Here is a 57,671-nt window from a genome sequence, read left to right as displayed (position 1 = left end):
CGCACTGGTTAGATGCTTGCTCAACCAAGAATCGGTGACCAAGGGTAAATGGATTTGCATTCATCACTATACTGCCTATTTTGTCACCCGACCGCTTTAACAAAGACAGTTTATTACAGTAATTGGCTAAACGAGTTTTGCTGTTTTCCAACAATATAATTCTATCTTTCACCGAAGTTAATTGATGAAAGCCTGCTTGATGGAACATCTTGTAGTTTTCAGGTTTAGTATAAATAAACAAATTGAACCGACCTAGGTCATACGCATAGGTAACCAGTTCTGTCAGTAGACTTGCTGATAAACCTGACCCTTGGTATTGCTCATCAACTGCTATCGATTTGAGTGTATTCCCTGCAAGACCGCCTGTGGCAACAATACGCCCTCCAAACAATACCACCACAAACATTTCAACATCAGCATCAACCCCTAAGCCCATTTTAGAGAGAAAAGTCTTCACACCTTCCATTTTAAGGCTATTTTTAATGCTAACTTTGATAAACCTAAAACCCGGTTCCACACACTATCCCTAAAACTTAATAACAAGGTAAGTATCGTTCAATTTAGAATTAATATCATGATTTAAATCAGAACTGAATTTAAATATAAATAATTAAATGGTGTAAATGAATTAATTAGGCATTTGATAAATCGCCAATTAAAATAATGAACAAGCTCAAGTATAATATTACCTTCAACTTTGAGCTTGTTCATCACTTATTTATGCTGCGGCGACTTGCTTACGCCTTCTTAGCATTCCTATAATCGGTAATAAAATTGATAGGAATGTAATAAAGATTAACGTTTGTGACACGGTAGAACTAACAAAAATAGTGAAGTCTTGGTTAGCAATTCTGTATGCCTGACGGAATGATTGTTCCATCGTTCCACCAACGATCACCGCTAATATCATAGGAGCCGTAGGGATATCTGCACGCTTCATCACCACACCCGCTACACCAAGAATAGTTAGAATGTAAAAATCCATCACCGAACTACTAATTGCATAACACCCAACAAACGCAAGCCCAAGTACGATTGGATACAATACTTTCGGTGGAATGGCGAGCACACGAACTAACATTCCTGCCAGCGGTATATTGACAAACGCCAGTATGAAGTTAGCCACAAACATAGATGCAATCAGGCCCCATGCTGTATCTGGGTATTGGGTAAATAGTAACGGGCCAGGTTGTATTCCAAGCATTAATAATGCCCCCATCATTACCGCCGTTGTGCCTGAACCAGGAACGCCTAAAGTTAACATGGGTATCATCGCACCTATAGAGGCAGCATTATTGGCCGATTCTGGCGCAGCTAATCCTTCTATCGCTCCATGACCAAACTCTTCAGAGTGCTTAGACAACTGCTTCTCATTGTTATAACACATTAGAGAAGCCATTGTTCCGCCCGCTCCAGGAAGTGAACCAATAATAAAGCCTATCGGTGCACTGCGAAAAATTGGCCACTTAGAACGTTTCCAATCATCTCCGGCAATCCAAATGCGTTTGAATTTGGTTTGTGCCTTTTTATTGCCTTCACTTAAAGACCTGAAGCTTTTAAACACTTCGCCCATTGCGTAAATACCAATAATTACGACCAGAAAATCGACACCAGTTTGTAGTTCTAAATTACCGAAAGTAAAACGGTCAAGGCCAGATTGTGCATCTATTCCTATTGTAGCTATGGCTAAACCAATAACCATGGAGAGAAAACCTTTGAGCATGTTATTTTTCGACATCGATGCAGTCATTGATAATGCAGCAACCATGAGTAAAAAATACTCTGCAGGGCCAAATTTAAGAGCAAACCCTGCTACTGGCTCAGCTAATAATGTCATCAATACTGCGGCAACAGTACCACCAATTAACGACGCAATAGCAGAAATAGCCAGTGCCGATTCAGCACGACCTTGCATGGCCATTGGATACCCATCAAACGTTGCTGCAAGTGCTGCGCCATCTCCAGGTGTATTAATCAATATGGAACTTCGAGATCCACCGAACATTGCGCCGATATAAACACCGGTCATCGTAATTAACGCTGCAGTGGGCCCCATAGCAAAAGTCATAGGTAACAATACCGCCACACCAGTAGCAGGACCTAAACCAGGAAGCATACCAACAATGGTTCCTAATACTCCCCCTACCGTCACAAGCAATAAATGATAGGGTTGCAACGCAACACCAAATCCATTAAGTAGGCTAGCTAATACATCAGTCATGATTTATGCCTTATTCAATAAATGGTAAAGGTGGAAGACTAACGGCCAACAGAGTATTAAAAATGAAGAAAACCGTACCCGAAAATAGTAGTGCAACGATTAAACTTCTTTTCCAATCACCAAAGCCACTTGTAATTGTTAGCATTGCAGCCATGAATAAAAAGGTACTAATAACATAACCTAAATGTTCAAACAGCAGTGCATAAACAACTGATATAACGCATGTATATAAAATTCGTCTGCGATCATTTTTCTTGGTCGCATCTTCATTGATAATATTTTTAAAAGCGATCAATGATGCTTTAAAATTACATTTAATGAGCAGTAGAATACCTATCAATATTGCGAGTGCTGCTATTCCCAATGGAAAATATATTGGGTCCATTGGATTACCAAACATAGCTCTAGGCATTGTATAGGCATGAGCACCATATATCAGGCCAAATGCGACGCTGAAGAACCCCGTAAACGCATCCCAATTAGGGCGAACATTTTGATCTTTCATGGATTAACCTTACGTTAGAGTTATATAAAAACGTAAACAAACAGGAATGATGAGGGAGAACTCTCCCTCAAACGTCATTTAACAATGAAACTACTTAGCAAAAATTTCCGCTAATATAGTTTTATATTGCTCGTTAGTTGTTGCTAAAAATTGAGTGAAGTCTTCGCTATTTTGGTAAGCGTCATCCCAACCGTTGCGAGTACGAGCTTCTGACCATTCTGGTGTTTCAACCATGTCTTTAAGTGCTTTACTCCAAAACGTTACAGCGTAATCAGGCATATCTTTCGGGCCAAACAATCCACGCCAGTTTTCAAAAGTCGCATCAATGCCTTGTTCTTTAACGGTTGGTATTTCAGCAACCAAACCTTCGCCTACACGCTTATCAGCAGTATGTGCTAGAGCACGTAGGTCTCCACTTTTCACTAATGAAGATACATCGCCTAAGCCAGTAGAAATAAGGTCAACATGACCTCCTAACACTTGTGCAACTGCACCACCATCTTGGAACGAAATATAATCAATTTGGCGTAACTTAGGTACACCTGCTGCTTTAGCTATAATTAAAAATTGAATATGATCCATTGAACCAGCCGAGGACGTTCCGCCAATTTTTACTGATTTAGGGTCATTTTTCAGTGCTTCCATTACTTGATTGATTGACGTGTATTTTGAATTTTTAGAAACAACGAATGCACCATAATCGGTAATTAAACGTGCCAACGGTGTTGTATCTTTGTAGCTGTACTTACTTGCACCAGTTAGGTTAGTTAATAAAATAGGAGGAGAGTAAACTGAGATAAGATTACCACTACCTTTTTTGGTTTGCATGTAAGCAAGGTTAACCGCACCACCGCCTCCAGGACGATTCACGACAGGTAAATTAGATTCAACAAGACCTGTATCTTTTAGTGTTTTTGCTACCGTTCTAATGGTTAGATCCCAACCACCGCCAGCGCCAGCTGGTGCTATCATGGAAACGGTTTTAGGTGGATAATCTTTCGCTATTGCATTACTCACAGGCATTACCGCAACAGTGGCAAGTGCGGCGCTAACCATAGCAGCCTTCAATTTTATATTCATAAATTTACCTATCTTCCTTATTAGTATTTATATTCAATCCCTATCTACAGACATTTCTGCAGTTAAAATTGAACAATCATTATTAAAGGTAATGAAGAAAGGTAATGTGATTTAAAACTCTTTAAATTGATTCTTTAATGCTACAAATGGCGTAAATGAATTTAAATAAAAACCACATATATAACAATAAGGTAGGTTGATTTATTTACATATAAAATAACAAATAAACCAGATAATCAAGTTTAATGCCTAAAATTCATATGCTACCAATTGAATCTCTAACTCGATTTTATCAATATCAGATAATCTAAGCTTTTCGAAAGTTAAAAGGAGAATAATACAAGCTAGTATCTATAAGAAACTGTAGGTGAGTAATTTATAACAATGCAATATAGACAAATCAATAACATTTAATTGACCACTTTGCTAATACATAATATGTCATCTCCAGATATAATCAGTCTATATCAAGGAGCAGACAATGAAAAAAATCGACAAAGTGGTCATGCTGTTAAACCAATTAGACCCAAAAGAAATCGAACAAATAAAAAATCATATAAGCAGTAAGCTCTCGTATTCTAATAAAAATAAAGATTACGAGAAGCTCACAACGCAAGAGTTGGATTTTTTAAGCAGTATATTTAGACATTAATCAATTTTTTTCAACACACTCTGCAGAAAAACACTATTAAAATAGGTTAAATACGATTTTAATTTTTGCAAATACTTAACATCTTCGGTTTTTTTATACATATCAATAAACTCTACCGCTTCGTATAGACCCGCTGTTTTTAAGGCGCCTCTTTGTTTATGAACAAAATCACTTACCGTTATATTAGTTGAATTCGACAAATAATGATCTATTGACTCTAATGTAGTGGTATGGAAGTAATTATATATTTCAACAAAACTCTCTTTACCTATATCAGACAATAAACATGAAATCCGGCTTTTAAAAAACCGCGTGAATAGTTCATCAATTTCTGAAATAGGCTTAGGCATTGAATAATAATATCCCTGCACTTCAATATTACCTATAGAATTAAGAAAATCATTTGTTTCTTTGTCCTCAACCCCTTCAGCGACAACACGACAATTGTTCTTTTTAAGGTAGGAATACAGAGAAGTAAATATCTCTTTTCCTTCTTCTGTTTCAAGTACCTTATCATGTGAACGCATATCTATTTTTACTTCATCAAAGACTAACGGGTAGGACTGCTGAAAATCAGTAATTGTTCCACCAAAATTATCCAATGAAACCTTTACTCCTAATAACTGCAGTTGCTTGATATTGCTATACAAAGTATCATCTGAGATAGTCGTTACATTAGTTAGTTCTAACATTATTGACCTTAAATCGATATCATAGCGACTCGCTATAGTCTCAAGTTTATTAACAAAATCTATACCACCTAAAATGTCTGCATCTATATTTATTGAAAATGGACAACACACACTAGAATTCATATTTAAATGTTGATGATCAAATACTTTTTCTATAACTAACCACTGAAATATGCATTTATTCTCAAGCGTCTCTAAAAATGGGAAAAATAAATCGGGTGTTAAAATGCCTAAATTTTCATCATACAATCGACTCAACACCTCATAGCCGGTAATAAATCCGCCATTTTCTAGACATATTTTCGGTTGTACATAGAAACTCAGCTCAGACTCTAATAACTGCATAATATTAGTGCAGTTAACACTTGATGCTATTTGTGTTATCTCATCATTAGTTATTTTCACATCGTCAGTTAAGAAACCTTCAATATCACTTTTATTATTTTTAATTCTATTAATAATAGAATCGGGGGTTTCTTTGGGTAAAAAACCAACCAATCTAATCTCTAATTCTGCAATAGATTGCATTACAAAGCTTATAAATTCAGCTTCTAATGCGCTCACTATGTATATAGGTATGTTAGAAAGCTCATTTTCATCTAAGTAATTGAGTACGGCTAGTCCATCGCCATCATCCATTCTCATATCCAACAAAATCAGACCAATAGAATCTTTTTCAGTTTTTAGCAAATCTATAGCTTGGTTCCCGCTGCTAACTTTTTTTATCGTGCTGTTAACTGGTACTACATTTTTTAGAGCTATTTCCAGTATTTCTCGAAAAAAAGCTTGGTCTTCTACAATGAGTACATTTTTATTAATCTTGGACATTAATATCCCCTTGGTCTCCTAGCATTAATGCCGAACAATAAAATAACTCTTTGTTGTATAAAGCATCATGGTACGTAAGTAATAATGATGAAAATTCGTCTTGCTCTCTATGAGCTTTAAATCCAATAGATTTCAGAAATTTCTTTAAACTTGATTTCTTATTTTTGCTTGAAAAACCGATGATATTAACTTCACGTAATAACAATTTTTTTATTACCCCTCCTAACATATAAGGTAATATTTTGTCTGAAAAGCAATACATTGAACAAATTTCTAAACACAACTCTGCATTAGTATCTAAAACAATTTTATCTTTAGATCTGTTTTGTATTTTCCAAAAGTCATTTATAGGTAAAAACCTATAAGTCAACTGACCTATCGGTATTCCTTGCTCGTCCATATATAAAATACAATACAGTGTATTTCCGTGCTCATCTTCAGATTCAATACACTTATATCCAACTGACGATAATGTTATATTTCCTGTATTTTCCCAGACGTAAAATTTCTTGAGTAATTTAAAATCAAAATCATATTCTAATAAATCTTCATTTGATAAAACCAAATCAAAATAGGGTTGATTCGCTGCGTGAAATACTTCAACTTGACGCTGATGTGTTGGTACGACAACTTTATTTTCCCAACGACTAATCGTAACGACATCCAATCCAACCAGTTTTGCGTTGCTGTGCGTCACCAAGTCAACAAACTCATTCTGACTTAATAATCTTGAAGTACGAAATCTCTTTAAGAGCCTACCAAAATCTATCATTATTAATAGCCACGTCGCTCTGTTGTTTAGGTGAACGCCCATTTTACTTGGGAAACAAACTTAGTATATAGCACTTGATCTCAACTTTTACGAATGAAATGCTAACTTCATTCATAAATCTTAATGATATTATGCTTATAACAAGTAAAGTTTAAGTTATCCATAACAGCCATTAAAAAATCAATGGTTACCCCTAAACCAGAATAATCTTAATTACTAACTTTATGAAAAATAAGATAAATAAATCCGGCCTTACAGTTAGACTTTATACAGACTGTATTGATTACGTAACATAAAAATATTAAATAGAAGAAATAAAATGATTTGATTTTAAAATGAGTTAAAAAAGAGAATTTGAAACAAAGAATTTTGCAGAAATAATTCTGATTATGAGGCAATTTGTCCGCGAAAGTTTATTGGAGGTTATATTCATCGACAATAATGAAGATCTGGAAAGACCTTCATTACTATTTAATGTAAGTTATTCACTCCAATCTCTATTTTGAATCACAACACGGTACCCTTCTGTGTCTTCGTACGTTTTACCAACTCGTTTCCAATAAGGGTTTCTTGCTTCGACATACTTGAAACCGGCCTCAATCATCGATCGACACACCCATTCCCACTCTCGAGTATCTGGCATATAAAAAACCATATAAGTATCAGAGAGTTGAAATTCTCTGTTACCCTTTACCGGCTTTGTAGTAAACTCCAAATGATAACTATGATTCTTATGCCCTAAAACAATAGCATCAAATCCATCTTCATCTTTATATTCAGATAGTACGTCAAAACCCAGTGCTTTTTTATACATCTCAGACACTTCTGTAAGATTGTCGGTCATTCTAGCGACACGCAAAACTGCATTTTTTGTAATCATGGTCATCCTCAAAGGCAAAAATCAGAATAAACGACGTCTATTACTATATTCATCGTCATTCAATTCGTTCAATAATCAAGGGGGACTTGGTAATTGAATATACATAAAATCATATTGTATTATAATATCAACATTCTAAACTGGGTGGTATAGGTTCTCATTTAATTCGCAGGTAAAAACAATAAAACATGTTTCAGTTCACATTTTTTAAAATAGACAATTCATTTTTGCATTTCTATACCGACTAAGTTGTTTCGCATAAAATGAGTTTTAGCATTCACTGTTTTGCTAGGCTTTTAGCTTTTAGCCATTCAACTCCTTAATTTATCCACATTTCCTATAAAATTTAACCTTATTTTAGTCGTTTATATGACATGACTCTAAAGTAATAGTGTAAATGCAAAAAACATCCTCTAACACCGCCTGTGTATTCAAGGCCTTTGACTTAACCACTAAATTATCTCTCTCAGTTTCTTTGTTAACGTTCGCACTTCCGTCTTATTCCGCTCTTTACCGAGTAATTGAGGTAACCTCTCCGACCGACAGTGTGGAATCGTACGGTATCGCCGTCGAACCAAGCGAAAATAATAGCGATTGTTTTTCAACAGAATGTTCGGATGATTCTTATTCTTTTGCAGGTGAGACCTTTAATGGCACAGAGGGATTCTCTTACAAAGAAGAAGTGCCCTTTGCAATCGATAATGGGTTCTATTATTTGGACTACGATGACATAGAAGATTATTGTGATGAAGAACTTGGCTATTCTACTTGTGAATCTTGGGCTTATAATCATTGGTATGGTAATACTGACACCGATATAGGTGGTCTACAAAACGAGCGAGAGGCTTACTACACAACCGATTATCAAACCAATAACACCGCTTTTTATGATACTGACACATTAACCTTTGTGCCCGATTCAGGCAGTAGTGCCCCATCAGAAAGTGATTATTATTATTCATTTGTTGAAGATACCAATGATAAAGTAGTCAACACCCTTGCCGATCTAAACGGTACTGATTACGTTATAGGCAATACCAGCAGTGGTTATTATGCTTATGATAACGCTTATATTAAGTTATATCGAAGCCGAGGATATTACGCTACTTCGAGCACACAAAACGTTTTAGAACCTGAAGCGGATACCAGTATTGATTACGGTAGTTCTGATGATGAACAAAATATCATTGCGCAGATGGGACAAACCATGGCATTTGATTCGTTTACTTACGATGACCAAAGTTACATCGTTGGAAGCGCTTCTGTGGCAACGTTTTATTACGATGAAGATGACGATGATAAGGATTATGACTCTGACTATACCGATGACACTGATGAAGAGTCTGTGTATAACTGCCTTAGTTATGACGAACCGGCATTTTATCCTGAATGTCAAAACTTTAGCTTCGCCACACGCGCTTTTATTTGGAATGTGTCTACAGGAATAGATCCAAATGAAGACAGCAATAAATTTGCTGTCGCCGATTGGGAGACCGATTCCGACGATGATAATTATGTCATTGATGATAATTATGCGTCACCCCAAGGAAGTGTCCGTGCTGCCACTATTGCTAATGCTGGCACATACTCAAGCTTACCTGTCTTGGTTGGTTACAATACGGAACTAGACGATGATTATGATGTTTTTGTAATGCAAGCTGCTATTTTTCTCCCCACGAGCACGACTGGCTTTAATGTTGAAGACAAGGCATGGACGACAACTTTTATTGAAGATGCCACGGTTGAAGTGGACGATTCATACATTCATAGCAATTCGGTTGCAACCGATATAAACCAAAATTTATTGGTCATTGGCTACGCTAAACGAGATGGTGATTATCCATCAGGTAATTCGGCGGGAAAACGCATGTTTATTACTGACGCAAACGACACTGAACCAGTAGCCAGTTTCTTTACCTCTCACGGAGAGAGTATTTTTTTTAGCAGCGCGGGAGGAACACCGAAAGCGATTAATAATTATAATGAAATTGTCGGTCAAGTCGATGCTGAATCAGCGACCGAAGTTGGTGGAAAAGAACGAGATCACCGCGGTTTCATTTATCCTTATTATGATACCGGAACCGATACGACAAGATTTGAACGTTTTGCCAGTCAAGCATGGTGGTTAGATGATCTGACCAATGGAGGTACTTATAGTTCTAGTAATAACCATTTTAGGATATTTGATGCCAGTGACATTAACGACGCTGGAGTGATCTCTGCAACGGCTACTCAATGCTTCGCCTCTGAAGATAGTGCGACATCTATCGAATATGATTCGACAGACCACTGGGCTTACTGCAACGAAGGCGACGGCGATGAACGCATTACTGCGGTTAAACTTATTCCGATTAACGGCGCAACCAGCGATGACATTTCGGAGCGAGAGGAAGACACGACCACCGTGTCACGCAGTGGTGGCAGTGTTAATTGGTTGTGGTTAATAAGTCTAATTGTAGCTATACCATACAGATATTGGACCAAACACCAACAATAATAATAAGAACTCAAATAAATTCAGGCTTACCATACTACATTGCTAATTGCCTTTTTTATTAAGCAATAAGTAGGCCTTATTTACTTAAACCGCTGTTTAAGTTGACACTATACGGCGGTTCAAACCTAGCTAATAGGCAAGGGGTAATAGCGACTAAGAGACAAGAAGTACTAACTAACCCCTTAAATTTCTAATATTGACCCATACACTGTTACAATGTTCTATCCTTTAACATTATAAGTTTACACAATGTACCAACTTTCCTTTTCTCTTAACGAATTTTTGCAAAAATATTGGCAAAAACAACCCACCATAATTAAGGGTGGCTTCAGAAATTTCCACGATCCTATCAGCCCAGAAGAACTTGCCGGCCTTAGCATGGAAGAAGAAGTCGATTCAAGATTTGTATCCAATCTTGATAATAATTGGTTAGCTGAACACGGCCCTTTCAACGAAGATAAATTCGTTTCGTTAGCAGAAACGAACTGGTCCTTAATTGTGCAGGCGGCTAATCATTGGCACTCAGAGGCGGCAAAACTAGTTACTCCATTTAAAACCATGCCCAATTGGCTATTTGACGATCTCATGATTAGCTATTCTGTTGAAGATGGAGGCGTTGGGCCACATATTGACCAGTACGATGTGTTTATTATCCAAGGTTTAGGTAGACGCCGCTGGAGAGTTGGAGAGAAAGACACTGGCCAATATGTTGAAACATGTCGTGCCAGTGCATTGAGACAAATAGAATCGTTCGATGCCGTTATAGATGACATTCTCGAACCAGGGGATATTTTGTACATCCCACCAGGGTTTCCACACGATGGCTACGCACTTCAACCATCCATGAGTTATTCAGTCGGATTCCGCTCACCAAAGGAGCAAGAACTTCTCAGTAATTTTGCCGATTATGTGTTAGCCAATGATATTGGTGATACTCATGTAGATACACCCAAATTAACTACGCAAAAGAATTTTGCTGAAATATCGACTAATGATTTCAATTCTTTAACTACAGCGTTGCGTTCTTCACTAAACGACAAAAAACGTTTACAAGATTTTATGGGTTGTATGCTTAGTCAATCGCGGCACCAATTAAATATCATCATTCCGGAACCTACATGGCAAGCAGATGAAATTATTCAATATTTGCAATCAGGCCATCACTTCCAGAAAGTAGATGGTTTAAGAGCGATCTATTTACAAGAGGATCCTGATACAAGTTATATCAATGGCGAAGTATTTCAGGCGCAACAAACGTCGCTCACATCGATTTTATGTAATCAAGATACAATATCCTTAGTACAGCTTAAGGACCAATTAGTGGATGAAAATCTTACTAACGACACTGTTTTAACAATCCAAACTCTAGTCAATAAAGGTTACTGGTACAGTGAAGAGTAATTGAGCCAAGTTGTTTACTATGCGCGAAGAATCAGATAGCAAACAAAAATTTTACAGCGCCACCTCCCTCATTACCTTTCGGTGAGGGAGTCGTCAATACACACTGCAATACACTGCAATACACTGCAATACACTGCAATACACTGCAAATAATCGTCTTAATAACACCATGTGATAGATAAAATGATCACTCAACCAATGTTCTTGTAAATAACTTAGGTCTCCATAATCATTAATATTTCACTATTTAACCGAATGCTAGAAAGTATCTCTTTACATTTGTTGAAACTACTATATTATATCCCTCGCTCTGGTAGACAGGGTTATTAATGAATATGTTTAGTAAAAGTAAATCCTCAGAATATCACCTTTACGTTGTATCCTTTGTTTTTTCCTTGGCTTCATAGTTACATTGAATAATTTGAGCTCTCAGTGCTATCGCAATTTAAAATGAATTTATTAAAGGGTATTACCATGTCAAAAACAACTGGTTCAGTAAAATGGTTTAACGAATCTAAAGGTTTCGGTTTCATTTCTCAAGACAACGGCGGCGCAGATGTATTCGTACATTTCCGTTCAATCGTTTCTGACGGTTTCAAAACTCTTGCTGAAGGTCAAAAAGTTTCTTTTGACGTAGAACAAGGTCAAAAAGGTCCTCAAGCTGCTAACGTTACTGCGTTATAAGTTTAGGATTAGTGCGAGCTCGGGTTTACCTGCTGCTCGCACAGCATTTTAGTTAAGTTGTTCACTTCCTCTCCTTATCTGTTTTATTCTCTTGTTATAAACATCTAATAATTTATTTTGACTCTTTTCTAATCTTATTCTTAATTCAAATCTCACAAATTAGTTTTGTTTTAGATACTCTGCTTTAGACAGAGCATTTTATTTGCATTATTCTACGAACCTAAGCAAAATTAACTCAGTTTGATAACCGACATAACACTATGACGACCAATATTGATATTGAATACCTACCTGATCCCAGCATTAGTTGTGCAGATTGCAAAGCGTGTTGCTGCCGACTAGAAGTAATGATACTTACCGATACTGGCGTACCAGAAGAGCACATACAAGTGGATCAATGGGGAGCAGAAACAATGCGCCAACTTGATGATGGTAAATGTTCTGCATTAGATCGCGAAACCAATATGTGTACTATTTACGAAAATCGACCTTGGGTCTGTCGTGAATTTGAAATGGGCTCATTCGAGTGTCAAGACGAACGAGCTTTGGGATTGGGTTTGTAATGATGCATTCGTTTAGAAACGAATCTTATTCTCTACCATTCCAACACCGTCAATACTAACAGAAACGGTATCTTTGTCAGATAACGCTTGTGTTCTACCCGGTGTCCCCATAAAAATCAAGTCCCCTGGTTTTAAAGTAAAATATTGGCTTAAATAACTGACTACTTTATCAACACTGTGGATCATGTTTTTTGTATTCTCTTGTTGCACCACTTTACCATTTAGTCGTGTAGTTAACAGAACATTTTCATAATCAATACCACGAGTAATCATACTGGATATCGGACCAAAACCGTCTGATGCTTTCGACCTCATCCATTGTAAATCTCGACCTTGCCAACTTCGCTCAGTAAGATCGTTGCCGGCTAGAACGCCAAACACAGCCTCTTTTACTTGAGCTGGCTCAATTTGTTTAACCTGTTTACCAATCACTATCACTAGCTCCCCTTCAAAGTGTACATTGTTCGCGTCTTTAGGTGCTTGGATTACCTCACCAGAAAGAATTAAAGATGATGGTAACTTAAGAAAAAGTGGTGGGGCTTGATTAGAAGGTGACGATAAATGACTAGCGAAATTCATACCGACGGCGAAAACTTTTTCCGGTACCGTTGGAATAAGCAACTGAATACTCTCTAAGGCAATCTTTTCTTGCGATAAGGTAAACTGGTCGAAAACGTTACCTTCAACAGGATAGACATTCTGGCCAATTACTTGACCATATTTTACCGAGCCGTTATCGGCATATCGAACAAATTTTTCAATATTGGCCAACGCGCTAAAAGAGCACAATAGCAGCGAACTAGCGATAATCCATTTCATGATAAATCCTTTTTAATCGTTAATTAGGCGGTTAACCATTACTCTGTTGCCTTATCCAGACAGAACTCGTTTACTCAACTCGTATTGTCTATCCATACCAATTAAGCTTCGCTTGTTTATGCCTAAAATTAACGCTATCGAGTTTGGTCATACAATCCACATTCAATACATAGATAACAACTTATACGTTGCGGGTATTAAATAGGATCAATGTTTACCTAATATACGCAAAAATGATATTAACGTTCTTCTAAAGGTGACTGTCCTTGTTCGCTTAACGATACGTTTTATGAGACGTCAATATTAATCGTCTAATACGCTATGACCAATCGTCACTTACCCAACCATCGATACTAGAGTCGTAATGATGGCCAGAGAAACGGTGAGGTACTGCGCTTTCATTGACGTTATCTGGATGGTCACTTAACAAATGTTGAATATGTCGAACCATGGGATCTGCACTGTGGGATCGTTGCTGTTTTTCCGCCGTTTCTTTAATTAATTGAAATCGATAGGTTTTACTGTTTCTTCTCATGTGCATATTCCTCTATTTGGTTAAGTGATAATTAACCATAGAAAGAGATCTAGCTAGCGTCAAATCAGAATAGCAGTACTAATTTTACCAAATTCGTCTTTATATTAGCGATTAATGAATAACAGAATTATTTGTATATAATATAACCTACTCATTTATTTGTTAATTATATATTAGCCGCTTATTTAATTGACTAATTCATAAATATGGCAGGGCAAGATTCAATCAATCTCAAAATTAATAATTTCGTCATAAAGTATAGCTGCTATGTTTATCTTGCAAAAAAACCAAAATTAATCATCACAACTTTTGCCGTACCACGATAATGAGATAGGCTTAAAGCCATAACGATTAACTAAATATTGCCCTGTTATCGATCGTTAGGGTGAAAAGTAAATCGTTATAGCCAAAACTAAAGCTAAATATTCCAACGTATATTGGCGATAATCGCTGTCATCGACCCTTCGGTAAAGAGCATAAATGGAGTATCAAGATAACGGCAATCCACACCGCGACGTGATATTTGCTCACATGGAATAGATACCGTAGTAAATCCTTCGTCCACGTTAGGTAAAAACGAAGTTATCTCAATGTGCGGAGCACTATTTAGTTCATGTCTATCCATAAAGGTTTGTAAGGCTAAATAGACAGGCTTATCAGCCATTTTCTCGACGTTAATATCAAAACAAATTTGCCCAACATGATTATCGTAACCAGATAGATCTTCCGAACTTCCATCACTAGTTTGCAGATAAAGGCAAGCTAGACGGCCTTTAAACTCGACTTTTACCGCATCTTGTTGCTGCTGGTAATTAAACGGAGACGTACTAATATCAGTCAATTGCAAACTGTTGTTTCTAGAAACATCGATACCTATTGGATGCAATGAGTCTGAAATTTTTAATTGATAATCACCAACTGTCGCCTCAACACCAAACATATGAATAGGGTGTGCAGCGATGCTAGCCTCCCCTTCAGATTCTATATCCAATGGTAGATTATCTAAATATCGGCCGTGTAATACATCGCCATAGCTAAGCCCATAACCGTATTCAAACAAAGGCTTATGTTCGCCAGTTGGATCTTGTTCATTATCGGGAACAACATAACCTGGGATGTGAGCTGGCATTCGATGCACTCGTGTACTGCGCTTTTTGTTGGGCCAACTAAATGATAAACGTCCAACAAAATCATAGCGTTGTTCACCACATTCATCGGCAATTAACAAGTCGGTGATCCCACGACCTTCGCTACCCGGCAAAAACCCAGCTATAAACGCTTCCGATTTAGAAATTTCTTCATTGACGTATAAAGGCCGGCCACTAAAGAATATAGAAATAACTTTTACACCAGCGGTATGCAGTTGGCGTATTTTTTCTAAATCGGCTTTGTAGCTTCTTTTCAGTGCGGCAAACTCTAACGTTTGCCAAGCCTTAATGTCGCCCATCATTTCCGCATAAGGATCTTCACCAAACACGACTATAGCAACATCCCCGTTGCTAAACGAAGATTGCAGTTCAGGATCATAAATGATCTGATCTTGCCCAAGTTCTTCTTCTAAGGCCATTTTAACCGTGGTTGCACCAGGAAAATCCGCTAGCGTATTCTCATCACCTTGCCACGTTAAGTTCCAACCACCTGATTGTTTTTGTAGGTCATCCGCCGCACTACCAGTTAATATGATTTTTTGTTCTCTCTTAAGAGGCAAAACACGATTGTTATTTTTCAATAACACCAACGACTTTCTCACAGCATCACGAGCAACTTCTCGATGCGCTTTTGCCCCTAGTAATTCTTGGTTACAAGCATAACTACGATGCGTTGGCTGCGGTTTATCCCATAAACCTGCGCGCATCTTGACGCGTAAAATACGTGCTACCGCATCATCTATTCTAGCTAAAGAGATAATTCCAGCATTCACATCTTCGATGGTCTTGTGATATACCTTTAACCAATGTTTGTGTACAGGGATCATTAAAATATCGTTACCTGCGTTGATAGCATAACTGGCATCATCGTCGGTACATTTACTCACTTCCGAATGACCGTGCCAATCGGTTACCACTAATCCATCGAATCCCATTTTGTCTTTTAAAACATCGGTTAGAAGATATTTGCTGCCATGAATTTTATGGTTATATTTACCTTCTATTTCCGGTGCAAAGTCATAGTTAGCCATATCATCCCAACTATTAAACGATGACATAACGACTTGAGCACCTGCATTTAAACCACTAAAATACCCCATAGCATGAATATTCCTTAGCAGATCTTCACTGTAGTTATTCACTCCGCGGTCAACTCCCATCAAAGTACCACCATCGCCAACCCAGTGTTTCACGTTAGAGATAACATGCTTGTCACCTTTTAATTGTTCTGCTGAACCTTGTAAACCTTGAACCATTTTTTCTGCATAGCTGTAGACTATTTCAGGGTCTTCTGAATAGCCTTCATAGACTCGGCCCCAACGTAAATCTCTTGGTGTTGCTACCGTTGGTGCAAATGTCCAGTCTAATCCTGTCGCGGCAATTTCTATTGCCGTTATTCGGCCAATTTGTTGTATCAGCTCTGGATCACGGGCACACCCTAAGCCAATATTGTGCGGAAAAACTGTTGCACCGAAAACATTGTTATGCCCATGAACGGCGTCGGTCGCCCACATGAATGGAATTCTAAACGGCCTACCCTCAAAGGCTTTTTCTACTGCAAACCAATACTCATCTGACTTACTTGCCCAATCTTCGGCTGAAGCATGTTTATCTTCATTGGGCCAGGCTCCACCACCATTTAATATTGACCCTATTTTATACTCGGTAGCTTCTTGAATAGAGATGCCTCGAATATCTGGCTGAATCATTTGACCCACTTTCTCTTGTAAGGTCATTAAACCAACAATACGTTTAATTTCAGCTTCTTGTGACGCATCGGTTTGAATTGCAGATTGAATTTTTGGCCAATCCAGAAAGTATGGGGTAATAAATGGCGATGTCATAAGTTGTTCCTAATAGTAAAAGACCGTAAGTCGATACGTCCGAATAAGCGAATATTATCGTCAATATAAGTATTATTCTGCTAATATAACGACACAAAAGAGGAAATAAACGACATGAGCTTGATCTATACTTTAGAAACCCATTTGAAATACCCACACTTAAAATTTGCGTTAACTCATGGAACTCACTATCAAGATTTCCCTTCACATTGTCACGATTTTTCAGAACTGTTTATTGTGGTAAAAGGTACCGCTACCCATACGGTTGCGGATCACCGCTATCCTCTCTCTCAAGGAGATGTGTTCGTCATTAATGGCCAAGTGGAACACGGTTTTACCAATGTAGATGAGTTGGTTTTGATCAATCTAATGTTTGAATCACACTTACCTCTTTTTGAAAATTCATCCCTTAAATTATTACCCGGCTATCAAGCGCTATTTACTATCGAACCGCTAGCAAGGCAACAAGCTGACTACACCGCAAAGTTAAACTTAAATTCAAACCAGTACGCCGAAGTAGAACGCATTGTCCAAACCATTGACGACGAATACAGCAATGGTCAAACAGGATTTGAAACCATGTTAACCGCGACACTGCAGCAATTAGTCATTACGCTAGCTCGATTTTATCAAGGTGATAATGTGCAAATGAATAGCTCGACTATGATACTAAGCCGAGCATTAGTTTACTTGGAAGAACATTTTCGACGCGACGATTTACGCACAGAGCAAATAGCCAATGCCTCATATGTAAGCACTAGGCAATTAGAGAGACTGTTTCGTTTGTATTTACAAACCACGCCAAATAAATATATCAAAGATAAAAGACTCAATTACGCTTACCAACAATTAGTCTCTGATTCAGAACTAACTATTCAACAAATAGCAGACCAAGCTGGCTACTCAGATAGCAATTATTTTTCAAAATGTTTCAAAGCACAATTTGGGCAAAATCCAAGTCAATATCGTAAGGACAAAACGTCTGAACCTGTATTTATTGTTTGATGACCAAATATGATCCAAGTTTAACAACGCCAAGCATTAGCTAACCTGGCGGCTAATTCAAATAGAAGCACGATCAAACAAAATTAAACATTGTATAAATAGAACAATCTATTCAAACTACACCAGTAAAAACCAACTCTTTAGCAATTGATATAAATCGTAACCGAATTAAGGCAAGCAGATGTTAGAAGAACAACAAAACAATCCACTACATGGTTTAAAACTTGAAGATATGGTCAAGGAGCTAGTTGATTTCTATGGTTGGGATATATTGGATACCGCCATGCGTTTTAATTGCTTTCATACTAACCCTTCTGTCGCTAGCACTGTAAAGTACTTAAGAAAATCAGAATGGGCACGAGAAAAACTTGAAGCGTTTTATCTATCTCGCTTTAAAAGAATGCCAAAACCGACAGAAGCAGAGCGAGAGATTCCACCACGCATGCGAACCTATCCGGTGCACATTAAACCAAAAGAACCGATGAAATTAACTGTCGAGTCCATTTTAGACTCTCAAGCAAAAGCCGCTTCAGACTATAAAGCTAAAAAAGCACGTGAGAAAAATTTTCGCCGATAATATAAGTTTACTATCCGTATTTTAGTATAAAATTTACCAAGCCTAATTGAGTATCAACGCTTTTATTAACGTTGACACTCAATTATCAAATTAGAGTCGCTTAGGCTATGCGATAAAGCAAACGGCACAATTCGGGCAGTTGTTTAATTTGTTTTACTGTGACTGCATTCGAATGAGACTCTGCAGACGGGTTAAACCAAATCGCCTCTATACCGAGTTGTTGCGCAGGAAAAATATCATTCTCTAAACTATCGCCAACCATTATAACTTGCGTCGCATTGACAGATAATGTCTGTAAGATCGCTTGAAAAAACTCACTAGAACCTTTACCTACTCCCAGATTATTTTTACATAAATAGCCCTCAATATAATCTGATAACTCTACGCGATCAAACGCGATTTTAATATCTTCAACCGAAGAATCGGCTGCATTTGTCGCGACAAAAATTCGATAATCTTGGCTTAGTAACGCCAATGTCTGCTTAGCACCAGAAACGGCCTGGACCTGATCCCACAAACACATTTTGCCAGTCTGGTTGGGGTTATCAATCATTAAGGTATCGCCCCAATCGAAAAGCACAATTTTCATGTTATCGCTCCTAATTACTTATACCGTTCTGCTCATAAATCGACTATTAGGATCAAGTTGATAATCTGCAAAAGGTTGACAGTATTCAAATCCATACTTTTTATAGAGTTCTCTGGCCGGTTTAAAAAAAGCCATCGATCCAGTTTCTAGACTTAACGTTTGATAACCTTGTTCTCGTGCGAACATTATCACATACTCCAATAACGCAGAGCCCACTCCCTTGTTTCTAGCGTTCGTTGCCGTTCGCATCGATTTGATTTCGGCATGCTGACTCGTTAACGTTTTAATAGCAATGCAGCCCAATAATGAACCTTGCTCCCATCCACTAAAAAAAGTGATATGCGAGGCTTTCAATTCACCAACATCTAGAGCGTGTACACTTTCTGGAGGAGAGGTCGCCAGCATATCTTTCATATGTTCTTGCAATAACCTCACGACATCGCCACTAGTTAAATCATCAATTTTAATCAACATAGTGTCTAATCTCTTTGATTAATTACAAAGTCCAACCCACCCACAATAGCCGCAACTTGAGCTCGATTACATTCATCATTTGTGACGCCGTCACTATCAGGATAGACTTCAGTGGTTGTACTAAAACGACTATTTGTTATCCCCCCGCATAAACCAAGTTGTTTCATCGGGTAATGAATAACCCCATGTTGCATCACTGTCGAACCAATAATATTGCCGTCTTCATCTGGCTCAGCAATGTGAGTAACCCTACTGACTGATTGGATGACCGCTTGTTGGAAATCCGCTTGAGGATTATTTGAATCGGCAACTGTATAAAAACCATCTGGAATTTCACCTTGAAGGTAATCGGTACCGTCCCGTGCGGCTAATGCTCGACGAAATTCACTTTCATCACTATCGGTAGTTTCGTGTAAATCGAAATGAACAAGAATAGTATCATTATACTTTTCAACGAGCTTTAACAGAGCCGCCGCTTCAGGTGCAGGACTCTCAGGATAAAACGAGCGGTTTGGATCAATGGCTAACGCATTCCACCTATTGATTACTTCGTATGCCCATGGACTAACACAAGGCACCACTAAAAAATTGAATTCTGTTTGATAACACTCAGATTGCTCTTTGAGAAACAGCAACACGCCTTGCACTCCACTGGTTTCGTAACCATGAACTCCACCGGTAATAAGTACCGTTGGTTTACTTGGATCCCATTGAAGTGTTTTTAATACATAAAGCGGATAAGATTTGTTTTGGTATTGAATCAAACCATATTGATCAACCAGAAAACGGTCAGCTAGTTCAACGATTTTAGCAACCACTTCATCCTGATAGCTTCTCATTGGCGTAATATTCTCTAGCCATTGCTTCTTTTCTCTTTCGCCCCATTTTTTTCCTTTCGTCCCTATGGGATAAAATTCGTTCATCGTTTCACTCTCATATTAGTCGATTATTTCGCTAGGTAATGTGCATAATCACAACAAGTCTTGGTTTGGTTTAACCAATCAGGTTCCACAAAAGGTCTGATAGCCATTATCATGGTCCAGAGGCAAATCCTGATACAAAGCGGTAGCTTCTTGTTGTTCATAAGGCTTTCGCAATACCTTTAAAAAATCCAATGCTGAATCATTACTGCCCGTTTGTTTGCACTGTTCTAGTACTTTTTCAACGTGGTGGTTGCGTGGAATGATCACAGGGTTATTTGTTTGCATCAATGCCAACGATTTGGCCATGTTCGAATCTCGTGCTGATTGGTCTTGCCTCACAATAGCTAACCATTTATCTAGCCATTCAGGATCCAATTGGGTTAATGAAGGATCGCTCATGCTAACCACTTGAGTAAGTTCATAAAACTGTTGGGTATAATCTAACTTATTTAATTGCATCAAATCGAGTAATTCATCTACTAACTCATTGTGACCTAACGTCAATAAACCTAACTTATTGTGCATCATTTGATAATAAGCCGATTTATATTGCTCGGTTATGTTTACTATCCGCTGTTCTAGCTGTTTGATAACTGCGTCTTTATCACCTTCTATTAATGGAATTAGACATTCCGCGAGTCGAGCCATATTCCATTGCATAATGGAAGGTTGATTGGCAAAGCAGTAACGACCATTTCCATCAATGGAGCTAAAAACGGTTTCAGGGTGATAAACACCAAGCATTGCACAAGGCCCATAGTCGATAGTTTCTCCTGAAATCGTCATATTATCGGTATTCATCACACCATGAATAAAGCCAACACGCATCCAATGGACGATGGTTTTTATCTGTTGTTCAATAACAGCATCTAAAAATAATATGGCCCGACGTTCATCATCCAAATCAATCTCTGGGTAATGTCGAGCAATAGCGTAATCTAAAAGGGTCGATAAAGATTGACTATCGCCTTGCGCAGCAAAGTATTGAAAAGTGCCAATTCTGATGTGACTCTGTGCTATACGAGTGACTATCGCACCCGGTTCAGTCAGTTCGCGGTACAATGTTTCTCCTGTTGTAACAACGGCGAGAGTGCGAGTTGTCGGCACCCCAAGTGCGTACATGGCTTCACTCATCAAGTATTCTCTTACCGCTGGCTTAAACGCACATCGTCCATCTCCACGGCGAGAGAACTGAGTGGCTCCCGAACCTTTTAATTGAAGGTCGACTCTACGTCCATTTGGCAAAATAAGTTCACCTAACAGATGAGCTCGACCATCGCCAAGTTGCGGGTTAAAACCGCCAAATTGATGCCCAGCATAAGCTTGAGCAAGTGGAATTGAACCATCCAAAGTCGCATTGCCAGAAAAATACTGTGCCGCATCTTGTTTGATATCTGGGCCAATCTGACAGCCGTCCGCTAACGCTTCATTCCACAAAAATAGCTGTGGTTGGATAACGGGTTCAGGGCTGATTTGTTGGTAAAAGTCTGAACCCAACTGGTAATAACTATTCTCTAGCTGCACAATATTTTCCATAAATACGAATCATTATCTGTCTATAATGACGGAAATCACCCAATTTACAATTACAAACGTCAACAACAGCGGATACGAAATGGTTGAGACTATATTAAGGTGATGAGTAAATAGACAAAAACAAAAAGCAAAACCACTCAATAACATCCATCCGTTTGCATCAATGATAAAAAACATAAAAATTGCATACTAGACATTTAATTCTTAGATAATTGATTACCTTTTTTACATAAATGTAATAAAATATGTACGTTTCTTAACAAGTGTCACTTTCGCTAATCAAGTCTGCCAATAAGAGTTGTAAATGAATAACAAAAGCCAACGTCCCCTCTACATACCCTATGCAGGTCGCGCATTACTAGAAGCGCCATTGCTTAACAAAGGCAATGCATTCAACAAAGAAGAACGCGCACTGTTCAATTTAGATGGCCTTTTACCAGAAGCCATCGAGTCAATAGAAGAGCAAGTCGATAGAGCTTATCAACAATATCAAAGCTTTGAATCCGACATGGATAAGCATATTTACTTGCGTAATATCCAAGATACCAATGAAACGCTTTTTTATCGCTTAGTAGAAAATCACATTACTGAGATGATGCCGATTATTTATACTCCGACAGTTGGGGCGGCATGCGAAAATTTCTCCAACATTTATCGACGCGCGCGCGGTTTGATCATTTCTTATCCAAACCGTGAACATATCGAAGATATGCTCAACAATGCATCTCGTAACAATGTCAAAGTCATTGTGGTCACCGATGGTGAACGAATTCTTGGTCTTGGCGATCAGGGTATAGGTGGTATGGGCATCCCTATTGGTAAACTTTCTTTATATACCGCTTGTGGCGGCATAAGCCCTGCTTACTGCCTTCCGGTTGTACTTGATGTTGGTACAAACAATCCGCAACGATTATCTGACCCGATGTATATGGGGTGGCGACACCCTCGTGTGAGCAAACAAGAATACAACGCTTTCGTAGACGATTTTATTCAAGCAGTAAAAAGTCGCTGGCCAGAAGCTCTGATTCAATTTGAAGATTTTGCGCAAAAAAATGCAATGCCACTTCTAGAACGTTACAAAGACGAAGTATGTTGTTTTAATGACGATATTCAAGGAACGGCAGCCGTTTCAGTCGGATCATTGTTAGCCGCGTGTAAAGCGGCAAAATCGGAACTGAGTAAACAACGAATTGCCTTTCTAGGGGCGGGATCGGCAGGCTGTGGCATTGCTGAAGCGATCATTGCGCAAATGGTGTCTGAAGGGATATCTGATGAGCAAGCTCGTTCACAAGTTTTCCTTGTCGATCGCTGGGGTGTGCTCGCTGACGATATGCCTAACCTATTAGATTTCCAGAAAAAATTGGTACAAAAACGCGCGGTGCTAGATGAATGGGATACCGAAGGTCACGATGTTTCTCTGTTGGAAGTGATGAAAAATGGAAAACCTACCGTACTAATTGGCGTATCCGGCGCACCTGGATTATTTAGTGAAGATATTATCAAAGAAATGCATAAGCATTGTGAACGCCCAATTGTTTTCCCTCTATCTAATCCAACCAGTCGTGTAGAAGCGCTACCAGAAGACATTCTACGCTGGACCAATGGGGAAGCCTTAGTAGCAACAGGCAGTCCATTTGCTCCTGTGGTTATAGGAACAAAAACGTACCCCATTGCCCAATGTAACAATAGTTATATCTTCCCTGGCATAGGATTAGGGGTTTTAGCTGCTCGTGCACGCAGGGTGACTGATGAAATGCTTATGGCTTCAAGCCGAGCATTAGCAGAGTGTTCTCCCCTTGCTATTAATGGCTCTGGTGCACTATTACCACCATTAGAAGATATACGAGAAGTTTCCATTAAAATCGCCTTTGCGGTGGCCAAAAAAGCAATGGAACAAGGTGTCGCTTCTCAAAGAACTGACGAGAGGATTAGACAGAAAATTCAAGAAAATTTCTGGACGCCTGATTATCGCCCTTATAAACGCTCTTCTTTCTAACCGAACGTAAAATAAAGGGTGCGCATAAAGATGCCACCCTTATTATTGATGATTAAATGGCTATATCTACATAACACTAACAAGTAACATCTACGCAATATTATTCACTTCTGTACGTAGACAATCAAAGTAAAAAGTGCAAGCTCATGTTTTATAAATAAAAACACAACTTGCTCATTGACATGACTATTCAAATTAGTCTACTGTTGCTCCATTATGAATTATGATGACATAGTAAATATAGATGCCTCACTTAGATATAATAAAATCAATCTCATCGAATGCAGTTTTTTATGGGAAAAATCGCGTTGGGGCTCGCGTAATACAAATCTTTATTATTTCAATGCTGCTCTCTCCATTATTCTTAATCCCGATTTCTAATTATTTAATTTCGTTAAAAACACACTCTATACTGCAGAATATCGAACTCGAATTTGAAGACGAGATCACGCAGCTTTCTTATTTACTCGACTCTGAACAAATCAATCGCTCTTGTGAGGACAACTTAACTAATCTAAGAAAAAGTGTATTTAATTCAAATCGTGCTAAAGAGATCGGTATTTTTGACAAAAATGGCAAAATATTTTGTACCAGTAATCATGGTGAAACATCTTTTTACCTTTATCCAAGCATGATATCTCGCTTAGATAAAAGTTCTAATAATGTAACGCTCAGTTACACCGAAACAAAATTTAGTAAAGCACGCAGTGTTACATTAATATTTTCTAATCAAACTGGGGAAGGTCTCAGTGTACTTATTCCTCCACGTTATTTAACTCGATATATCGACAGACAACTTTCCAATGAAAATATTGAATACAAATTAAAAGTGATATCAAGAGATCTAACAGATAAGGTATTTTCATACGATTTAGTTCGCTACTCAACACAATCGAAAATCTATCCAATTCAACTAGAAGTTAGTATTACACCAATGTATTACCTTTCGCAGTTCTTGCGATACAGTTGGATATTTATTGTATTGGCAAGCTTGGCATCCATTACTTATGTATTTAGGCAACAAAAAATTCTCTACGAGAATAGCCTAGAAAATTCGCTGCGTTGTGCGATTACTAACGACTATTTGGAAGTTCACTACCAGCCTATTATGAATAATAAAACGGGTAAAACCGTTGGTTGCGAAGCTTTATTGCGTTGGAAAGATCCGCAACAAGGCTTAATATCACCTAATATTTTTATACCATTAGCTGAAAAGCTCGAGTTAATCGAAGCTGTAACAAAAATAGTGGTAAGCAAAGTGATTTACTTTTTGCGCTCAAAAGAATCCGTATTGGAATCACTTTATATTAGTATCAATATTAGCCGAAGTGTTATTCTGAAACCTTCTTTTGTTGCCTTCATAGAAGAACTGGTAAGCGCAGATCCAGAAATAGCAACCAGGATAATATTCGAAATAACTGAGGATAATAACTTTAGCCCAGACGAATTGATTACCTTACAAGAACATTTAACAACATTGGCTGGCTTTGGATTTAAATTTGCAGTTGACGACTTTGGAACAGGCTATTCCGGTTTAAACTTTATTCGCCAGTTTCCATTTAGTTATGTCAAAATAGATCGTGTCTTCGTTAAAAACCTGAGTAATGATTCAACCATTATCGCGTTGTTAGAATCCATGAAAACACTTTCGGTACAGCTTAATATGACAGCCATTGTTGAAGGAGTAGAAGAACCTTCTCAACTAGCAATACTTGACTCTTTAGGCTTTGAATACATCCAAGGATTTTATTTTTCTAAGCCTCTGCCTAACGTTGAACTTATTGAATTCCTACAAAAATAGGACCGATAAAAATAGTACCTTCCACATGCCTATAGCAATAACTCCCTTCACTAATCACGATTTAGACATAAAAAAACAGAGAAGAAACGATATTCTTCTCTGCTAAAAATTACGGTCTAATAATATTAAGGGAGTAGTAGATAGTGGATAATTCATTCTCATGTACACACTTCTTTTTACAGTGCAGCATGTAAAATCTATCAATATTCCTTTTTATCGAGATACTTACAGACTTCGCAGAAATTAGGCATTAATCCAAGAAACCATAAATCTAGTAACTTGTGCTATTTGCTTACGATGCAAGATGGTATCATTTTTAGTTAAGGTATTTATGTGGTTGATTGAGTTGCAGCTCGATATCAACCTTTGAACTAACAAGATAATAAGTCTCAAATGAGCTATTAACAAGTAATTAAATAACTAATAGTCAACTATAAATCTCAATTGAGACCTTTATCCGAAAAAATAAGTTAAACAGTATGGTCGCTACAAATCTAATTGCTAACTATACATTTTTGAAAGGTCATGAATTCACCAATAACTTAAAGGTGTTACTTGGTTGCAAAAATTTGCATGAACTTTCTGAAGTTACTGGTATACCAAGATCCACTTTTAGCACATGGAATATGAAAGATAGAACCTCTTATGAGCTCATATTGCGGATTCACTTGACGCTAGATATTCCCATCAGAGATCTATGCTTGGGCTATCAAACCTCAAGTAGCAATAACAATGATCAGTTAAGAGTTGCAGAACAAACTCACCCTTATAATTTGGTGACAGATAAAACCCGATCTTTATCCCATCAAAACACCACAACAATAGAAACCTTTTATCTTAAAAATGGTCAACTGGGCAATAAACATACAACTATCTTCGATTCCGATCTATTTGCCGATTTCGATGATGCTTATTTATTAGCCGTTAAAGAGTCAAACCATATTTCAGTAATTGACACATTGTCCAAACAGGCTATTAGCGGGATTTACCTTATTAATATTGATGGGCTACTCTCAATGAACCACTTACAGCGCCTGCCAGGTAAACAGTTAGCTATTTTATTTAATAATTCACTGCTCAACGTAAATGAAAGTGATATCGAAATAATAGGAAAAGTAGTGACCGAGATAAAGACGGTTATAACCTAGTATCGTTCAACACATGAATCGATTAAAAACGTCCTTTTTAACTTTAGTCGGTTTAGGCACTGACTCAATTAAGTAAAGTGGATAATTCAACCGAGTGGATAACCATGGGTGTACAAGTTCCTTGGGTGATCTTGCTCAATATAATACCATAGTTAGCACCTAATATTGGTGATGGTGTAAATAACGCCAATTCAACTTGGTATTGTTCACTTTCACTAACTAATAAAGCCGTTGATTGCTGTATGTCTGTTAGTTTGGCAATATCTGCTAGCTGAACATAGTGACATGTACCACCAACCTTAGAGGGTGAATAACAGCCATTTAATAAAACCACTGTTATGACTATTAATGACCTGACTATTAATGGCCAAACACGACCAAGCATATTATTCATCACCGAAGTCAATTATTCTTTCGACCAAATAAGGTTCTGCTTCTTGATAGAAAAGATCGTTAAATTCTCTGAAAGCCAAAACTTGCTCATAATTCTCTCTAAAACAGACCGTGCTTACTTCTTGCCAACTTTGATTTGCCCAATAGTAACTGCGTTCAATGTCTTGCTGCTCAGAGGGAAATTCACCTAACCCGACGTTGCTAGTTACTCGTTGTTTGTATAAACGTGCTACGTTGGTTAAACGTATTGCATCTTGAAGAGGCTCACCACAGGTTTCGATAAAATGTTTCGGTAATTCAATCATTACCTGATCGTTTGCTAGAAAAAATGGCATAATATTTTTAGACAGTGCAATAGGAACAATACCTAAATTGAAATCTGATGGTGTTGTAATACTGCTTCTACGAGTTCCTGTGAAGTGAAGGGTGTACTGTGGCAGACTCACTTCAATTTGATAAATTCCCATCATATTGGCGACCGGTAATTTAAAACTAAATTCACTCGTCTCAGCAGGAAGCTGAAAGTAACCATTTTGGTCTGTTTTAACTTTTTTTAAGGTATATAAATCCCGAATTTCAACATCGATTAATGGTTTACCAGTTTCTCGATCAACCAGCGTACCTTGCCAGTTAGGTGAGATGTATTCGGTACGTATGATGGGAATACAGGCGGTTATCATTAAAATTAGGCTCAACGCTATGATTAGTCGGTGCTGTACTCTACGTAAAATCATTATGCGCACCCTTCAACAAATAATACATCAGGCACTATCCCAGCCTTTATCAGTTCTATTTTCCCGCCGATATAGTCAACCACTATTGCTTTAGATTCGTCTTGATTGTACCAGCGTAGGTACACGCCATTTTCATATTCATGTAGAGCGACTTCAATTTCTGGATACAGTCGCTTAAAAGAAGAGAGAGTCATCGTACCCTTTGATAAACCATAAAAAGGACTGTCCGATTTAATTAATTGGATATCTGAGCTATCTAAACGCACAATAACACCATCCACCACCATGACACTAATGCTAGGATAAGCGTCAGTTCTCACATATTGACAACCTTCTACTTGCTGCCCATGTGGTTTAAATTCTACAGAAGCGCTCTTTAACGGTTGACCAAAAACAATACGCCCCAAACCATTATGCTGTACTTTTTCTGTATTTGCATAAACACCCAAACTAGTCGCTGCAAAACTGACGCTAACAAAATACCATAAAATAACGGCTAAATTTCTCATACATTCTTTACCATTTTAATTAGATCCCACGCCTGTCCGTTAAAAAACCTCGACCCTTTAATTAACTCTTTTTGTTCGAAGCCAAGTTTTTTATAACAAGCAATCGCCGCTTTATTGTGAGCAAATACACTAAGAGTGAAAACGTTCAACTTATATCGATTTATTGCCATCTTCATTACTAACTTTAGCATAATAATTGAATAACCTTTTGCTTGGTGTTCTGGATGTATAAACACGCGACATATTCGATATTGAGATGATGACATTTTATATAGCTCGATAAAGCCCACCGGTTTATCCTGTACCACAAATAAAAAAGGTAGAGCTTGCTGTTGACTATAGTGTTGATGTAACTGTTTTTCGGTAAGTGGATATTTAAATTGTGGTCCACCCCATAGATAATTCAGTGCATCAGAATCAATCCACTTTAGCAATAAATGAAAATGCTCTGATCCAAATGGAATCAACTCCGTTTTCATTGTTTTAGCCTCAATCGTTTGCATTACTCATCCAACTTTGCTTCAGTTAACAACCCAGCATAAAGCCCGTTTTGTGCAATCAACTGTTGGTGGTTACCTCGCTCTACTATTTTACCTTTATCCAATACCAAAATAGTATCTGAATGACGAATGGTGCTCAAACGATGTGCAATAGCGATCACGGTCTTTTCTTTAAAGAGACGCTGCATTGCGCTCTGAATTAGATCTTCTGTTACTGAATCAACTGAGCTGGTGGCTTCATCTAACATTATAACTTGTCCACCTTGTGCCACCGCCCGAGCAAATGAAATTAACTGAGTTTGGCCAACAGAAAGGTTGGAACCATTTTTATCCAAACAAAAATCATATCCACCCGGTAATTGCTCAATAAAACGGTCCGCATAAACGTACTTGGCTGCCTGTTCTACATCCTGACGGCTTATCTGCGGTTTACCTAAGCCAATGTTAAATTGCACCGTTTCTTCAAACAAATATACGTCTTGCATCATTAATGAAAAAAGATGCATTACATCTGGTATTGCGATTTGAGAAAGCTCAATTCCATTTAATAGTATCTGTCCTTGATAATCTTGGTATGTTTTGGCAATCAAACGTAAAATGGTCGACTTTCCAGAACCCGTTGAACCAACTAAAGCGATCTGCTGACCTCTTTTTAATACAAAAGAGACCTCTTTTAGTACATACGGAGAATGGTCGTTATAACGAAAACTCACTTGCCTAAATTCAAGGCTAACAAACTCATCCAACGATGGTTTAACTTGTTCACTAGGGAGTAGATCTCGTCCCTGCTCCTCTAACGGTTCAGTGAACAGTTCTTCAATATGATCAAAGGCTGCGAATGAGCTTTGAATAGAAGCAATTTGAGATGTGAAATCTCGAATCGGTACAAAGACCTTTTCTAAGGTATTAATAAATGCGATTAAAACCCCAACAGTTAGCGCACCTTCAATAACTAAGCCAAAGCCATACCACATCATTAACGCCATAGTGATAGAGGTAACACCAGAGATGAAAGCAAATAAGATGGCATCATATTTATTCGCTTTCATCTGAGCTTGCAAAAATTCGTTAGTAAAACCTTGATATTTTTGCTCAACTTCGTTTTCGGCACGATAGAACTGCACCGTTTTAACCCCGAGTAATGCTTCTTGAAGAAACCCTGTACTGCGCGCTAAAACTGAACGAGTGATCTGGTGCATTGCTCGTAATCGATTACGAACGTGAATAGTTAAGTACATTACTGGCGGCATAACAATCAATACAATCAGGGTCAGCTTCCAGTCGATAACACACATCATTATTAACAGAGCGATGGTATTCAATGAGTCTTTTACCAAGCCAACTATCGATTGGATAAAAGATTCGCCAATGGTTTCTAGATCACTGGTTAAACGAGAAAGTGTTACACCTGTGGGCTTATTATCGAAATACTGTCTTGGCAGTTTTAACACTCGATCAAAAAGCACCGAACGTATATCGGTAATGGTATATTGTCCCGTCTTGCGCAAATTGTACGCATAAGTGGTATCAACAATATAATTGGCTATCAGCACCAAAACCAGATAGAAAATATGCAGCAATAATCCATCCATATTTCTATGCGCCAAATGCTCATCTATCACTTGAATAATCAACCAAGGAAACAACAGATTGGTAATAATAGATAACGGCAACATCGCAATACCAAGCCATGCGGAACGTTGGTATTTTTTAGCGTACTTTAAGAAGTGCTTTAGATATTGAATATCTGTGCCTTTCATCATGCTTGTGCCTCGATATCATTCTGTTGTAACTGCCATGTTTGATAATAATAAGGACATGATTTAAGCAAACTATGATGATCGCCTTTGGCAATAACCTTACCTTCCGCCAGCACAATAATCTCATCCATATACTCAAGCGCATTAACTCGATGGGACACGACCAAAACTGATTGATGAGTCAGTTTATCAAACAAACCTTGTAGAATTTTACGTTCGGTCTCGTAGTCAACTGCCGAGAGGACATTATCCATGATGATTAAATCTGCAGGCTGAAGTAGCGCCCGCGCTATACTCAAACGCTGTTTCTGTCCGCCAGACAACATAATGCCTTTTTCGCCCACCAGAGTTTGTTCACCATTTTCAAAACGAGAAACATCGCTAGCCAACTGACTCAAGGCCAGGGCTTCATTAATTTGTTTGTTATTTATATCGTTTTTCTGGCTACCAAATCGAATATTGTCTTGGATCGATGCAGAAAATAAGTATGGATCTTGCGTCACTGTCTTAATATAACGGCGAAGGTCACGTCGAGCGAAAGTGGTGATATCTTTGCCATCCAAAAAAATCGAATTTTTCGGAACATTCAAGTGATGATTCAGACAATTCACCAACGTGGTTTTGCCCGACCCTATACCGCCTAATACCCCTATTTTTTTGCCCGTAGGAATATCAAAACTGATGTTATCCAAAGCTAATCGTTGTTCACCTTGATAGGCAAAACTCAAGTTCCTGACAGAGACCGTTTTACCTTGTAGTTGCTCCACGTCAACATCTGACAGCGTAACCGTATCTTGCAGCGGAATTTTCGCATTTAAGATAGTCTGTATACTGTCGATACTGACCATGCCACGCTGATAAATCGTCGCTATTCGCCCCAATTGCATCAGTGGCATCGCGAGCAACACCGAATAAGTAAGAAAAGCGGTGATTTCACCAAGAGTTAATTGTTCACTCATTAACATATGACCGCCAAGTCCAAGAATAAGAATTTTCATCAAGTTATTGGCATAATCTAGAATGGGTATATAAAAAACCTGTATGCGAGTAATCTTCATTCTACAGTTTAATAACTGTTGATTAAGCTTCTCTACTTCTGCTTTGACCCAAGGCGACATTTGCTGATTTTTAATCAGATCAATACCAGACAAGTAGCTCATTAATTGTGCTGAGAAATTTTGTAATCGCTGCATATGTTCCATATGCAATTTTTTCATTCGCTTAAAACCAATGCGAAAAACAATGAATGCCGCGACTATGGGAACCAAGGAATATAACATTAGTTCCGGTGAAATACGCCACATCCATAACGGAGTTAAAGATAATGCCAAAAAAGCATTAAAGAACTGCAAGAAGCCTGCACCAAACAATAAACGCACACCACTTAGGTCATTGTTCATGATAGAGATGATTTTTCCTGAAGCAAACTGCTGATGAAAACTATTAGGCAACCTATTCATTTTTTTCAACAGTGTATTTTTTAAGTCCGCTTCTGTAATCCGACCTGGATTAAGAGCATAAATGCGGGAAAAAATACGAGTAACAATCATAGCGATAGCCATAACCACAACAATTAGAACATAGTTCTTTAACTGATGATAATCAGCTTCTGATGCGTTATTTATTAAATCTATCGCCAGTTGTATATAACGGGGAATTTCAACTTGGAGCCAGTTCACTAAAAATATAAAAATAATCGCCAACGAATACGACTTGCGATTCATATATAAAAAATGAAGGATAAATTCTCGTTTGGTCATGCGATATATTCTTTTATGGCTGCTGTTTGTTGTTTTTTAGGTGTTCGAGGTCAAAATGCTCAATGCAGGCTTGCACAATACACTGCCGTGGATCATCAATTTGTTCTAACTCGTCTAACAACCATTCGGGTAATCGTACCGGACGTGTTTTTACGCCCGGTTTACGACCACAGCCCGGTCTAGAACCACCTCTATTACAACAGCGCTCTCGGCCATCAGAAAACTTTTTCAAAATAAATCCACATTTTCTCTCAATTTGATTAGTGTACACTTTTCAAATTAAGATCGCATTGTGTATTTAGCCAAAAGCAGCCATATGAATATAAATCATCAACCTTTCGTTATAATTTCTGCTCCTCCAAGTGATTGGTAAAGCTTAATTTGTGTGACCAGTTGATTAAATTGGTTTTCCAATAGAGTGGATTCTATACTACGTCTTGATTCCATGGCATTAATCCAATCAATCATATCACTCGCACCATATTGATATCTGCTAGAGTAGATCGCCTCTATTTCTTTAGCATTGAAATATTGTTCTTGATATACCTCACCTTGGTAACGGTAACTTGCTTTTATCGCTAGTAAATTATCGACTTCCTCAAAGGCTTGATAAATAGTATCGCGATAATTAATCACCGCCATTTCATAGTCGATTTCAGATATGTTTTTGTTGAGTTTCATCTCGTTCCATTCAAGGAATGGTAATGAAATACCGCTGCCTAATGTCGCCACTGGATTTTGCAGTATTCCTAATAAATAACTTGATGAGGTGCCTAGAGAACCGGTCAGGGATACCTGAGGCAAATAGCTCGCTGAAACCGCATCTTGATTAGCAAGTGAGGATTTTAGCGAATACAACGATGCCTTGATATCAGGTCTGCGCAGTAATACGTCAGAAGGGACACCCGCTTCTAGCTCTGGTACAAACTTAGACGACAATTGGTCGATTGTTAACGCGACGTCTTGTAACGGTTGATTGATTAGTATTGCAAGCGCATTTTGCGTTTCTAATAGCTCTTGCTGCAATTGGCTCAACTGAACTTTTTGATTGAACAGTGATTGAGTTGACTCTAGTACTTCAAGACGAGTCGTACCACCGCTAGCATATTTAAGTTGCGTTACCTCAGCGACACGTTCGGTCCCGCTAATATTTTGTTCCGTTAGCGAAATCATTTGATTAAGATAACCTAACTTCCAATACAGTGTGGCCGCGGTTACAACCAAGCTTTGTGCCGTGCTTTCCCTATCTTGATAACTTGCTTGTGCTAACCATTGGTCTACATCGGCGGCCGCCTCCACTCTCCCCCAAAGATCAAGTTCATAACTTAAAGATAAGCTGCTGCTAAAGCTCGTGTCAGTGTTATTGTCTTCTAAATCATATTCCGATGAGCTGCTATGGGAAAAACCAACACTCGGTATTTTATTGTTTTCACTTAACCCTGCTGCTAAACGTGCCTTTTTAAGGATAAGCGTTGCCAATGCAAGTTCGCTGTTAGATGCTAGAACTTGGTCAACTAATTTATTTAACTGCTCATCCTCAAATAACATCCACCATTTATGTTGTGTAATCTCATTAGCTAATGGGTCTGTCCCTTCAACCGACGACTCTTGAAATGACGATTGTGGCATATCACTCAGCTCAAATTGACCAGTCCAATGAGTAGGAATGTCTAGCTGCGGAGATTCATATTCACTACGCATCGAACTACAACCACTTAGCCAAGCAGAGCAAAATGCTAATGAGATAGCGTAACGCAATTTTTTATTCATTTTATATTCCTCACACTAATCTCTAGAAAGCGCATCAACCGGATTAAGTCTTGCTGCATTGCGCGCTGGTAGATAACCAAAAATAATACCGATCAATGTCGAACAAGCAAAAGCAGTAATTACCGAAGAACTGGTATAAACCATATTAAAATCACTGCTGGTATAGGCAAAAATCACTCCCAACAAGTAAGCCAGACCAATACCTAAACTTCCTCCCAAAAAGCAAACTAATACTGCTTCAATTAAGAACTGACGCATAATATCAATTTGCCTTGCGCCTACTGCCATACGAATACCGATTTCTCGAGTTCGCTCTGTCACAGAAACTAGCATGATATTCATTACCCCAATACCGCCAACGACTAATGAAATAAAGGCAATAGAAGAGATCAGTAATGTCATAGCTGACGAAGTTTGCTCAATACTTTTTCTCACTGTATCGGTATTTATAGTGAAAAAGTCCACCACTCCATGGCGCATAGTTAGCAAATTGATTATTCCTTGCTCTGCTGCATCACTGGAAACATCGTCAACCACCCTAACGGTAATATCACTCACATAGTTCTGCCGAAATATTCGACCTGAAACAGTGGTATAAGGTAACCAAACATTCAATTCATCACTGCTGCCCGTTACATTGTCAATCGACGCCGTAACTCCAATCACACGCACAGGAAGACGACCAAGAAAAATGACTTGTCCTAACGCTTCACTATCCGCAAACAACTCTTCTTTGGTATTTTGATCAATAATGGCAACTTGCTCTAAAGCTTGGACGCTATCATCATCAAAATATTGTCCTTGCGCTAGCGAATAGCCTCTAACTCGGAAATACTCTGTTCCTACGCCTTGTACTGAGCCAGTTACCGTTTCGCTAGAATAACGAATAGCGACGTTGGCTCTTACGGTAGGCGTTACGCTATCGACAAATGGCAAGGTTTTCAGTGCAATCGCATCATCTGCTGTTAATGACTGAACTCGTCCTGAGCGACGATCGCCTAAACCGGTTCCCGGTTTGATTTCTATCGTATTGGTTCCCATCGATGCGATATTGTCTAAAATAGCTTGTTGCGATCCTGTACCCAGTGCTACAACTGACACCACCGAGGCAATGCCAATAATAATGCCAAGCATGGTAAGAAATGTGCGTAACCTATGATTGCTCATGGCTAACAGGGCCATCTTGAATGCCTCAAAATAACCAGACCAATTAACCGTTAACTTCGATGACTTATTGGTTTTCTCTGGTTGATGGTCCTTGTTAGTCAGTGTTTTTTTAATCGCATCTGATGCCGATTTTTTATCACTAATAATTTCGCCGTCTTTAATTTCAATTATTCGATCAGCAAATTCAGCCACGTGAGGGTCGTGCGTGACTAAAATTATGGTATGACCATCCTTGTGCAGCTCTCGAAGTAGGTTCATCATTTCTTCGCCACTACGACTATCTAATGCACCCGTTGGTTCATCGGCAAGAATGACATCTCCACCATTGACTAACGCTCTTGCAACACTGACACGTTGTTGTTGACCACCACTGAGTTGGCTAGGTTTGTGATCTAGCCGATCGCTTAAACCTAAACGAGTTAACAATTTTTCAGCTTTAACCTGACGGCTGGGTTTGTCATCATTTGCATAAAGTGCAGGCACTTCGACATTACCTAACGCCGTTAAATCACCTAATAGATGATAACGTTGGAATATAAAGCCAAAATATTCCCGTCTGAGTTTCGCCAATTGGTCGGCACTCATAGTCGATGTATCTTGCCCATTAATGAAGTAGCTCCCACTGGACGCTTGATCGAGGCAACCAAGAATATTCATCAACGTTGATTTACCGGATCCTGAGGTTCCAATAATCGCGATCATTTCCCCTCGATTAATCTCCAAATTAATATCTTTAAGGACCGTTAATTGTTGATCACCCGCAGCAAAGGAACGCTCTACACCGACTACTTTTAATAATGCTTCAGTCATACATTATCGTCCTCTTCCCATATCCGGTCGACCATTACCCATGCGAGGGCCACCTTGTTGGCTAAGTCCAAGAGAAATAGCAGAAGAATTTGTGCCACTAGCCGAAGACTCACCGATGATCACCTCTTCGCCTTCATTTAAGCCAGATAGAATCTGAGCATAAATTTTATTATTAATGCCCACTTCAACATCTCGATACTCTACTTTTTCACCGTTCTTAACTGGTACTTGATATGACAGTTTCCGGCCTGGTTTCTGGATTAAAATTTGAGAAGGCACTAATAAAGCGTCCTCAGCACTATCTAAAACAATCGATACTTGAGCTGTCATACCCATCCGTAATAATCCATCAGTATTATCTACGTCGAATAGCGCGTTGTAATAAATGGCTTCATCATCGCCAATCACTAAGTCGCTATCATCACCATCAAGTAATGTAGGGCCAGGTTCGATCGCACGTAAAGTCGCAAAATATTTTTTACCTGTAGAACCAAATATGGAGAAGTACACTTTTTGTCCCGCTTTAACATGAATAATGTCCGCTTCAGAAACTTGTGCTTTAACTGTCATTACATCTAATTGAGCAAGTTCTATTATGCTCGGTGTTCCTTGGTTAGTATTTACAGTCTGCCCCTCTTCCACCGACACATACACAACCGTTCCATCAATCGGAGATGCAATGGTGGTATAACCAAGATCCAGTTCTGCATTATCGACACTAATAATCGATTTCTCTTTGTCGGCACTTAACTGATCCAACTCAGCTTGATAAACAGCTAATGTCGCTTCAGCGGTATCATAATCAGACTGCGAGGTAGCGCCATCTTTTAGCATCTTTTTCTTACGATTAAATTCTGCTAATGCACCTTTTATTTGTGCTTGTTTGGCTCGATATTGAGCGTCTATACTTTTGAGTGACGCTTTTGCCTCTTTGAGCGCATTTTTCTGGGTTAGGTTATCAATTTGAGCAATTAGATCACCCTGTTTTATTTTGTCACCCAACTGTACTGGAATGGTTTCGATCAAGCCCGACACTTGCGCACCGACACTCACTAATTTAGATGGGTACAACACACCATTAGTTAGAACCACATCTTCAATATTGCCACTCCGAACAAAGTCAGTAGTAAAGATCCGCTGAACCTTGTTATTCATCATGTACTTATAGCCTAGAGTCGCTGCTATTCCACCAAGAATGAGCAAAACGATCAGCGTATTTCTGGTTTTATTTTTCATGTAAATCTCTTAAATGGTTTTCCATTACTGTAAAAATCTTAAACACCAAGTTTGTCTACCTTATTGACACGGAGGCAATGTTTCTGGCCTCGGTTTTAAGGGGACAGTCCCGTTATTTTGAAGCTCTTTTAAAGGGACAGTCCCGATTTGTTCGGTGTTTTTAGGCTTTGGTTGAGGTCTTTCGGGAGTTCGACAACTACGAGTAAAACTCACCGTTAATGAGTCTGAATCAATGATAAGGTCACGCATACTCTGTCTGATAATTTCAGCAGAAATCATACTGGGATTAGGAAAACTTAAAAAATCTGACAGCGCGTACAGATGAAAAGTGTATTTTTTCTCTCCTGGCCCTTTGGAACATGGTGGCGCGTATTGATTCGATTTGTTGACAGAGTTATTACCAAGTAAACCAACAAACTGACCAGCATCCACCGAAAGCACATCTGCCGGAATATTCACCATTCCCCAATACCAATGTAATCGATCATTTTCTGGCTTAGGTGGTTTAGGTAATTTAGTTGATTCAGGTGATAGCACTCTAGGCTGAGCCAATTCGTTCGGCCGAGCAGCTTTTTCTGCTGGCAGTTTTCGTTCCCTTAACTCTCTATGTTTTGGGATATGATCCATGATAACTACTAATGATTGGGTTCCTTCTGGTACACCATGCCAACTTAACGGTGGAGAAATGCCTTCTCCTTCACAGGTAAATTGACTCGGCAAAACACCACCATCTATAAATGCAGAACTGCTGAGCTGTAAACTTGTATTATTGGCCGAAGCGTTATCGGATAATGAATGCGTTATCGTCGAGTTTGCCCAACAAACAATGGAAAAAGGCAAGGTTACAATTGCAAGAGAAAACATAACAGTTTTGTTCAAAATCCAATCTCCTGAGCGATGTAAATGATCAATTAATGAATGATATTAAGTGTATCGATTACTTATCGGAGATGGATGACAATGCTGTCATTTTACTTTCGTATTTGTACCGCTAACGGCATTTATAACTAAATGTCGATAGACATGGACATTGAACTTTGATGTTTTATTGCCATTGCAGGTAACTATTTAATAGGTAGTGAGTTAATAGGTAGCGAGTTAATAGGTAGCGAGATTAACCTGCCACGAACTAGGATAAGTGGCAAAGTTAACTATATGGTAAAGTTAAATGTAACTGAAACACATCATTATCGGTGTCTGCAAGAACTAGCTTTCCGCCATGAGCTCGAGCGATTTCGCGCGCTAAACTTAAGCCCAAGCCACTGCCAGATATACCTTGTGTAAAAGTGGCCTCGCCTCGATAAAAACGTTCGAATAGTTGGCTTCTTACTTGGTCTGAAATGGAATGACAATAATTCGTGACCACAACTTTAATACCAGCATCTGTTTTATGTGCTGTGATACTCACATCTTTATCGTGCACACTATAGCGCATCATATTAACTAATAAGTTGTTAAAAAGTTGGCGCAATAACACACTGTCGGCGTTTATAATCAGTTCCGGTTCGATAACACATCGCAACTTAAATTGGTCAATCAGTAGATCATCAGACCATAATTCTAAATCAGCAATCAACTCTTGTAATAAATCCGTTAAATCTACCGTTTCAATATGTAATGCCATTGTTCCTGAATCGGCTTGAGACAAAAGCAGTAGTTTACGAGTAATGGCGGATAAATGACCTACTTCATCTAGGACCGTATTTAAATCAAGTTGAGAGGTGTCATCACAAACAACCGCTTGTTCTAATTTGCCTCTTAAAACAGTTAATGGCGTTTTTAGCTCGTGCGCTGCATCTGCGGTGAAACGCGAGGTTTGTTGGAAGCTTTGTTCCAGACGATTAAGCATCGTGTTGTAAGTATCTATCAGTACTTTGAACTCTTTGTCTTCCTTATGCTCTGGTAAACGATGGCTCAGGTCCTTCTGTGTCACCATTTGCATCGATTTATGTAACCGATTGATAGGACGCATTGTATTAGTAGAGATAAACCATGCACCCAAAATACTAAGCAATAATGAAAATGGAATAACCACAATAAGTGCAGATTTTAAGGTGCTTTGTAGCTCACTAGTAGTTGCGGCCACATCAACCGCGATAAAACCTTGCGCATCAGAAACGTTATAAAAGCTGCCTCGCCATTGGGTTTTGTTATACTGAAAAAACATTAGCTGACATGCACTTGAGCGACGACGATTCTGACTATCACTAATAAGTGGCGGCGTATAAGTTTGGTCAAACTGCTGAATTAAATTTGCAACATCAACCCCTTCCGATTGAGTAAGAATGTTCTCTCGATCAGATTTCAGATAGATCATCAGTTGACTAGGCAAATCAACGCGCAGCTTATCCACCAGATCGTTAATTAATTTTTCACCAGTAAGTACGGAGCTTGATACGTTGCTTTCGTTAAATCCACTATCATTGGATTGATTCTGGGGTAAAATACGTTTAGCTTCCATACAAAGGCGTGAATCGAGATGCTCAAGTTCTACCTTATTTATACGTGACCAACCAAGCGTGATAATAACCGCGAGAACAACACAAACCGTTAAAATGGAAATAGAGAAAATACGAGTGCGAAAATACATTTATTATCCTCAACGAACCATTAAGCGATAACCACTACCACGCACAGATTCAATAGCCCCGACCATTTTTCCGGCACTCTCTAAACTGGCTAGTTTACGACGAATTCGCTTAATACAAACGTCAACCACATTAGTACAAGGATCAAAATCGTATCCCCACACATGTTCCAGCAACTGACCTCGCGTAAATATTTGTTCCGGTGAGCGCATTAAGTATTCTAAAAGACGAAATTCTCTACTAGTTAATTCTACCGACTGTTGGCCGCATTGAATGCTGCGATTAATACAATCAAGCTGCAACGAACCGACTTCAACCACATGTTGCACGGCTCCGTCATGTCGTCTTAATACGGCGTGAATTCGTGCAATTAACTCTTCCACATAAAAGGGTTTAGCTAAATAATCATCCGCGCCTAATTCTAATCCTTGAACGCGGTCTCCTAGCTCATTTCGCGCAGTGAGAAGGATTACCGGGGTATCGATACCAGTTTGTCGAAGCGAACGTAAGATATCTAACCCATCACGCCCTGGGAGCATAATGTCTAAAATAATTGCATCATAGGCGTTATTTTTTGCCGCTACGTAACCTTGGGTACCGTCTGAACAATGAGTGACATCAAACGTTTTAGCACGCAGCCCCTCACAAACAAAATCAGCAATTTTCTGTTCATCTTCAACTAGCAATATTTTCATAGAAGCGGTTCCTTTAGTCACCAATGAAGTATTGCACTTATTGAACATTAGCTGCAACAAGTATGACAAAGTTGTCATACTTGTTGCTAAAGCATACTGACTATAGTTTGTGAATATATGAGCAAAAATAAATTACAGGTTATCTAAACGAACATGGCTATTTTTAAGATCATCGCGAGTAATCCCCACACCATTAAAATGGCGTAGTAATTGGGTAATGGCTTCAATTGATGCCAAGAGATCCCCTGTATGCGCAGATTCTGATGATGTATGCATGTTTCGAATCGGATAGCCGATAGAAATCGCAGCACTATCAACACCAGCCAGTGCTGCCGCCATTCCATCTGTTCCCATATCGCGACCAGCAAAATCAAGCTGATAAGGTATTTTCTGTTCACGGCATACACGTTCTAATGTCTGAACTAAAAACTCAGACGCAACGGAGCCACGAGTCATTGTAAAACCCTTACCCATTTTCAACGGGTTCATATTACGAGCTCCAATTCCGGGAGCTGCTTCGTAATCATGGTTTACATCAGTGGCAATTAAGATGTCAGGTTTAAGTTCACCAACGACTTGAGTTGACCCAAATCGGCCAATTTCTTCATGGGTGGCAATAGTATAAAATACACGGATATTATCTAAGTTTTCTTGCGCTAAAATACGAGCTATTTCTGTAACCGAGAAACAACCTAAACCATTATCTAGATATGCACCATAAAAGGTATTGTCGGCAACACCCCGCTTGATTGGGCGATCCAGTAAGATTGGGTCACCGGCTCGTAACCCCAAAGCTTCCACTTGAGCTTTACGATCGTCACCATGAGTATGTAATTCCAAGTAAATTGATTCTGGTTTAATGCCCTGTTCACCAGTCCGTTGCGAAGGCGTAGAAAAATGGATAGCACCTAGAGCTTCTACCGTACAACCTTGAATAACTTTAAAGCTTCCTAGTTTTTCAGGGTTTTGGCAGAACACCTTAACTTCATGCCCTATTAACGTGGTTGGTAAAAATGAATCTGTATTTATCCACACTTTTCCATCACTATCAATTTTTCGTACTTGCATGCGAATTTTATCGGCATGACCAACGATCATGATACTGGTTAAATCATCACGCCCAGGATGAGAATCGAACACGATACTAGCATTAGATTTAAACTGATGAATCCCCCAAGTTGTAGGCATAAACGATTCAAACTCCGGTTTAATTACGCCATAACTCATCGCTGCTTCAAAACCTATTGGCGATGGAGAAGATAATACCTTTGACATAAAATCAAATTGCTCCTGACGCATAGGACTTAACCATTTCTCTTCAAGTTTGTCGTCATTAATTTGTGCTTTATCGTTAATCTTTTTACTCATGGGTTACTCTTATGTTCATCTGAAATTTTCAGCTAAAATAATCACTTATGCCAGTTAATTCAAGCCATTTCCAAATAAAATTATTACTATTCACACTAATATTGATATTTAATATAAAATAAAATATTGCATTAAAGTGATAAAATAAAGCCATAACATTAAATGATAGATCAGTTAATTATTGCCCATTTTTTCTTTTAGTTATTCTGCTTTTAGCCACCTATGAACCATTATTCAATGGGTATTTAATGTACAACGTAAACATATTAATCCATTGATTTTCGATAAGTAAAAACACAATTCCAAAGTTTAGTGGTTGGAGTTCATACTTGAATTTAAACTCATCAAGTAATTATTTTTATTTTATCCATGACATTTGTGATATTTTAGTCAACAAAGAAAAATTTTAATAAACTCAATAGACTGACGTATTTTATTAAGTTTAAAGGGAACGAAAGGACTGTAGCAAAGCAATGGCAAATAAAGATTTTCAGAAAGCGGCAAAAACACTCAAGGCAACCGTTCCTTTAATGATAAAGTATCAGACTCCCACTACTCCACAAAATTACGAATTGTGGTACACCTACGTTGAAAAAAGCAAACCAGATCTAAATCGAGAACTGGATAAAATTATTGATAAATATGGTTTTTGTTTACCTAGCCATACTAAAGAACTCTATCAAAACCATATCACGGGAAGGACCGAATCTAACATACGAGATCTGAAATCCAGCCTCGAAGTGTTAATCAACGAAGTTTATCTTTCCATGCAAGATACGCTGGCAGATACCGCGACATTTGAAAAATCGGTTGAAAGTAACTTTTCCGATCTAGAACAAATCGACAGTGAATCTATCTCATTTGATGATCTTCTTTCATTAGTACAGACGTTTGTACAAAATTCCAAAGACGTGACTAATTCTGCTCAATATTTTAACAAACAGATGAGCTCTGCCAGTGCCGAAATCACTAATCTGAAAAAAGAGTTAGAGAAAGTACAAAATGATGCGCTTCAAGACAGCTTATCTGGCCTGTTCAATCGAGGTGCATTTGATAAAGATTTACTTAATTATTGTACTTCCGAGCAATACCACCCAATGTGTTTGATTTTGATCGATATAGACAACTTTAAGCGTCTAAATGATAATTATGGCCATGTCTTTGGTGATCTAGTAATAAAGGCTATCTCCAATAAATTAAAAACCAATTGTCAGAACGGCTACGCCGCTTATCGATACGGGGGGGAAGAGTTCGCTCTATTAATGCCTAACACACCAATTGATGATGCACAGCAATTTGCGGAGATTTTGCGTCAATCTATTGAAAAGATTTCTATAAAAAACAAACGCTCAGGTATTCAAGTTGGTAATATATCCGCTTCTTTTGGCGTATCGCAGCTAATTATGGGTCAAAGCCCAATATCGATTATTGATTGTGCCGATCAACAACTCTATAAAGCCAAAGACTTAGGTAAGAATCGAGTAGTCGCCGCTTCTTTTGATGATCGCTTAACCGATAACATAACGACTTAATCGACTAGAGAACTAAAATCGCCCATGCAAAAACCCGTTAGAAAAGCCAAACGTATCGAAAGTGTCATGAATTCAGCCTTGTGGCATTTAGCACAACGCGATATGACCGAAAGCGAACTGTTGGCAAAATTACGAGTGAAAACAGACAATCCAGCATGGATAGCAGACACCATAGATAAATTGAGAAGTTTTGGCTATTTGAAATCCGATCAAGATTTCGCTCAACAATTCGCTGAACGTGCTTTTATGAATGAATATGGCAGTGGTTATATTGTAGAAAAACTGATTAAAAAAGGCATTCGAGAATCATTCATCCGTGAGGCTATTGATAACATAAAACTGCAACAAAACATTTGTGAGCAGACCTTACTCAATAACCGTATTAATTGCTACTACTCTACATTTACTATCAGCAAAGAACGCCTTACCTCTACGCTATACAAACGAGGCTTTAGCTATAATCAAATAGATAAAGCAATAAAACAGCACCCTTGTTATTTACAGCTCAAATCGAACCTTGAAATTAAAGCTGAGAAAGTCGATGTTGCAAAAGAAATACTTAAATATCAACGAAAAGGTAAAGGAGCCTTGTTTATCAAACAAGAACTCAAACAAAAGAAAGTGGATATCACTGAGTTTGACTCAATATTGGCGAAACTAATTGAATCTGGACAAGTAGATTTTTTTGACACTTGTTTACAGCAATTAGTAAAGAAAAAGTACAATATAAATGATCAAAAAGAACGAGGAAAAGCTTACGCAATGTTAAGTCGTAAAGGCTTTTCCTCAGAACAAATACAATTTGCTTTTAGCGAAATGAATTGTCTCTAACCTTATAAAGCCCTTTCTCTGCTCTTTTGGTACCAAAACACCATAAAGTATTCAGTAATTTTCTGCTCCAATGAATGAGCTTCTTCAGTAGGACAGAAAATCGTAATTGAGATCACCTGATTACCCACATCAGTAGTATGAATATCAATAAAAGGCTCACTAGATGTTGCTTCAATTTCCAAACGTTTACTTATCAGATTGGAGTACCTGGATGCGACCTCTTGAAACGGGCTAATCAATTCTTCAATCTTATCCAATATCGGTTTTTTCAGCTCAAATAAATTCACTTCATTACTCCTTACAATCGAAAAGCTGTGCATGACATATCGACGCATAAAGTTTAAATTAATCACGGATTGAGTAAGTAACATGCTGTTCATAACCGTTATAGACCGGCCGGTATAGGCATAACCGTTTTCCAGATCAACTTCCAATAAGCGAAATTTTATCCAGTCAATATTGGACACTTCTCCACAGTGTCCGTTAACTTCAATCCAATCTCCTACTCTAAAAGGACGATTAGTCATCCATGAAAAAAAACCAAGAAAACACTGCAACAATTCTTTGGTTGCAATGACAATAGCCACAGTAAAAGCGGCGACCGAAATCGCTATATTTTGTAATTCAGACAACCAAACAACGCCAATACCAATGACTAAAACTAAATTAGTTACATTTCTGGCTACACTGACCCAGTTTTTATGTTTTTCCTGTAAAGGGTAATTATTGTGTCTAATCGCTGTAATCCACAAAAATCGTAATATCAATACAGCACATACGAAAAAAAAAGTAACCAGCACTTTAGGTGATATCTGAATCTCAGGCATAAACATTGTTAACTCAACTAATCAGTAAATACTTATCATATAAAAAAGGTTGGATTATAAATAACTTCCAAATAATCCATCAATAATATTGAATACTTTCAATTAAATAAACGAAATAATTTTTGTTAAAACAATAAAAAATTCTTATTGCCAATGTAGTAAAAAGTAAACAAATATAATTTATGGTTGAGACTAAAATTATTTGTTGTATTTTTTTTGAAATACGAAATACCTTTCGTTCTACAAGACTTGTTCAAGGTTTATGAGGATAAATAAATGATTAGCACTGATATTAGAACAGGTGAAAAACGTTTTTATGATAATAAAATTTTTTCACGCGGCTTTGGTAAGTCCGGTGACTTTACTTTAGAAGAAGATTTTCTGTTAACTACATATGGTCAAACATTGTTAGCACTTGAATCTGGAGAAATTGTTCCGACTAATACAGAAGAAAAACACTTTGTAAAAGTGATAAAAAATCCCGGAAAAGCAAAAACAAAATTAGAGCGAACTTGGCTGAAATACGTTAGGTTAGCTAGAAATAGACGAAATTTCTATACCTTAACAAGCAACAATAAATACCATGAAAATTATACTGATGATTTTTCAGACACAAGTGATCATCATATAGAACAGGCTTGTTAGTTAACGATAATCATAAATTTCAGGATAGTAACTCATCAGTTACTATCTTGTTAATTAACGATCGAACATTATAAATTTAGTTACTAACTTTAACACGTTTAGGCTTGGGTTTAGCATTTAAACGTTTGTCAATTATTGCAATAGCACGCTGCTTTTGTTTAATTGAAATCTCCTCTTTAAACATCACCTTATCTAAAAGACTAGTAAGAAATGCTCTTTCCCAAAGATTGAAGCGATCAAAATCGAGTAAGATAGCATCATTCAGTTTAGTGAAAAATTCATGTTCATTCATAGTAATCCTTTAAAAGCCTGTTTGACTGCAGCATCAGCCTAACATCATTTAGCCAGAATTAACCAATTAATCACAAGGTACATTTCTGTAAAAAATACAAAAATAATGCTTTACAATGAGAAAAACAAGCGTATTATTGCCGACACTCTGTAGCTCAGAGTTATTAATCAAATTTAGTAAAAGTAAAACCTCAGAATATCTTCATTATTGTCGTAATCCTCAGTGTTTCCCTTAACTTCATCGTATTCAATAATTCCAACTATTCGTTCTATCGCAATTTCGCGTTAATTTTAATGAATAAAGTAGAGCACGGACATGATACCGAAATAAACGTGTAATCATAAATTAGTGACGCGTTTATTCAGACTAATAACAATACCTAAGGATTCAATATGTCAAGATCAATCGGACGCAAGCGTTTTTGGTTTCAGCAATGCCGAGACACGAGCACAGCAGCGAAGTTACACAACGACAACAAAGCTAAGTAATACCATAGTTAAAAGTACTTAACTAATAACGTAGTAAAAGTAACAAAGTAGCATAACAACGGTTTAATAGTGATAAACTATATACGAGTGATGATTTAGAAATATCACCGATAGAATGAAAAATAATAAAATTTACATATATAGATATAGTAAAATATCACTATTTTATTCACCCCCTACAACCACCCGCCTCAACCCCCTGTATAGCTAACTGAAACGCCTGATACTATTCATTATTAAGCGAAAAATTATAAACACTATTTTTTTGCAGTTTCAATGGTAAATGCAAAAACAAGCCATAAAAAAATTTATTATATAAATTTGAGATACTCACCCAATATGCAATTGATTGTTTGTAAAAATCTATATAAAATTTGAGAGGAAGATCAGGATAATTTTCTAAAATATACATGAGGTATATCGCGGTGAACATAGAACAGGCCTATTTTTGCAGCGTTGCCTTAGTGAACATGGTTTTCGCTTTTGCTGGCACACAAATAAAAGAAACCGATGAACATCCTCGTTCCATCATTTATTTTATTATTGCGTTTTTTGCCAATTTTGTAAGTTGGTTTATTTATATTTTTCAGGTAAATGTACTGTTAGAAATGCTATCAGCCATCACCTCCACCGCCTTTATATGGGGAATGGTACTATTTGCATGTAAACGTACATTAACTAATATTCCATGGGCAACCATCACGGTATTATTTAGTTTAAATTGCGCCGCACAACTATACTACATCACCAATGGGTCCTTAATTCAGTATTTGCATGTTAGCAGCCTGTTTGTGCCTATTGCATTTTGGGCAATCAGCTATATGTTCTTAAAATTGAAAAGTAATAAGTATCCTGCTGATTACGTTGTAGCTTATGCCTATTTTTTGATGGCATTCGTAGTTATCGCTCGATCAGTATTAATGGAGGTATCTCCTGAATTATTTGCTCGTTCTAGTATGTACTCACAAATTATTTGGCCAGCATTTTCAGCGGTTATTGGGGTTTTTGTTTTACTTAGCTACACAGAGGAAGCTCAAAGCAAACTAAAAATAGAGTCTAATACCGATCAATTGACCAATATTTTCAATCGCCGTATGTTCGATAAAAAATTACAAAAGCGAGTTGAAGAGACAGAAAATCAACAAGTTATGAGCGCATTAATATATCTTGATTTGGACGGATTTAAACCGATCAACGACCAATATGGCCATTATATAGGCGATCAGGTACTGATAGAGCTTGCCCATCGATTAAAGACTTTGTGTAAGAACGGTGATATTGCAGCCCGACTTGGCGGAGATGAGTTCGCTATACTAACGACTAATTTTGTCGGTCCTTTGGATAAAACTAAACAAAAAATTCAGCAGATAGCGCTCAACATACAGAAAGTAATTAAGCAACCTATTCAAAGCCAAGGGCTCTTGTTGCAGGTTGATTGCAGCATCGGTATTCATATTATTGAGCCTAATTCACATAGCGCACATTCGGTATTATTAGCCGCAGATAACGCAATGTACTCCTCAAAAAAAGTCCAGCGTGGCAGTATTACTTTTTCCGATGAATATTCAAAAGCTAAATACGGTCTGTTAACCATCGGTATTGAGGAAATTGATACCGACCATAAAGAATTGGATAAAATGATTCAATTTATGATCGAGAATCCAAGTAGTATTAGTACGCAAATGCCTATCTTTATAACTCGTACTAAACAACATTTTCAAAATGAAGTTAATATAAGCAAACAGCTTAACCTCAACATAACACCTGAACACATAAATCAACACGAAAAGATTTTACAGCATCTAGAGTTAAATTTTCCTCTAGATGATGAAAACAGCATGCTCAGTTCACTTATGGATATTTATACCAGCTTAGAAAATCATGCCATTGAATTTGATACCGCTTTAAATAAACACAACAGCGATTGAATAACCTAAGCAAATAACTCACTCTTTAAAGTTGGCTTGTATTCTTTGCTTCATGTAGTCACTCGCCGTTATCGCTTGGTATTTTTTAAGTGGCCCTTGAATAAGTTGATCTTTATTTGCTTGGCAAAAAAATGCCATACTATACCGAGCTTTATTCCCTTCGGTCTCATTCGGCATTCGCACTCGGTGCAATGTTGACCTCAATTTATCGTCACTCCATCTCATCAACATATCGCCAATATTGCACGTAATGAGATCGATACGAGGCTCTACATCCGTCCACGCATTAATGCTATTTGAACTGGCAATATTAGATGACGTATCTTTCCCAGGACAGACCTGAAGACCGCCCTCTCCATTTTTCTGAAAAACCATTGTCAGACAATCAAAATCGGTATGAGCTCCTGCTCGCCATATACCCTCTGCTAACGGTTGATCTGTTGTTATTGGCAAATAGTGGATTAATCGCAAAGTGGATTGATATTGTTGAGATTGCCTGTCATGCGCGGATTTAAAGAAATCGCTATCCATACCCAACTTTTCAGCAAAACATGACAAAATATCCATACCTAAGTTCCAAGCTTGCTGTTCCATATGCAATAAAACCGGTTGAAAAATAGGTAACAACTCTTGATCGGGCCATAACCCTACCATTTTCGGTAGGGTTATTTGGTAGGACTCTTTTTCATCTGGTGTCCCGGTTGAAGGACGAACTTGACTCTTATACTCCCAGCCTGCATTCTCACCTTCTAGTAAAGAAACCGACTGTTTAATCTCCATTTTTTGAGCAAAAAACTGAGCAGATTGAGCGAACGCGTTTTGTATCAGACTAATCGGTATGGAATGGTTACTTAATTGAAAGAATCCCACTTTTGTTGCTGCATCCCACAACGCTTCCTTTATCTCCTCTCGGCGATGATCAAAATCACTAAGATCAATAACAGGTATTTCACGATCATTATCAATACCGCCAAAGTCACCAATTGTTGTTTCAAAATTTAGTTCATCAAGTGCATAATTCATAATATCTCCAATTCATTAATTACTAATTGAATGGAGCAATGCCAATCGATTCGATTTGCCGCTTCTACTCCTCTAAAGGTTTACCTAATCATTTCCCGATGCTCCAACTAAAAAATAGTTTTTGAACCACTTTTATGCTTTGAAACAAAAGTAAACTAATGATCGATAATAAAAATAATGAGGCAAAGGCTTGTGGTATTTTAAAGTACGAGGTAGAAAATTGAATAAAATAGCCAAGCCCTTTTTCTGCTGCCACAAATTCGGCAATAACCGCACCAATAATCGCTAATGTTATCGCCACTTTCAATCCACTAAAAATATAAGGAATAGCGTAAGGTAATCGGATTTGCCATATCTCTCGGCTCGGTTTAGCTCGCAAAGATTTAGACAACTCAATCAATTCTTTTGGTGTCGCCTCCATGCCAGTTGTTGCCGCAACAACCAGAGGGAAAAAAGTAATTAAAAAAGTAATAGCTAATCTCGGCGCATCTCCTGTGCCTAATATGACAATAAGTAACGGTGCAATGGCCACTACCGGTGTCGATTGAATAATCACTAATAATGGATAAATCGTCCGTTTTAAATAGTCAGAGCGAACCATAGCTATCGCAATAGGAATACTCACGACAATAGCAATAATAAACCCTGCTATGGCAATATGTAGTGTCGCCCATAAATGTCCTAACCAACGAGACAACTCCACACCAATTAAGGCTTCATATATATCGCTTGGAGCTGGAAAAATATAGACCGGGATACTCGCCACGAAACATATCAGTTCCCAAAAAGGCAACAATAACGCTAATGTAAGGGCAGGCATATACTTACCTATTGAGCTGTTCATATAGTCGTCCTACGCAACCGTTTTAAGTGGAGTGGTCGAATCATCCATTTGTTTTGGTTGAGGTTGGTAAATGTGTTTACGAATAATCGAGGTATAATCAGCAAATTTAGGATTATGTATGGTCTCAATATTTCTTGGCCTGTCTAATTCAATATCCAACTCTTCGGCTATGGTTCCCGGTCTAGAGCTCATTATTAACACTTTATCGGCGAGTAATACTGCTTCAGAAATAGAGTGCGTAATGAATAACACTGTTTTTGGTTTCTCTTGCCAAATACGCTGCAATTCAAACCCCATTTCTTCACGACTTAATGCGTCTAACGCTGAGAAAGGCTCATCCATAATCAGTATTTCAGGATCAAGCAGTAACGCACGGGCTATACCGATGCGCTGCTGCATTCCTCCTGACAGTTCATCGGGTCGTTGAGTAAGAAAGTCTCCTAATCCAACCATATTAATCAACTCTATACCACGAGCTTTATCTTTCTCACTGACATAATTATATTTGTGCTTAAGTGGAAACAGTACGTTATCAAGAATACTGAGCCACGGTAATAACGTTGGTTTTTGAAAAACAATGCCAACATCATCTCTAGGCTCGACAACTTGATGACCAAAGACAGAAACCTTACCTTCGGAGGCAGGAATAAGCCCAGACAACAAACGCAATAGCGTTGACTTACCACAACCAGAAGGCCCAACAACAGCAATAAACTGATTCTTGTCAATGCTAAAGTTAACATCTTGCAAAGCGGGAACCGCTTTGCCTTGATCCGTTATATAAGTGTGTGAAACTTGTTCAAATTCAACAAATTTAGTCATTACTTAGCCTCCAATACGAAGCCTCGGTTAAGTGCAGTTTCTGGATCGAAACTATTTTCATCGATCCCTTGTGCTGCTGAGGTCCACTTCCAAGTAGAAGCAAGATGTTTAGGGTCGAATTGACCTACACCACTTGCATCACTTATTGGGTTATAAACCAAGTTATGAATTGATGAAATTGTGTCTTTGGCTACTTGCACATCGACTTCTGGTACGATTTTATGAATAGATTCCGCACTTTCTGTTGGATTTGCCCAAGTGTATTCAACCGCTTCTGCGTAAGCCGCTAGAAAACGCTTTGCAACATCCGGACGTTCAGCAAGAAAACGATCACTTGCTATAACAGCGGTAGCATATTGCTCTAAGCCAGCTTCATGCCAAGGCATTACTTTCAATGTCTTTCCTGCTTGTTTAGCTTGACTGATAAGACGATCTTTACTGGTTAACCATGAGATCACCACGTCTGTATTGCCAGTAACTAACATTGGCCCAAGCGCACCAGGGTCGGCTTTAACTAATTGAATATCGTCTTCAGTCAAACCGCTTTGATTGAGAATAAGAGGCAAATATAAGTTTGAAGAGGTAAATGGAGAAGTGGCTACTTTCTTGCCTTTGACATCCGCAAACGAATTTACCGAACCATCATCAACAATAAAATAGGCGTGTGGAGCTTGACTAAATTGAGAGAATACAGCAGAAACAGCTATATCATTTGTGGCTTTTGCTACTAATAATGCTGAAATATCAGCAATACCAACATCAGAAATTCCAGTAGCTAATTTGGTTATCGCTTCGGTTGAACCACGTCCTTGATTGATTGAAACTTCTAAGTCGTATTTTTCAAACATACCTCGATCAATTCCAACATATACTGGTGCTTTGTCTCCACCTGGAAGCCAGTCTAACTGGAAGTTAACTTTATCTGCCGCGAAAGATGAAAAGCTTAACGCGGTTAATAGAAAACTTGAGCTTAAAGTCTTTAACATATTGATGATTCCTTTCACAATTTTGTATATAAACATTGGAAAGAACGAATGTGACGCTTGCTCTCACGCCCATCCGGGCTGCATTTGCAGCTTTCTTTCCGGCTGTTGCGAGCAATGTCTCTCTTGATTTAATCCTTGTCCTTCAAATCAAGATACCGCTTCTACTCTTGTATTTTATTAATCTGATATTGTAGTCATTACCGCTATTTTCCATTGCTCAATACTCGAACCAATAAATAACAATTCATTCACAATGGTAATGTTTATTTAGCAAACTGTATGCCATCGTGAAATATCTTGTTTACATTTCCGTTAGATTCAATGTTTCATCCACTATTACTAACAACTCACGTAATATTGCAGCCTGTTTTAAGTGCCCCGTTTTAAATACCCGAATCTAACTAGATAGGTTCATAATTACGTTATATTGCACCATGTTGGTGCTAACAAAATTATAACATGCCAATTTAGTGCACTTGATTGCTAATGTGTCGCTTGTGTAAACCGGTTGTTAATCGAGATAGCGTCTAGCATTAGTATCATATATTTGTTTGGCTTAGTTATTGCTTCTAAGATTCACGTTTTTAGCATCGATGTTTCGAACTGCCAAAGGCGTCATTTTATTCTTTCGATATGAGTATAAGCGGTCAGGGACTCCCAGGACATTGCTCAAAAAGGAGTCTTTACCATGAATTACCTTATTAAAAATGCCGATTCAATCTATGTAAACCAATCATTAGCCCAGCAGACCATTGTGAAAGATATTCGCATTCGTGACGGAATTATTTGTGAAATCGGTCAAGATTTAGTTCCAACATCCTCTGATCCCGAAACGATCATTGATGCCAAACATTGTGTGGTTTACCCCGGTTTTGTAAATACTCACCACCATTTAGCACAATCAATTTTAAAAGGCGTTCCCGAAGGCTTGAATAAAGGTCTAGGCGATTGGTTAGCAGCGGTTCCTTATCGATTTTGGCCAAAAATTCCTGCAGAATTAATGTATCTAGCAGCAAAACTGGGATTTTATGAATTAATTCGCTCTGGAACCACTACCTGCGCGGACCACCACTATTTGTACCATGCTAATGTGTCTAAACAGATGGAACAAGCCGTATGGCAAGCTGCAGACGATGTAGGTATTCGGTTTACTTTATGCCGAGGGAGCGCGACTTCAACCGGTAACCACAAAGGAATGAAAAGCCTAAATTTACAACCAGAGTCGTTAGATTGCGTACTGACTAGAATGACCGAAACAGTAAAACAGCACCATGATTCAAGCCCTTTTTCAATGAAACGACTGTGTGTCGCCCCGACCAGTCTTATTCACTCATCGTCAAAAAATGAATTAATTGCATTGGCTGATTTTGCTCGTCGTCATCAGTTAAAAATGCATTCACACTTATTAGAAGTTGGCTTTGATGAACAGCAAGCACAGCAAAAACATGGATTAAGCGCTGTCGACTATGCTGAAAGCTGTAATTGGTTAGGGGAAGATGTTTGGTTTGCCCATTTGGTTAAAGCCGATGAACAAGCGATACAAACTCTAGCACAAAGCAAAACTGGAATATCGCACTGCCCTACTTCAAACTGTCGCCTAGGGAGTGGTATTGCTCCAGCTCACCAAATGGATAACGCTGGTATGTTGGTTTCGTTAGGTGTAGATGGCTCTGCTTCAGCCGAATCAGGTTCAATGCTACAAGAGCTAAACTTAGCCTGGCTACTACAACGCTCGCAACATGGTGCGGAAAGCCTGTCTGTAGAAAAAGTAATTAAATGGGGTAGCGAGAATGGAGCAAAAATCCTCGGCCTCCAAACAGGTCAAATTAAAGTAGGTTACGCGGCAGACATCGTTCTTTACCGTATTGATGACTTAAGAGTAAGTACCGTTCACGACCGTAGACTATCCCCGGTAATTTGCGGTGAACCAATGAACGTTCATTTTAGTTTTATCAACGGTAAACTTATTATAGACAGAGGCGAATTTACTAGTATTGATACAATGGCGTTATCTCGCGATTTACAAAAACAGATGAAATGCTTTCTTACCACGATTGATTAAAAGAAAACGAGTATAAACCGAATGAAACGGAGCACTGGTTAGAAAGAGTGTGCTCTGGTTTCCCTCAAATTGTCGCCTCTCTCTAACTTATTGAATTTAAGCTAACTATTTTTTGCCAAATATTTTAATCGTGCAAATAAGATCCTTTATTAAAGATCGTTTGATCTAAAGATCATCACATTCATGTTAACAAAATAAAAGTTACACAAATGGGTTGCATTCGAAATACAACGTATATACAATGTATTTAAACAAGATTGGCAATGCATTTAAAGGTGAATAACATGACAGTAAATAATGATTTAAGAGACGCTCTAAAAACTTGGAGAAAAAGTGAACTAACTGAAATGAATGAAGCCCCTCTTCTATTTAGATTAGCAGGATTAGTTGTTCTTTCTGTTTCAACAGTTTTAGCCATCGTTATGTAAATACATATACTCTTGCAAAAGAGCGTCAAAAGAAGAGCCAAGAAAGTGGGCATCGCATGTCTATTTCCTTGGCTCTTTTTGGTTGTCAAAACAAAAAAACCAAAAGGACACACACAAAAAACCAAAAGGACACACACCGCAAGAACTAAAGAGAGTCGAGCTAAAGGGACATACACCTCAAAGTCTTAACAAAGTATGATTTTATTACTACTCCCTCTCAATTCTGTCCACACTGAGTAGCCAATTGCCTGCAAGACGATACTTTAACTACCTCTACTCGATGAAGTTCAAGGTAACAAACACATGACGACAGCACGTAAGCAATTGGTCTCTATTGAATCAACGCCTTATTACCACTGTGTTTCACGATGTGTAAGACGTAGCTTTTTATGTGGCATCGACCCCTATAGTCAAAAGAGTTATGAACATCGTCGCTCCTGGGTAGAAGGTAAAATTAAATCTCTCGCTCAGTTTTATTGTATCGATGTTTGCGCCTATGCAATTATGAGTAATCACTATCATTTGGTTCTTCATATTAATAGAGACAAAGCTTTAACGTTATCATCTATTGAAGTTGCACAACGCTGGCTAGTAAATCATAAACCACCTGCTTTGATACAACGTTGGCTAACAAACCAAGCCATCAGCAATGCAGAAAAAAAGTCATGCTTAAAAATTATAGATTCTTGGCGTAATCGACTCTGGAATGTAACTTGGTTTATGAAAGAACTAAACTACGAAATTGCTGTGCGAGCTAACCAAGAAGATGACTGCAAGGGACACTTTTGGGAGTGCCGTTTTAAAAGCCAAGCCTTATTAGACGAAAAAGCATTAGTTGCAGCCATGGTCTATGTCGACCTTAATCCACTGAGAGTTGGAGAGACTGAAACACCTGAAGAATCTGAATTCACTTCAATCAAAACCAGAATAGTCGAATTAAAGCGACAGTATCAAGATACTCCGTTTTTATATCCGTTGCTCGGAAATCAAGTCAACAAAATGTCTCACGGAATCCCTATAAAATTAATGGATTACCTTGACCTTATTGATTGGACAGCACGACAATATCGTCCTGGAAAGATAGTATTAAGAACCATTTTGCCTAATATTTTAGAACGTTTAAATGTAAATTCAGACACATGGAACAAAGCAATTAGTCAATTGGAACAATTACGTATAACTGCGATTGGTTGTCATCGACATGTCTCAAATGCAAAATATCATATGAAAAAGACAAGAATTCACCTTCTTCGGCTAGATTAAATATATCTTTCAGGGCAATCTGTATCATCATGCTTCTTGTTACGTGCAACTCTACTCATTATCGGTTCTACTCACTTACTAGTTCCTAAAAACACGCCTATTCCACAAAAAATGACCTATTTATCTACAATCACTTTTTACGATTAAGTAAAACCGTTGTGCACTGGCTTTGTTATGCGGGACTGTCCTTGTAAGCAGTCCTTGTAAACATGTACGCACTGTTGTGGTGTGTGTCCGCTAAAGAGAAGAGCTTACAGCTCTTCTCTGGCAGAAATATTAACCTTTCACGCCCAACTTATTTAGATATTCTTCATAGCTACCATGGAAATCACTAACACCTTCTTTAGTAATTTCAATGATGCGGGTAGCAATAGACGAAACAAACTGACGGTCATGAGAAACGAAAAATAATGTTCCTTTGTAGTTTTCTAGTGCAAGGTTAAGTGCCTCGATAGACTCCATATCCATGTGGTTTGTTGGTTCATCCATCAGCAAGATATTGGCTTTTTGCATGATAAGTTTACCAAACAACATACGACCTTGTTCACCACCAGAAATAACCTTAACCGATTTCTTAATGTCATTTTGCGAAAACAGCATGCGGCCCAAGATGCCACGAACAACTTGCTCATCATCACCTTCTTTTTTCCACTGACTCATCCAATCTAACAAGGTAAGATCTTCGGCAAAGTCATGCGCATGATCCTGCGCATAATAACCAATGTTATGATTTTCAGACCACTTAATCATTCCGTCCATCGGTTCCATTGCACTGGCTAATGTATTAAGTAAAGTAGATTTACCAATACCATTTTCACCAATAATCGCAACACGCTCCCCAACCTCTACCATTAAATCGATGCCATTAAACAAGATGTTATCGCCATAACCTTGCTTTAAACCTTCTACTTCTAATGCATTTCGGAACAATTCTTTCTCTTGCTCAAAACGAATGAAGGGGGATTGACGGCTAGACGGTTTTACTTCATCTAGTTGAATTTTATCCAGTTGCTTTTGACGAGATGTGGCTTGTTTTGCCTTAGATGCATTGGCTGAAAAGCGGCTAACAAAGGTTTGTAGCTCTGCTATTTGCGCTTTTTTCTTGGCATTATCAGCTTGTAAACGTTCGCGCGCTTGCTCGGCTGCGAGCATGTATTCATCATAATTACCATGGAACATGCGCAGTTCACCGTAATCTAAGTCAGCCATGTGAGTACAAACTGTATTTAGGAAATGGCGA

52 protein-coding genes (2 of these 52 running past the window's edge) are annotated in these 57,671 nt (G+C 38.2%); 17 read left to right on the top strand and 35 right to left on the bottom strand.

Translation table 11 applies throughout. The features are described from left to right. The 4 genes from citC to ACLKML_RS00880 all read right to left on the bottom strand — a co-directional run. Positions 1-517, bottom strand: partial view of a [citrate (pro-3S)-lyase] ligase gene (citC, locus tag ACLKML_RS00895; RefSeq protein ID WP_413283216.1) — the 5' portion only. It extends 572 nt beyond the left edge of the window; the window shows 517 of its 1,089 coding nt (coding positions 1-517); its start codon is at positions 515-517; the stop codon falls past the left edge of the window. 201 nt (positions 518-718) lie between these two features. After that, on the bottom strand, positions 719-2,221 hold the full coding sequence (locus ACLKML_RS00890; protein ID WP_413283215.1) for a tripartite tricarboxylate transporter permease: 1,503 nt from the start codon (positions 2,219-2,221) through the stop codon (positions 719-721). 10 nt (positions 2,222-2,231) lie between these two features. Next, positions 2,232-2,726: a tripartite tricarboxylate transporter TctB family protein gene (locus ACLKML_RS00885; protein ID WP_413283214.1), complete on the bottom strand. Its 495-nt coding sequence runs from the start codon at positions 2,724-2,726 to the stop codon at positions 2,232-2,234. A gap of 90 nt (positions 2,727-2,816) precedes the next feature. After that, positions 2,817-3,806 (bottom strand): Bug family tripartite tricarboxylate transporter substrate binding protein, encoded by a 990-nt coding sequence (locus ACLKML_RS00880; RefSeq protein WP_413283213.1) that lies wholly within the window; start codon positions 3,804-3,806, stop codon positions 2,817-2,819. Positions 3,807-4,287: 481 nt separating this feature from the next. Between ACLKML_RS00880 and ACLKML_RS00875 the strand changes: the two genes are divergently transcribed. Further along, positions 4,288-4,458 carry a hypothetical protein gene (locus ACLKML_RS00875; RefSeq protein WP_413283212.1) on the top strand — a complete coding sequence of 57 codons (171 nt, stop codon included), beginning with the start codon at positions 4,288-4,290 and terminating at the stop codon, positions 4,456-4,458. Here ACLKML_RS00875 and ACLKML_RS00870 read toward each other — a convergent pair. From ACLKML_RS00870 to ACLKML_RS00860, 3 genes are all read right to left on the bottom strand, one after another. After that, a complete protein-coding gene (locus ACLKML_RS00870; protein ID WP_413283211.1) occupies positions 4,455-5,978 on the bottom strand; it encodes an EAL domain-containing protein in 1,524 nt (507 codons plus the stop codon). The genes ACLKML_RS00875 and ACLKML_RS00870 overlap by 4 nt on opposite strands. Next, positions 5,965-6,750: a helix-turn-helix domain-containing protein gene (locus tag ACLKML_RS00865; protein ID WP_413283210.1), complete on the bottom strand. Its 786-nt coding sequence runs from the start codon at positions 6,748-6,750 to the stop codon at positions 5,965-5,967. Before ACLKML_RS00865 ends, ACLKML_RS00870 begins: the two co-directional genes overlap by 14 nt. A 481-nt stretch (positions 6,751-7,231) precedes the next feature. Beyond that, positions 7,232-7,630: a VOC family protein gene (locus ACLKML_RS00860; RefSeq protein WP_413283209.1), complete on the bottom strand. Its 399-nt coding sequence runs from the start codon at positions 7,628-7,630 to the stop codon at positions 7,232-7,234. 397 nt (positions 7,631-8,027) lie between these two features. Here ACLKML_RS00860 and ACLKML_RS00855 point away from each other — a divergent pair, with 397 nt between their 5' ends. From ACLKML_RS00855 to ACLKML_RS00840, 4 genes are all read left to right on the top strand, one after another. Beyond that, positions 8,028-10,127 carry a DUF3466 family protein gene (locus tag ACLKML_RS00855; RefSeq protein ID WP_413283208.1) on the top strand — a complete coding sequence of 700 codons (2,100 nt, stop codon included), beginning with the start codon at positions 8,028-8,030 and terminating at the stop codon, positions 10,125-10,127. A gap of 249 nt (positions 10,128-10,376) precedes the next feature. After that, positions 10,377-11,528, top strand: a complete 1,152-nt coding sequence (locus tag ACLKML_RS00850; protein ID WP_413283207.1) for a JmjC domain-containing protein — start codon at positions 10,377-10,379, stop codon at positions 11,526-11,528. Between the two features lie 474 nt (positions 11,529-12,002). Further along, positions 12,003-12,212, top strand: a complete 210-nt coding sequence (locus ACLKML_RS00845; RefSeq protein WP_272140489.1) for a cold-shock protein — start codon at positions 12,003-12,005, stop codon at positions 12,210-12,212. Positions 12,213-12,472: 260 nt separating this feature from the next. Then, a complete protein-coding gene (locus ACLKML_RS00840; protein ID WP_413283206.1) occupies positions 12,473-12,775 on the top strand; it encodes a YkgJ family cysteine cluster protein in 303 nt (100 codons plus the stop codon). Between the two features lie 12 nt (positions 12,776-12,787). Here the strand turns inward: ACLKML_RS00840 and ACLKML_RS00835 are convergent, their stop codons facing one another. From ACLKML_RS00835 to ACLKML_RS00825, 3 genes are all read right to left on the bottom strand, one after another. Next, a complete protein-coding gene (locus ACLKML_RS00835) occupies positions 12,788-13,594 on the bottom strand; it encodes a fumarylacetoacetate hydrolase family protein (protein WP_413283205.1) in 807 nt (268 codons plus the stop codon). Between the two features lie 319 nt (positions 13,595-13,913). Beyond that, the gene (locus tag ACLKML_RS00830; RefSeq protein WP_413283204.1) at positions 13,914-14,129 is read right to left on the bottom strand and encodes a hypothetical protein; all 216 of its coding nucleotides are present in this window, start codon (positions 14,127-14,129) and stop codon (positions 13,914-13,916) included. A gap of 418 nt (positions 14,130-14,547) precedes the next feature. Then, positions 14,548-17,121 carry a glycoside hydrolase family 3 N-terminal domain-containing protein gene (locus ACLKML_RS00825; RefSeq protein WP_413283203.1) on the bottom strand — a complete coding sequence of 858 codons (2,574 nt, stop codon included), beginning with the start codon at positions 17,119-17,121 and terminating at the stop codon, positions 14,548-14,550. A gap of 114 nt (positions 17,122-17,235) precedes the next feature. On the opposite strand from ACLKML_RS00825, the gene ACLKML_RS00820 reads away from it, so the two are divergent. Then, positions 17,236-18,126: a helix-turn-helix domain-containing protein gene (locus ACLKML_RS00820; protein ID WP_413283202.1), complete on the top strand. Its 891-nt coding sequence runs from the start codon at positions 17,236-17,238 to the stop codon at positions 18,124-18,126. Positions 18,127-18,307: 181 nt separating this feature from the next. Next, entirely contained in the window at positions 18,308-18,703 is a 396-nt protein-coding gene (locus ACLKML_RS00815) for a VF530 family DNA-binding protein (RefSeq protein WP_317715680.1), read from the top strand. 100 nt (positions 18,704-18,803) lie between these two features. On the opposite strand, the gene ACLKML_RS00810 is transcribed toward ACLKML_RS00815, so the two are convergent. From ACLKML_RS00810 to ACLKML_RS00795, 4 genes are all read right to left on the bottom strand, one after another. Next, a complete protein-coding gene (locus tag ACLKML_RS00810; protein WP_413283201.1) occupies positions 18,804-19,292 on the bottom strand; it encodes an HAD family hydrolase in 489 nt (162 codons plus the stop codon). Positions 19,293-19,310: 18 nt separating this feature from the next. After that, positions 19,311-19,766: a GNAT family N-acetyltransferase gene (locus ACLKML_RS00805; RefSeq protein ID WP_413283200.1), complete on the bottom strand. Its 456-nt coding sequence runs from the start codon at positions 19,764-19,766 to the stop codon at positions 19,311-19,313. A 5-nt stretch (positions 19,767-19,771) separates the two neighbouring features. After that, on the bottom strand, positions 19,772-20,689 hold the full coding sequence (locus ACLKML_RS00800) for a M14 family metallocarboxypeptidase (protein ID WP_413283199.1): 918 nt from the start codon (positions 20,687-20,689) through the stop codon (positions 19,772-19,774). Positions 20,690-20,767: 78 nt separating this feature from the next. Then, on the bottom strand, positions 20,768-22,225 hold the full coding sequence (locus tag ACLKML_RS00795) for a protein adenylyltransferase SelO (RefSeq protein ID WP_413283198.1): 1,458 nt from the start codon (positions 22,223-22,225) through the stop codon (positions 20,768-20,770). A 304-nt stretch (positions 22,226-22,529) separates the two neighbouring features. Between ACLKML_RS00795 and ACLKML_RS00790 the strand changes: the two genes are divergently transcribed. The 3 genes from ACLKML_RS00790 (at position 22,530) to ACLKML_RS00780 (ending at position 27,170) form a co-directional block, all read left to right on the top strand. Further along, positions 22,530-24,221, top strand: coding sequence for an NAD-dependent malic enzyme (locus tag ACLKML_RS00790; protein WP_413283197.1), 1,692 nt, complete (start codon positions 22,530-22,532; stop codon positions 24,219-24,221). 244 nt (positions 24,222-24,465) lie between these two features. Beyond that, positions 24,466-26,022, top strand: coding sequence for an EAL domain-containing protein (locus tag ACLKML_RS00785; RefSeq protein ID WP_413283196.1), 1,557 nt, complete (start codon positions 24,466-24,468; stop codon positions 26,020-26,022). A gap of 479 nt (positions 26,023-26,501) precedes the next feature. Further along, the gene (locus ACLKML_RS00780; protein WP_413283195.1) at positions 26,502-27,170 is read left to right on the top strand and encodes a helix-turn-helix domain-containing protein; all 669 of its coding nucleotides are present in this window, start codon (positions 26,502-26,504) and stop codon (positions 27,168-27,170) included. Positions 27,171-27,234: 64 nt separating this feature from the next. On the opposite strand, the gene ACLKML_RS00775 is transcribed toward ACLKML_RS00780, so the two are convergent. The 14 genes from ACLKML_RS00775 to ACLKML_RS00710 form a co-directional block, all read right to left on the bottom strand. Continuing rightward, on the bottom strand, positions 27,235-27,564 hold the full coding sequence (locus tag ACLKML_RS00775) for a hypothetical protein (protein WP_413283194.1): 330 nt from the start codon (positions 27,562-27,564) through the stop codon (positions 27,235-27,237). Then, on the bottom strand, positions 27,557-28,297 hold the full coding sequence (locus ACLKML_RS00770; RefSeq protein WP_413283193.1) for a hypothetical protein: 741 nt from the start codon (positions 28,295-28,297) through the stop codon (positions 27,557-27,559). Before ACLKML_RS00770 ends, ACLKML_RS00775 begins: the two co-directional genes overlap by 8 nt. Continuing rightward, positions 28,297-28,806 (bottom strand): hypothetical protein, encoded by a 510-nt coding sequence (locus tag ACLKML_RS00765; RefSeq protein WP_413283192.1) that lies wholly within the window; start codon positions 28,804-28,806, stop codon positions 28,297-28,299. The genes ACLKML_RS00770 and ACLKML_RS00765 overlap by 1 nt, the downstream gene beginning before the upstream one ends. After that, positions 28,803-29,309: a GNAT family N-acetyltransferase gene (locus ACLKML_RS00760; RefSeq protein WP_413283191.1), complete on the bottom strand. Its 507-nt coding sequence runs from the start codon at positions 29,307-29,309 to the stop codon at positions 28,803-28,805. The genes ACLKML_RS00765 and ACLKML_RS00760 overlap by 4 nt, the downstream gene beginning before the upstream one ends. Continuing rightward, a complete protein-coding gene (locus ACLKML_RS00755) occupies positions 29,309-31,069 on the bottom strand; it encodes an ABC transporter ATP-binding protein (protein ID WP_413283190.1) in 1,761 nt (586 codons plus the stop codon). Before ACLKML_RS00755 ends, ACLKML_RS00760 begins: the two co-directional genes overlap by 1 nt. After that, the gene (locus tag ACLKML_RS00750; RefSeq protein WP_413283189.1) at positions 31,066-32,826 is read right to left on the bottom strand and encodes an ABC transporter ATP-binding protein; all 1,761 of its coding nucleotides are present in this window, start codon (positions 32,824-32,826) and stop codon (positions 31,066-31,068) included. Before ACLKML_RS00750 ends, ACLKML_RS00755 begins: the two co-directional genes overlap by 4 nt. A 13-nt stretch (positions 32,827-32,839) precedes the next feature. Beyond that, positions 32,840-33,058 (bottom strand): hypothetical protein, encoded by a 219-nt coding sequence (locus ACLKML_RS00745; RefSeq protein WP_413283188.1) that lies wholly within the window; start codon positions 33,056-33,058, stop codon positions 32,840-32,842. A 98-nt stretch (positions 33,059-33,156) separates the two neighbouring features. Beyond that, positions 33,157-34,596, bottom strand: coding sequence for a TolC family protein (locus tag ACLKML_RS00740; RefSeq protein WP_413283187.1), 1,440 nt, complete (start codon positions 34,594-34,596; stop codon positions 33,157-33,159). A gap of 15 nt (positions 34,597-34,611) precedes the next feature. Continuing rightward, on the bottom strand, positions 34,612-36,573 hold the full coding sequence (locus tag ACLKML_RS00735; protein ID WP_413283186.1) for a MacB family efflux pump subunit: 1,962 nt from the start codon (positions 36,571-36,573) through the stop codon (positions 34,612-34,614). Between the two features lie 3 nt (positions 36,574-36,576). After that, on the bottom strand, positions 36,577-37,809 hold the full coding sequence (locus ACLKML_RS00730) for an efflux RND transporter periplasmic adaptor subunit (RefSeq protein ID WP_413283185.1): 1,233 nt from the start codon (positions 37,807-37,809) through the stop codon (positions 36,577-36,579). Positions 37,810-37,869: 60 nt separating this feature from the next. Then, positions 37,870-38,688: a YbhB/YbcL family Raf kinase inhibitor-like protein gene (locus ACLKML_RS00725; protein ID WP_413283184.1), complete on the bottom strand. Its 819-nt coding sequence runs from the start codon at positions 38,686-38,688 to the stop codon at positions 37,870-37,872. 268 nt (positions 38,689-38,956) lie between these two features. Beyond that, positions 38,957-40,399, bottom strand: coding sequence for an ATP-binding protein (locus ACLKML_RS00720; RefSeq protein ID WP_413283183.1), 1,443 nt, complete (start codon positions 40,397-40,399; stop codon positions 38,957-38,959). Between the two features lie 9 nt (positions 40,400-40,408). After that, positions 40,409-41,092 carry a response regulator transcription factor gene (locus ACLKML_RS00715; protein WP_413283182.1) on the bottom strand — a complete coding sequence of 228 codons (684 nt, stop codon included), beginning with the start codon at positions 41,090-41,092 and terminating at the stop codon, positions 40,409-40,411. Between the two features lie 132 nt (positions 41,093-41,224). Next, positions 41,225-42,460 (bottom strand): M20/M25/M40 family metallo-hydrolase, encoded by a 1,236-nt coding sequence (locus ACLKML_RS00710; protein WP_413283181.1) that lies wholly within the window; start codon positions 42,458-42,460, stop codon positions 41,225-41,227. A gap of 473 nt (positions 42,461-42,933) precedes the next feature. On the opposite strand from ACLKML_RS00710, the gene ACLKML_RS00705 reads away from it, so the two are divergent. Continuing rightward, a complete protein-coding gene (locus tag ACLKML_RS00705) occupies positions 42,934-43,992 on the top strand; it encodes a GGDEF domain-containing protein (protein WP_413283180.1) in 1,059 nt (352 codons plus the stop codon). Positions 43,993-44,016: 24 nt separating this feature from the next. After that, the gene (locus tag ACLKML_RS00700) at positions 44,017-44,823 is read left to right on the top strand and encodes a recombinase A (RefSeq protein ID WP_413283179.1); all 807 of its coding nucleotides are present in this window, start codon (positions 44,017-44,019) and stop codon (positions 44,821-44,823) included. 2 nt (positions 44,824-44,825) lie between these two features. Here ACLKML_RS00700 and ACLKML_RS00695 read toward each other — a convergent pair whose 3' ends face one another. Then, on the bottom strand, positions 44,826-45,656 hold the full coding sequence (locus ACLKML_RS00695) for a mechanosensitive ion channel family protein (protein ID WP_413283178.1): 831 nt from the start codon (positions 45,654-45,656) through the stop codon (positions 44,826-44,828). A gap of 270 nt (positions 45,657-45,926) precedes the next feature. Between ACLKML_RS00695 and ACLKML_RS00690 the strand changes: the two genes are divergently transcribed. After that, positions 45,927-46,295, top strand: a complete 369-nt coding sequence (locus ACLKML_RS00690; RefSeq protein WP_413283177.1) for a DUF413 domain-containing protein — start codon at positions 45,927-45,929, stop codon at positions 46,293-46,295. A 76-nt stretch (positions 46,296-46,371) separates the two neighbouring features. Here ACLKML_RS00690 and ACLKML_RS00685 read toward each other — a convergent pair whose 3' ends face one another. Next, positions 46,372-46,587 (bottom strand): hypothetical protein, encoded by a 216-nt coding sequence (locus ACLKML_RS00685; protein ID WP_413283176.1) that lies wholly within the window; start codon positions 46,585-46,587, stop codon positions 46,372-46,374. 913 nt (positions 46,588-47,500) lie between these two features. Between ACLKML_RS00685 and ACLKML_RS00680 the strand changes: the two genes are divergently transcribed. Next, on the top strand, positions 47,501-49,003 hold the full coding sequence (locus tag ACLKML_RS00680; protein WP_413283175.1) for a diguanylate cyclase domain-containing protein: 1,503 nt from the start codon (positions 47,501-47,503) through the stop codon (positions 49,001-49,003). A gap of 18 nt (positions 49,004-49,021) precedes the next feature. Here the strand turns inward: ACLKML_RS00680 and ACLKML_RS00675 are convergent, their stop codons facing one another. The 4 genes from ACLKML_RS00675 to ACLKML_RS00660 form a co-directional block, all read right to left on the bottom strand. Then, positions 49,022-50,026, bottom strand: coding sequence for an isopenicillin N synthase family dioxygenase (locus ACLKML_RS00675; RefSeq protein WP_413283174.1), 1,005 nt, complete (start codon positions 50,024-50,026; stop codon positions 49,022-49,024). Between the two features lie 88 nt (positions 50,027-50,114). Then, positions 50,115-50,870: an ABC transporter permease gene (locus ACLKML_RS00670; RefSeq protein WP_413283173.1), complete on the bottom strand. Its 756-nt coding sequence runs from the start codon at positions 50,868-50,870 to the stop codon at positions 50,115-50,117. Between the two features lie 9 nt (positions 50,871-50,879). Beyond that, complete coding sequence (locus ACLKML_RS00665; RefSeq protein ID WP_413283172.1) at positions 50,880-51,692, bottom strand: ABC transporter ATP-binding protein; 813 nt, start codon at positions 51,690-51,692, stop codon at positions 50,880-50,882. Beyond that, on the bottom strand, positions 51,692-52,678 hold the full coding sequence (locus ACLKML_RS00660; RefSeq protein WP_413283171.1) for an ABC transporter substrate-binding protein: 987 nt from the start codon (positions 52,676-52,678) through the stop codon (positions 51,692-51,694). The genes ACLKML_RS00665 and ACLKML_RS00660 overlap by 1 nt, the downstream gene beginning before the upstream one ends. 688 nt (positions 52,679-53,366) lie before the next feature. Between ACLKML_RS00660 and ACLKML_RS00655 the strand changes: the two genes are divergently transcribed. From ACLKML_RS00655 to ACLKML_RS00645, 3 genes are all read left to right on the top strand, one after another. Continuing rightward, complete coding sequence (locus tag ACLKML_RS00655; RefSeq protein ID WP_413283170.1) at positions 53,367-54,740, top strand: amidohydrolase family protein; 1,374 nt, start codon at positions 53,367-53,369, stop codon at positions 54,738-54,740. A gap of 284 nt (positions 54,741-55,024) precedes the next feature. Next, a complete protein-coding gene (locus tag ACLKML_RS00650; RefSeq protein ID WP_317716146.1) occupies positions 55,025-55,168 on the top strand; it encodes a hypothetical protein in 144 nt (47 codons plus the stop codon). Between the two features lie 303 nt (positions 55,169-55,471). Beyond that, positions 55,472-56,431, top strand: a complete 960-nt coding sequence (locus ACLKML_RS00645) for a transposase (RefSeq protein WP_413283169.1) — start codon at positions 55,472-55,474, stop codon at positions 56,429-56,431. Positions 56,432-56,707: 276 nt separating this feature from the next. Here ACLKML_RS00645 and ACLKML_RS00640 read toward each other — a convergent pair whose 3' ends face one another. Further along, positions 56,708-57,671: the 3' portion of an ABC-F family ATPase gene (locus ACLKML_RS00640; RefSeq protein ID WP_413283168.1), read on the bottom strand. It continues 632 nt past the right edge of the window; only the last 964 of its 1,596 coding nucleotides appear in the window; the start codon falls outside the window, past its right edge — the gene reads right to left on this strand; the stop codon is at positions 56,708-56,710.

It is taken from the genome of Vibrio sp. MA40-2 (assembly GCF_047302445.1).
GTDB lineage: Bacteria > Pseudomonadota > Gammaproteobacteria > Enterobacterales > Vibrionaceae > Vibrio.
The sequence above is the reverse complement of the archived record's forward strand: the minus strand, read 5'-3'. Positions and strand labels throughout refer to the sequence as shown.

Excerpts from the sequence above, each read along its gene's own strand:
- ACLKML_RS00815 (WP_317715680.1), top strand. The coding sequence starts at position 18,308 with ATGTTAGAAGAACAACAAAACAATCCACTACATGGTTTAAAACTTGAA.
- ACLKML_RS00710 (WP_413283181.1), bottom strand. The coding sequence starts at position 42,460 with ATGAGTAAAAAGATTAACGATAAAGCACAAATTAATGACGACAAACTT.
- ACLKML_RS00890 (WP_413283215.1), bottom strand. The coding sequence starts at position 2,221 with ATGACTGATGTATTAGCTAGCCTACTTAATGGATTTGGTGTTGCGTTG.
- ACLKML_RS00675 (WP_413283174.1), bottom strand. The coding sequence starts at position 50,026 with ATGAATTATGCACTTGATGAACTAAATTTTGAAACAACAATTGGTGAC.
- ACLKML_RS00875 (WP_413283212.1), top strand. The coding sequence starts at position 4,288 with ATGAAAAAAATCGACAAAGTGGTCATGCTGTTAAACCAATTAGACCCA.
- ACLKML_RS00665 (WP_413283172.1), bottom strand. The coding sequence starts at position 51,692 with ATGACTAAATTTGTTGAATTTGAACAAGTTTCACACACTTATATAACG.
- ACLKML_RS00660 (WP_413283171.1), bottom strand. The coding sequence starts at position 52,678 with ATGTTAAAGACTTTAAGCTCAAGTTTTCTATTAACCGCGTTAAGCTTT.
- ACLKML_RS00870 (WP_413283211.1), bottom strand. The coding sequence starts at position 5,978 with ATGTCCAAGATTAATAAAAATGTACTCATTGTAGAAGACCAAGCTTTT.
- ACLKML_RS00775 (WP_413283194.1), bottom strand. The coding sequence starts at position 27,564 with ATGAATAATATGCTTGGTCGTGTTTGGCCATTAATAGTCAGGTCATTA.
- ACLKML_RS00690 (WP_413283177.1), top strand. The coding sequence starts at position 45,927 with ATGATTAGCACTGATATTAGAACAGGTGAAAAACGTTTTTATGATAAT.
- ACLKML_RS00810 (WP_413283201.1), bottom strand. The coding sequence starts at position 19,292 with ATGAAAATTGTGCTTTTCGATTGGGGCGATACCTTAATGATTGATAAC.
- ACLKML_RS00835 (WP_413283205.1), bottom strand. The coding sequence starts at position 13,594 with ATGAAATGGATTATCGCTAGTTCGCTGCTATTGTGCTCTTTTAGCGCG.
- ACLKML_RS00860 (WP_413283209.1), bottom strand. The coding sequence starts at position 7,630 with ATGATTACAAAAAATGCAGTTTTGCGTGTCGCTAGAATGACCGACAAT.
- ACLKML_RS00685 (WP_413283176.1), bottom strand. The coding sequence starts at position 46,587 with ATGAATGAACATGAATTTTTCACTAAACTGAATGATGCTATCTTACTC.
- ACLKML_RS00880 (WP_413283213.1), bottom strand. The coding sequence starts at position 3,806 with ATGAATATAAAATTGAAGGCTGCTATGGTTAGCGCCGCACTTGCCACT.
- ACLKML_RS00695 (WP_413283178.1), bottom strand. The coding sequence starts at position 45,656 with ATGTTTATGCCTGAGATTCAGATATCACCTAAAGTGCTGGTTACTTTT.
- ACLKML_RS00750 (WP_413283189.1), bottom strand. The coding sequence starts at position 32,826 with ATGACCAAACGAGAATTTATCCTTCATTTTTTATATATGAATCGCAAG.
- ACLKML_RS00720 (WP_413283183.1), bottom strand. The coding sequence starts at position 40,399 with ATGTATTTTCGCACTCGTATTTTCTCTATTTCCATTTTAACGGTTTGT.
- ACLKML_RS00800 (WP_413283199.1), bottom strand. The coding sequence starts at position 20,689 with ATGAACGAATTTTATCCCATAGGGACGAAAGGAAAAAAATGGGGCGAA.
- ACLKML_RS00735 (WP_413283186.1), bottom strand. The coding sequence starts at position 36,573 with ATGACTGAAGCATTATTAAAAGTAGTCGGTGTAGAGCGTTCCTTTGCT.
- ACLKML_RS00700 (WP_413283179.1), top strand. The coding sequence starts at position 44,017 with ATGCAAAAACCCGTTAGAAAAGCCAAACGTATCGAAAGTGTCATGAAT.
- ACLKML_RS00740 (WP_413283187.1), bottom strand. The coding sequence starts at position 34,596 with ATGAATAAAAAATTGCGTTACGCTATCTCATTAGCATTTTGCTCTGCT.
- ACLKML_RS00755 (WP_413283190.1), bottom strand. The coding sequence starts at position 31,069 with ATGATGAAAGGCACAGATATTCAATATCTAAAGCACTTCTTAAAGTAC.
- ACLKML_RS00760 (WP_413283191.1), bottom strand. The coding sequence starts at position 29,309 with ATGCAAACGATTGAGGCTAAAACAATGAAAACGGAGTTGATTCCATTT.
- ACLKML_RS00770 (WP_413283193.1), bottom strand. The coding sequence starts at position 28,297 with ATGATTTTACGTAGAGTACAGCACCGACTAATCATAGCGTTGAGCCTA.
- ACLKML_RS00780 (WP_413283195.1), top strand. The coding sequence starts at position 26,502 with ATGGTCGCTACAAATCTAATTGCTAACTATACATTTTTGAAAGGTCAT.
- ACLKML_RS00825 (WP_413283203.1), bottom strand. The coding sequence starts at position 17,121 with ATGACATCGCCATTTATTACCCCATACTTTCTGGATTGGCCAAAAATT.
- ACLKML_RS00885 (WP_413283214.1), bottom strand. The coding sequence starts at position 2,726 with ATGAAAGATCAAAATGTTCGCCCTAATTGGGATGCGTTTACGGGGTTC.
- ACLKML_RS00730 (WP_413283185.1), bottom strand. The coding sequence starts at position 37,809 with ATGAAAAATAAAACCAGAAATACGCTGATCGTTTTGCTCATTCTTGGT.
- ACLKML_RS00840 (WP_413283206.1), top strand. The coding sequence starts at position 12,473 with ATGACGACCAATATTGATATTGAATACCTACCTGATCCCAGCATTAGT.
- ACLKML_RS00670 (WP_413283173.1), bottom strand. The coding sequence starts at position 50,870 with ATGAACAGCTCAATAGGTAAGTATATGCCTGCCCTTACATTAGCGTTA.
- ACLKML_RS00805 (WP_413283200.1), bottom strand. The coding sequence starts at position 19,766 with ATGTTGATTAAAATTGATGATTTAACTAGTGGCGATGTCGTGAGGTTA.
- ACLKML_RS00820 (WP_413283202.1), top strand. The coding sequence starts at position 17,236 with ATGAGCTTGATCTATACTTTAGAAACCCATTTGAAATACCCACACTTA.
- ACLKML_RS00865 (WP_413283210.1), bottom strand. The coding sequence starts at position 6,750 with ATGATAGATTTTGGTAGGCTCTTAAAGAGATTTCGTACTTCAAGATTA.
- ACLKML_RS00785 (WP_413283196.1), top strand. The coding sequence starts at position 24,466 with ATGCCTCACTTAGATATAATAAAATCAATCTCATCGAATGCAGTTTTT.
- ACLKML_RS00795 (WP_413283198.1), bottom strand. The coding sequence starts at position 22,225 with ATGGAAAATATTGTGCAGCTAGAGAATAGTTATTACCAGTTGGGTTCA.
- ACLKML_RS00845 (WP_272140489.1), top strand. The coding sequence starts at position 12,003 with ATGTCAAAAACAACTGGTTCAGTAAAATGGTTTAACGAATCTAAAGGT.
- ACLKML_RS00850 (WP_413283207.1), top strand. The coding sequence starts at position 10,377 with ATGTACCAACTTTCCTTTTCTCTTAACGAATTTTTGCAAAAATATTGG.
- ACLKML_RS00650 (WP_317716146.1), top strand. The coding sequence starts at position 55,025 with ATGACAGTAAATAATGATTTAAGAGACGCTCTAAAAACTTGGAGAAAA.
- ACLKML_RS00655 (WP_413283170.1), top strand. The coding sequence starts at position 53,367 with ATGAATTACCTTATTAAAAATGCCGATTCAATCTATGTAAACCAATCA.
- ACLKML_RS00830 (WP_413283204.1), bottom strand. The coding sequence starts at position 14,129 with ATGAGAAGAAACAGTAAAACCTATCGATTTCAATTAATTAAAGAAACG.
- ACLKML_RS00705 (WP_413283180.1), top strand. The coding sequence starts at position 42,934 with ATGGCAAATAAAGATTTTCAGAAAGCGGCAAAAACACTCAAGGCAACC.
- ACLKML_RS00790 (WP_413283197.1), top strand. The coding sequence starts at position 22,530 with ATGAATAACAAAAGCCAACGTCCCCTCTACATACCCTATGCAGGTCGC.
- ACLKML_RS00765 (WP_413283192.1), bottom strand. The coding sequence starts at position 28,806 with ATGAGAAATTTAGCCGTTATTTTATGGTATTTTGTTAGCGTCAGTTTT.
- ACLKML_RS00645 (WP_413283169.1), top strand. The coding sequence starts at position 55,472 with ATGACGACAGCACGTAAGCAATTGGTCTCTATTGAATCAACGCCTTAT.
- ACLKML_RS00715 (WP_413283182.1), bottom strand. The coding sequence starts at position 41,092 with ATGAAAATATTGCTAGTTGAAGATGAACAGAAAATTGCTGATTTTGTT.
- ACLKML_RS00855 (WP_413283208.1), top strand. The coding sequence starts at position 8,028 with ATGCAAAAAACATCCTCTAACACCGCCTGTGTATTCAAGGCCTTTGAC.